Raw genomic sequence first — 57,671 nt, 5'->3', positions numbered from 1 at the left:
ATCGACACCGCCGATGTTCAGCGGATCATTGACCGTACCAACAAACGCAACGCGGGTATTGCCGGAGCGAAAATCCGCCTGTACCGGGAAAGGCGTGCCTTCACTACGCAGCGCCAGCATGCCGCCGATTTTCCCCGTCCCGGAGAGCGGCTGCCCGTTGTAACGCCCTTTTGCCGTCAGGCCAAAAACATAATCGCCCGCCTTTGCTGTGCCATCGTTTTTGCCGGTTACTTCGCTAAATGGCAGCGGCTTACCGAGCGGATCGACGAGGATCTCGATATCAGCACGCGTCACCGCATCATCAATGGCAATACGTCCGCGATCGAAGAGAATGTTATCAAGGCGAAATGACCACGAAGAGGGCTGCGCATTCGCCTCTTTGTTGCTGTCGCTGGCGAGGGTGAAGGTCCAGTTATTGAGTTTTTCTGAGCGGCGAATAAGGCGGGCATCCGGCTGTTGCAGTTTGATCCACGGCAGATAGACCGTTTTGCTGAGCAGCGCCAGCGGCGCAAGCGTGGCTTCAACGCGCGGCAAATGCACCATGGTCACTTCATCAATACCCGGTGGGTTGCCCAGCATAATATCGTCAGCGTGAACATGCGGCCACGGCACCCAACTGCGCCAGCCGGTCTCCTCTTTTTGCCGCTCCCAGACCACGCCCAGATCGCCACGAATGGCAAACGGACGATTCAGTTCGGCGGAGACTTTTTCATTAATGGTGGGTTTCAGGCGGTTCCAGTCGAAGGTGGCGATGATAACGACGGCAACCACAATCAGTAACAGTACGGTGGCTATAACAGCGGTGATCGCTTTACGCGTTTTTGTCATTGTTTCCCTTTCCTCTTAAGCCTTACCTCTCATAAAGATAGTTTAGGCTCACTGAAAGGGCGGAATTACAAATCGAGTATCACATGTTCAAGTCGGGCCAGAGGAACCGGACGCGACAGAAAATAGCCCTGCGCCGCAAAGGCCGGAGACGCCTGCACGTCGCGCCACTCTTCGAGGGTTTCAACCCCTTCAACGATAACGCCCTGACAGTAGCGGTTCATCAACTGCAACAGCATGGTGAACAGGTTTTGCCCTTCCGGGGTTTTACGCAGCATGATAAACAGGTCGCGCGCCACTTTGATGTAGTCGTAACGTACTTCGCTCAGCGCCGAGAAGTTCGCCATCCCGGTGCCGAAATCATCCAGCCACAGCGGGCCAATTTCACTGATCGACGCAAAGGTGGAATCCTGCGGTAACCGAATGTGCTCCACCAGTTCAAAACGGATCCACGGCAGCGACTCAACCAACGCCATCAGTTGCGTATTCTCGCGCATCGCCAGCAGTGTCGGGCCATCGACATTGACCGAAGCCAGCACATCGTTATCAGCGAAGAAAGTCCGCTGTTCCGCCAGCAATTCGACCTGCTCATGTACCACTTCCACGCGCAGGCGCACGGGGATTTGGCTGAAATAACGATCGGGGGCAATTCGCTGATCCGGCTGTGACGGATGCGTCACAATGGTCAATACTTCAACAGCCATCAGACGACCATCGGTTTTATAGATGGGTTGATAAGTATAAGCACGTTCGCATTGCAGCCAATAACGACGCTCCTCAAGGCTTTCAATACTCGCTTCAGGAATGTTTAGTCGCTGGGTGACCTGCTTTAACTTCATGTCTGGTGTCCTGTCGATGGGGATGAGCTGGAACAACTCGTCAATGGGTTATCGGCGCTACGACTAAGAACTTTATGTCCTGCTTTTCGGCAAAATTAAAAACCAGAATGCAGGAATCTGCGCAGAACAGGGTTTAGCTCAAAAAAATACTGGAACGTTGTTTTAATATGATTGACCGCGCTTCACGCAAAACGCACACTACCGTTAATTTATCTGATCCAGGTTCACGACTATGTCCAGGAAAATTGCCGTCATCGGCGAATGCATGATCGAATTGTCACAAAAAGGCGCAGAAGTTAATCGTGGCTTTGGTGGCGATACCCTTAACACCTCCGTTTATATCGCCCGCCAGGTCAATCCGTCAGCGCTTTCTGTGCACTACGTTACGGCACTTGGCACCGACAATTTCAGCCAGCAGATGCTCGACGCCTGGCAAAGCGAAGATGTCGATACCCGTCTGACGCAGCGCATGGAAAACCGTCTGCCGGGCCTCTATTACATCGAAACCGACAGCACCGGCGAGCGCACGTTCTATTACTGGCGCAACGAAGCGGCGGCGAAATTCTGGCTGGAGAGCGAGCAATCTGCGGCAATCTGCGAAGAACTGGCGTCATTCGATTATCTCTATCTGAGCGGTATCAGCCTGGCGATTTTGAGCCCGGCCAGCCGCAACAAGCTGCTGTCGCTGCTGCAAACCTGCCGCGCCAACGGCGGCAAAGTCATTTTTGATAACAACTACCGTCCGCGCTTGTGGGCCAGCAAAGAAGAGACGCGCCAGGTGTATCAGCAAATGCTGGCCTGCACCGACATTGCGTTCCTGACGCTGGACGATGAAGATCTGCTGTGGGGCGAAAAACCGGTCGAAGAGGTTATCGAACGCACGCAGCGCGCGGGCGTGAAAGAAGTGGTGATTAAGCGCGGCGCAGACTCTTGCCTGGTGGCGATTGCCGGTGAAGCGCTGGTAGAAGTGCCGGCCGTGAAACTGCCGAAAGAGAAAGTGATCGATACAACCGCGGCGGGCGACTCCTTCAGTGCGGGCTACCTGGCCGTACGTCTGACCGGCGGCGATGCCACGGCAGCGGCAAAACGTGGTCACTTAACGGCCAGTACAGTCATTCAGTATCGCGGAGCGATTATTCCACGCGAAGCAATGCCTGAGTCAGAGTAAAGCGTCTGCCCTCGCTCAACCTTGCGGAAGAGAGAGGGCAAACATTACTGCTGCGGCGGGATATCCGACACATCGGTATGCCCGTCGTCAGCCGCTGCAGGCGCTGCTGCGGAACCCGCTGGTCTCATCACCTCATCCCACGTTGCCTGCAACTCTTTCATGTTGTATTCCGGCTCGCCTTTCGGCTGCATCAGAATCAACGCCATATCCTGCGACAACTGCTGATGCAGATCCTGATTCAGCATTTCCGGCGTAAGGCCATTTAAGAAACTCTGGCGCAGCTTTTGGTACTGCTCCGGCGCGATATCCACCACCTGGTTCTGCCACGAGCGCAGCCGCTGACCGATCAAAATATCGGTATCAGCGCGGGCGTAGGTCGCGAAAAGCTTTTGCAGTTCAAGGTTTTTCTGCGCAATCAGCGCTTTAAACTCCTCTTCCGGCAACCCTTTTTCACGGACTTTCGCCAGTTCGCGCGCAATCACGCCGACATTGGCGTTGAGCTTGTCGTTTGGCGTATCGACATTAATGGCGCACTGCGCGCGCTGGAACAGCACGCGGCAATCAAAGCCCAGACCGATCTCTTTGGCGTTATTTTTCGTCAGGTTCTGCTGGATATGCCAGAACAGCGCTTCGCGCGCCAAATCCGCACGCCAGTAGCGTTCCAGCGCGGCGGATTCGCGGATCGGCTGCCAGGCGGAATCCCACATAATCGACAATCGATCCTGGGTCACCGACTCGCTCATCAGGCTGACCGCCTGGCGCGGCAGCGGAGAAAGTGTGGCCACCGGCGTGGGCGTCTGGCGTTTACCTTTCAGCTCGCCGAAGGTTTTGCTAATTTGCTCGGCCACCGCGCGGCTGTCCACATTGCCGACCACGACCAGCGTCATGGCGTCCGGCGTGTACCATTTTTCGTAGTACGCTTTCAGCTGCGCCGCATCAATCGGTTCTTTCAGCATTTCCGCTGGATCGTGTCCCAGCAGCGACGAACCCTTCAGACGGTAGCGCCACCAGCTATCTTTGGTATCCGCAGGCCAGGTTGCCACCATGTCGTTACTGGCGAGCGCGTGACTGATGGTGGCAGGCGTAATGGTGAGTTTGCCCGTCGCATCCGCCAGATAGACCAGCGCTTCTTTCAGCAGGTCCGTGCGGTTATTCGGCAGGCTCAGGTTGTACTGCGTGTATTCATAGGAGACCAGCGCCGGCGGCAGCGGGCGTTTAGGGTCGATCCCTTGTTGCCACAGCGAACGAACCTGCGCCGGTTCAAGACGACCGCTGTGGGTCAGCGCGACGCGGGGAATAAAATGGGTGTAGCCGCTCTGTTGCGTACTTTCGGCGAGCGAACCGGTATCAATAGACAGGCGAATTTCAATGCGATCGCTGGGACGCTGCGGCGTGGCTAACACCTGCCACTGAAAACCGTTCGCCAGTGTCCCCTGTTGCCAGGCCGGGTCGGGCTGGAGCGCATCTGCCTGCACATAACCGACGGCCGCCAGCATCAGCAAACCGCCCGTTAACAGTCGAATTTTTGTGCCCTGCATGTGAACCCCTAATCAACATTCCTGGTTAAAAAGTATGCCCGCCAGAAGGAGGCTAAAGAGAGATAAAAACACTTCGCTTTTAGACCGCAGGAAACGCAAAACGTCACAACACGAAGCGAATTTTCCCGAAAACTCATCATGAATGGTAACGGAGACAGGGGTCAATTATGCGCAGGAGCCAGCAGTCCGACAAGGGCTGCTGGCTTAAGTACCGAAATTACGAGGAGATTTCGCGCGTTTTCGCGGTGCTTGTACGATTATCCAGCGTATCGACAAGCTGTTGTTGATCGAGTTCTTTTACCCATTTCGCCACCACGATCGTCGCCACACCGTTACCCACCAGGTTGGTCAACGCACGCGCTTCGGACATAAAACGGTCAATACCCAGAATCAACGCCAGCCCGGCCACCGGCAGATGGCCGACCGCAGAAAGTGTCGCCGCCAGCACGATAAACCCGCTGCCCGTCACCCCTGCTGCGCCTTTGGAAGAGAGCAGCAACACCACCAGCAGCGTAACCTGGTGGACAATATCCATATGGCTGTTAGTGGCCTGCGCGATAAATACCGCCGCCATCGTCAGGTAAATGGAGGTTCCGTCGAGGTTGAACGAGTAACCCGTTGGGATCACCAACCCCACCACCGATTTACGGCAACCCAGCCGCTCCATCTTCTCCAGCATGCGCGGCAGCGCAGATTCCGACGAGGAAGTGCCCAACACAATCAGCAGCTCTTCGCGGATGTAGCGGATAAATTTAAAGATATTGAATCCGGTAACGCGGGCAATCGACCCCAGCACCAGCACCACGAACAGGATACAGGTGACGTAGAAGCAGATAATGAGCTGCCCCAGTTGCACCAGCGTACCGACGCCGTATTTACCGATGGTGAAAGCCATCGCGCCGAAAGCGCCAATGGGTGCCAGGCGCATGATCATATTGATGATGCCGAAAATAACCTGCGAGAAGCTTTCAATAACGTTAAAAATCAGCTGGCCTTTGTGGCCCAAACGGTGCAACGCAAAACCAAACAGCACGGCAAACAGCAGCACCTGCAGGATATTACCGCTGGCGAAGGCACCGATAACGCTGGACGGGATCACATCCAGAAGGAAGTCGATAATCCCCTGCTGTTTTGCCTGCTCGGCATAAACGGCCACGGCTTTTGCATCCAGCGTCGCCGGGTCAACGTTCATGCCTGCGCCGGGTTGCACCACGTTAACAATAATCAGGCCGATGATCAGCGCCAGCGTACTGACGATTTCAAAGTAGAGCAGCGCAACCGCACCGGTGCGACCTACAGCCTTCATGCTTTCCATACCGGCAATACCGGTAACAACCGTACAGAAGATTACAGGGGCGATGATCATCTTGATGAGCTTCACGAAGCCGTCACCAAGAGGTTTCATCTGCGCCCCAATGTCAGGGTAGAAGTGGCCAAGTAAAATACCGATGGCGATTGCCGTCAGAACCTGAAAGTAGAGACTTTTAAACAGAGAGGTTTTCATAAGGTGTCCTTGAAATTAAAACCTCAGGCTTATTAGGGCTTTCATTAAGCCTGCGGTTTAAAAATAACACCCGACAAACATGACAGAAATGAACTTACATCAAATAAGAAACAACAATGTTAAAAGTTTGAACTGACTCGCACAACTCCGTAACAATTTAGGATTTCTCAACCCTTTCCGAAGCGGCAAGGTAGCGATGCTCAAACTGATCCGCCGACGTTGCACGATCAAATAAAAAGCCCTGCGCCACTTCCACGCCAGCCGCCGCCAGCCACTCCCGCTGCGCCTGCGTTTCGACGCCTTCGGCGATAATGTGTAACTCCAGGCTACGCGCCAGATGAATGATGGCCGACACCATGCTGTCGTCTTCCGGCAAACCTTCAACAAACATTTTATCGATCTTCAGCATATCCACCGGCAGTGATTTCATATGATGAAGTTGACTCAGACCGGCATAGCCCATGCCGAAATCATCCAGCGCAATACGAACCCCGGCATTACGCAGCGGGCGCAGGATCTCCACGGCGGCTTTCGGGTCATCAATATGGCGGCTTTCCGTCACTTCAAGGATCATCGTTTGCGGAGCGATTCGGTAGCGATTCAACAGCGCCAGCATGTCCGGCAGCATATCGTGATGCAGCAGTTGCATTGCCGAGAGATTGACCGATAGCGGCAGCATAATGCCGCGCGACTGCCAGGCGGCCAGCAGGCGGCAGGACTCTTCCAGTACCCAGTAACCAACGGTCACCATCAGGCCGCAGGATTCAATGCGTTCAATCAACCCCTGCGGCAAATCCCAGCTCCCATCAGGCTGGCGAACCCGCAGCAACGCTTCGGCACTGACCAGTTCACCGCTGTCGATCGCCACCTGCGGCTGAAGCCAGAGCGCAAATTCGCCCTGATCGAGAGCGGTGAGAATATCGCTCTCCTGCGTTAACCGCTGCTGCGCCAGCTCCATCTGCTCAGGGTCGAAGAACTGGATCTGGTTTTTCCCTTTACGCTGTGCGCTGGTCACCGCCGACATGGCGCGATGGTAAAGCTGCCCGGCGCTCAGATCGCCATAAAACATTGCCACGCCGATATTGGCGTTGGGCCGCAATTGAATACCGTTCAACGGAACACGTTCATTAATGACAGTGAGTGCTTGCTTACCTAATGTCATCGCATGCCACGGTTCCTGAACGCCGTTGGCGATAATGGCAAAGTCATAACCGCTGACCTGCGCCAGCATCATGTGCGGAGAAAGCACCGATTTCAGCTTCTCAACCAGCGTGACCAGCAGCACTTCACGCTGGGATTCCTGCAACACACCGGCGGTGTCGCGCAGCGTTTCGCAGGAGACAATCATCAGCGCCGTCGGCTTTTGCCGGGCTACAGTTTGCTCCAGCATCGCCATCAGAAACGCCTTGTTGGGCAGCTCCGAAACCGGGAAGCGGGTAGACTGGAGATTCATCTCTTCAAGCTGGCGCAGCAGCATCTGCTGGTTGCGGTTGTAGCTGCGCACCAGAACGCCGATTTCATCATCAAAGTGGTGGCCGGGCAGCGTCAACTGATGACCAATGCTTTCCTGCGCGGACAGCGCGTTCAGTTCGGCAGAGAGTTTGCGCAGCGGATGGACAATCAGCCGGTTAATGCACCAGGTGATCGCCACGGTAATCATCAGCGACAAAAGTAAGTAAGTCGTTACTAACATAGAGAGCGTGCTGAGGATAAATTTGTAGGTGCGCCAGGAATCCGCCTGCAACACCAGATACGCCAGCGGCTGCGGGTTCGCCGGACGCTCAAGCGAGTAAATCGGCAGCGTAATCTGGATCGGTAATTCGAAAAAGCGGGTGATGGTGATCGGCACCGGATGTTCCGCGATAAAGCGTACGCGCAGCGCCTGGAATTGATTCGGCAACACCACATCCGCCCGGCTGACCACGCCCGCCGGTTTGATCTGTTTCAGAATGGTTTCCGCTTCGGGGATATCGGCTTTCAAAATGGCCGCCGAGAGCGGTTCGCGCACAGAGCGGGCAATGCTTTCCAGTTGCGTAGCCGTGTTATAGCGATTCTGCTGCAAGAAGTGAAACAGCAAAATAACGCAGAAAATAAAAACAAACACCATGGAAACACCAGCAACCATGGCCATCTGTTTAATGGTTAAAGAACGGCTGACACGCAAAATTACTTCTCCAGAGACACAAAGCCAAGAGTTCAGAGCTAACACAGAAAACTCTGACGCCAGAGTATACTCGATCGCAATGCGGTTAGATAAACGGGCTGATAGATCGTTTTCGCGGGCGGAACAACGGCAGAAAAGGAAGATAACAGTTTGAATATCTGGCGGTTAAGTGCGGTATCGACAGCCTGTCTTTACCGCGTTTCCCGCCAGGAATGTTCTTGTATTACCAGTCAGCGTACGGCGTCAACGGCTGCGGAGGCATATCCATATCGCCCTGCCAGCCCGCCATTGAATACCGCACGAACAGAATGCCGTGGCTTGGAGTGTAATCCTTCGCCTGCTGAATATCGATGCCCGCACCAATTGACCAGTGCGATGTGACGCGCCGCTCCACCAGCAACCTTGCGGTATAACCGAAACCGTTCGAACTGCTGCCCGCGCCTAAATTATCTTTATCCGCATACATTGCCGTACCGTCCGGGAAGAACTGGTTATCCGGGATCAGGTTCTGCAGTGGATAGCGCAGAATCGAATCGGTCTTCGAGTGCGACCACGAGACCGAACCACCCAACTCCCACGACCAGTTTTCCGTGCGTTTGCGCCAGTTGACCGGCAAAGCAAAAGAGAGATATTGCTGCGGACTGTAGTAACCGCCCTGGCCGAGCGAATAACCGCTCAAATCCTTATCGTAGTGCCACAACATATTGTTGACGCCAACGGTCAACCGCTCGTTGTTTTTGTTGATCAGCTTGTAGTAGTAACCGGTCATCCAGCGAACGCGCCAGTTATCTTCGACGTTTTTACCGGTGAGAGTATCAGCGTTCAGGCTCGACCAGACGCCGTTAGCTTCACCTTTATCGTAACTGATGCTGACCCCGCCGCCAGTCGCGCGCACGCCGCCCCAGGTGGTGCCGGTATTCGGGTCTTTCTGCCCGGCAAAGGCCAACAGTGAGCTGGAGATCGGGCGCCGGTGCGCGTTAACGGTATAACCAATGGGGCCGAGATCGCTACTGTAACTCACGCCGCCGACCACATCGACCACATCAAATCCCATCGGCGTGGTGCCGATATCCGCCGCCCAGGTACTGTTTTGCCAGCCGACGGCAACGCTCGCGCCGTTCGCGGTCTGGCTGGTGCTGCCACGACACGGCGTGGCGGAACATGTCCCCCACGTCGGATCGTAAGTGCCGTTGGTGGTGGCAAAACTCCCGGCATCCATATTGACGACGTCGGTACGGAAGAACATGCGCCCGTCCGATAGCGGCGCATCAACCTGCAACATGGTGGTATGCGCTTTCAGGTCAGAATAACCGCCCGTACCGCTGGAACCCCAGTAGTCATGTTGCAGGGTGGCGTTAACATCTTGCTGGCGGTAAAGATCCGCCGCATCGCTGCGTATGCCGCGCTTCAGCCAGTCATCTTTTTCATCGTTGCGCGTCAGTTGGGTAAAGCTGTCGTTATCCGCCGGGCGCGTGGTGGTAATAGCGGAAGCGACCATCGCATCTTTCCAGGTTTCCAGTGCCTGCTGCGGTTCGCCATTTTGCGCTTCGAAACGGGCGGCATCGCGCAATACCAGCGCATTCTCCATGGATGGTGGCCGGGATTTAGCCTGCGGTACAAGCGCACTGAAAGCCTGCTGCGCGCTGGCACTATCGCCAAGCGATGCCTGCATCAGCGCAATACGCCGCTGGGTATTAATGGAACGCGGTTGCGCCGCTGTCGGTGCAGGCAGTTTTGCCAGTTGATCGCGTGCCGCCATCTTATTGCCTTCTGCGGTATACACTTCCGCAAGGCCAAGTAATGCGTCCTCATTGGCCGGTTCACGCTCAAGTACGCGCTGGTAATATTGCCTGGCCGCGCTGAAGTCGCCGCGCTGCTGCGCCCAGTCAGCCAGGGTTGAATCAATACGCGTGGCAGCGGGTTGCTGGTTTAAGAAGGCAATCGCCTGCGCTTCGTCGCCGGTGTCCCGTAGCCTGTTCGCCTTCTCCAGTAGCTGGTTGGCTTGTAGCCGGTCGGCCAGTTCCTGAATATTGCTGTTCCATTTTGCCTTCGGCAGCCGGTTGAGATGATTCAGCGCCGCCATTTCCTGATTATTGCCCGACAGATAGAGCCCGTAAGCAAAGACCTGCTCCGGATCGTCCGGCTTTTGCACAGCCAGTTGGCTCATCAGCGAATCGGCTTCGCCACGCCTTCCGGACTGGCGTAAATCACTGGCCAGTCGATAAGTTATCCAGACATCGCCGGGCGAGAGCGCCAGCCGTTTACGTTGCAACTCCGCTGCCTGTGCCCATTGCCCCTGGTTTTCCAGCGCTTCGGCCTGCTGCGACAAACGATCGTTCATCATGCCGCGCTCAATATCGTCAATGCTGCGCCGCTGGCTGGCAGAGAGCGACTCTATAAAGCGTTCTGCTTTTTCCGGCGACTGGGCGCGGTAAATGTTCGCCAGGCCGCGCACCGCGTTGCTGTTGCCGCTGTCCATGCGCAATGCCTGACGATAGAAACCCTCCGCCGCTGCGTTATCCTTACGCGCCATCGCCGCATCGCCGAGGCCCAGCACCGCATAGCTGTCGGTGTTATCAATGCTGCGCGCTTGCTGGTAAAGCCGCTCGGCCTGCGCCGGATTATTGGCTTTCAGCGCCGCATCACCCTGCTGGATCAGCAGCCAGTAGCGGTTCACTTTCAGCAAACTTTCCCATTTGCTGCGGCTGCCGCTCGTTGGATCCATGGCGATGGCTTTCTCAAACTGCGTGACCGCACGGGCGCGATCGCCCCGCTGGGAATATGCCTGCCCCAACGCACCCACCGCTTCGCTGTCGTTATGGTTAGCGTTAACCGCCTGCTGCAATTCCCCCACCGCCTGCGCACCTTTACCGGCATCCACTGCCGCAAGGCCCGTGGCGCGAGCGCGAAACGCCGGATCGGCCATCTGTTTTTGCTGCGTAGCCAGCAGCGTACGCGCGCTGTCAACGGCATCGCCCGAACTGAATATCGTCAGAAAATGCTGCAACGCTTTCACGCTGGCATCACTGACCGGCATGTTCTGAAGTTGCTGATACCAGAGTGTGGCGGCAGCATTGCGTCCATTGCTCGATTTCGCCATCTGCTCCAGCACAGCGTAGCCTTCCGCATCATGGCCATCGGCAAACAGCAGCTGCGCCAGCGAGTTTTGCAACTGATCGTTGCCGGGATAACGGGCGTTCAGCCGTTTCAACTGATTCACGGCTTCCGCACGGCGCGCCGGGACTTTCGACACCAGTACCCAGTACTCGACCGCCAAATCGCCATCCGGCGTATTACCTTTAAACAGCGCATCGTAGGCGGCAATTGCCTCCTGCGTATGCCCGGTGGTGGCCTGCAAACGCGCCTGCTGCAACGCCTGACGCCCCTCCGCCGTGGAGAGCGACATCGCAAGCAGGGAGGAGTGGTAAGCCGCGGATTCCGGAGCCAGTTGCTTCATTCGATCGAGCTGCTGCTGCGCGCCGGCATTGTCACCCTGGCGCAGCAAATAGCGGAAACGGGCGGCAATCACCTCCGGGTTGTTCGGATCGATCAGTTCAAGGCGATAGAGCGACTGACGAACTAAATCTTCGCGTTTGGTTGTTTCCCCCAGCCGCACCTGATCCAGCAACTGTTGCTGTGCGGCGGTATCCGCCGCGCGCGCGGTTGGCACCAGCGCGAGGCCAAGTGAGAAACAGAGAAGACTTACTGTGAACTTGCGCATTCCTGGCCCCAGTCAGGTTGTAACTCACCACGAGGGGTGAAACGAAAACGGTGCTCATCCCACCCTTGTCCAAACAGGGTAAGAACATAGCTGTAGTAGGCATCGTCACCGGGAAAATGGTCTGCGACGTTCTGCCGCAGCCGGGCCTGAACATCGCGATCCTGTAAAAATGGCAACAGCGCAGCGGCAAAACCTACCGGCCCGTTACCCTCGATCTTGCCGGTCGCCACATCCACTTTTTCCGGGGGCGCGTTATTTTTCGTTGTGACCGTCGCCATCGGTTTAAACTTCGCCAGCAACCGCGCTTTCTGCGTGTCGCTGTCATTCAGCATGCCAGCCCACAAATAGACGCGAATCGCGTCGTAGCTTCCGATCAGCGTCTTTTCGCTTTTGAGTTGCCAGCCCTGCCCCTTTTGATAGCGCACCCAGTCCGGCGAAAAGCCTTTTGGCGCAGTCTCCAGCAACAGTTGCAGATTGGTTTCGCGCAGCGTTGTCCAGGGCGCGCCGAAACGGGTGAAATAGCTCGCCAGTTGCGGCGGCAAATAGCTGGGGTTAAACCGCCAGGCGCTGTCATCGGCAAAGCCGATTTTTCCCGGCAGCAACATCAACCCAAGCTCTGGCACCTTCACCACCTCTTCTTTGGCGATGCGGTCTAACAGCGCTTTCCCCAGGTGGGTGTAAGCATCGTTTTTCCACAAGCGCCCGGCTTCCAGCAGTGACCAGGCGATCCAGAGATCGGCATCGGAAGCCGAGTTGGTATCCAGCACCGTCCAGTTCTGCTGGTCTTTTTTCCCCCACAGCCAGGCAGGAAGGTGGTCGCTGAGCGAGCCTTGCGCGAGGTTGTTTTGCGTCCATTGCAGCAGGTTATCAAATGCCTTGCGATCGTTGGCGGCCAGCGCGAAGAACAGCGCATAGCTTTGCCCTTCCGAAGTGGTGATTTTGCGCGCATCGCTCGGATCCACTACCCGACCACCCTCGCTGATATAGGCCTGTTTAAAATGCTCCCAGGCAGGCCAGGTGCAGGCGGCGCGCGTACTCATCGCCGCCAGCATCAGCGCCATCATCACCACCCAACGTAGCGCCTTCATGGCTGATTACTCGTGGTCCGAATCAAGGCGGCGGCGGCTGATAATTCGCAGCAAGCGCCACAGTACCCATGCCAGCAAGACAACGCTGACCGCAGCCAGAATGGCCAACAGTACCGGGTGGTTCGCCAGCGCATACCAGATACGCTCAAACCACGGCAAGTGACCGACATAGTAGACATCGCCTACGCGCAGACCGTTAACGCCGGATTCACGGATCACCGTTACCGAACCGAAAATCGCCGCGCGTTTACCGCTGTCGTTCATGGCATTGTTCAGCAGTTCGTAGCCGCGCGGGCTGTCCGCCAGCAGCGCCACAACGCTGCGCTGATCGTTGAACGGCGACTGGAAGCTAATCACTGCCGCCATTGGGCCATCGGAACTGACTGCCGTTTTCGTATCGGCTTTGCGGTCAGCGGCATCCTCTTCACTTGCCATAAATGGCGACTGGCGCAGCGGCGTTTTCACCCAGCTTTGCGTCGCATTTACCAGCAGGTCGATCTTCTCGTCGTTCTTCAACGGTTGCGGAATCGAGCCGATGATCATGATGTCGGCGTCTTTCCCCTGCAGTTGGCTGGCATCGCTGGTCAGTTGCATATTAATGGCCGGGAAGCCGGTTTGCGCGCCGATGGTGCCAAGCGTATTCAGCAGCGTACCAACCTGTGCTGGCGTCGGCTGTGTCGGGGTGACAATAACGGTTTGCGACAGATCCGCCATCCGGCTAAACGGGAAGCCTGCATTCGCGAAGGCGCGCAGATCCGGCATGGCGATAAAGTGGTAATACTTCGAGAAATCGATGGTTGAGTCGTCGCCAATCACCACGCGGTTCGGGACTTGCTGGAACGTCACGCAGTTATCGATGCTGCCGCCCGGCATGGGATTCATATACTGGAAGTCGAAGCGCAACTGGTTGACTGCCCCCAGTTTCAGCGCCGGAATCGACACATCCGTTTTGCTGTCCAGCAGACCTTGCAGTACCGGCAGGCGCAGCAACAGACGGTTCGTGTCCTGGTTGCTGGTCAGGTTGAAATATTGCAGGAACTGGTTATTCAGGCTGATATCCATGCGCGAGCTATCTTTGGTCAGCGGCGCGGTATAACGATAGTTGAGATTCATATCGATACCGGTGCTGCGCAGCAGATAGAGATCCGGCGGCAAATTCAGCGACACGTTGATGGACGATGGCTCCAGGCCGGTGGACTGCAACTGTTCCTCATAGGTTTTCAGCTCGCCGAAGGTCACCGGACGATCAGTACGCACCCAGTTCGGCGCGTCATACGGCTGGCGAGCCAGCAGCGGTTTAACTTCATCCACCGTGACGCTATCGCCACGGAACAGCACGTTGCCCTGAGCGATACCTTTTGCCGCCTGCAACAGATCTTTATCGTCGCGCCCCATCACGATCAGCAACTTCACATACGGGTTACCCGGATGGTTGATCATGCTAATGGTCGGCCCTTTCACGGCTGGCGCGTCACGCAGGAAATCCGGGCGTTTATCGTTAGTGGCGAAAACAATGGCATTACGATCCGGCAGGCTATTATAAGAGACCGGGAAAGTCTGGCCGCGCCAGCCAGCACGTGAACCGAACCACGAAGCGATGATCGCCGCAGCCTGCTGCTGCGCGATGTCCGGCGCACCGGCAAAGACCATCGGCAGAGTTAACGCCCGGTTATCACGCGGGTCGAAGAACGGTACCGGGAAGTGGGAGAGATCGTTTTTCAGCGGCAGACTTTGGTAGGTCATCTCCAGCGAACTGCTGCGACCGATATCCAGCCACAGCGTGCTGCTGGCTGGGTTTTCACAAACATCGCGATAGTGGCCAACAAACTCCAGCCGCACGCGGTTGAAATCGCTAATAAACAGCGGGTTGATCGGCACCTGCGCTAGCGTCTTCTTACCGAGCTGCTCTTTGGTGACCGGCAAGACGCCCATCAACTCATCATTCAGATAAACCTTTAACTGGGATTGAACCGGCAACAGCGACGGCGATGGCGTGTACTCAAGGTTAAGCACTGCTTTTGACACCACTTCGTCGCTACGAACGCCAAACTCAACGCCACCGTCCGGGTTAATACCGCGCAGCACCATGCTGCCCGGCGGCGGGGCGATCTGCGCGAAGGTAAGTTTGACGTCGCGGGATGGCGAATCTGTCGCCACCACCGGCGCATTAGCGCCTGGCAGGCCGGGCATTACCTGGCCTACAACATTCCCTGCGGTCGGCGTTGTTGGCGTCAGCGATTCAGCTTGCTGCGGCGCGGGCGTTGCGACCGGATCCGTAGCCGGTGCGACAGCCGGGACATTAGGCGCCGGATGCGAGGGCGCGGCAGAAGTCATCATCGGGGACAGGGTACTTACCCCTACCGCCACAGCACAAATCCATGAAATTTTTCTTTTCATCGCGTTTTCATCATTGTTGAGCCAGTCACGTCGTTGGTTGCTGCACGGCCATATTCCGTGCCGGGCGACGCGGAATAAATGACACCACCCAGGCCACCAGATCGGTAAATGAGCGGAAAATCACTTTGACGGACGGCGGAGCAAATTCCGCGAGATGGCGATAGCCGCGGAAACCCAGTTTCAAAATATCAAACAGACTTTCCAGAGGTTTATCTTCCGGGAAGCTGTCCTGCCACAGCGCCCATGTGTCTGCACGGGCAAAGGTACACTGCACAAAATCGATATGTTGTTTGGTGGTGAGCGGCATCAGTTGCAGACCGACCTGGTTGCCAATGACACGCGCTACCGTAGTTGGAAACGCATACTCTTGCTGGCCGCGCTTCAGCAGCAGGTTTACTTTCTGCCCTTCCAGCACCTGCGCCTGGCCATTAATCTTGATGCCCAAACCGCCGTCGGAGAAGTCATGGACGGTACAGGAGAAGAGATGACCATCTTCGCGGGCAATGGCCGCTGGCATGGAGATTTCGACACGGTGCGCGCGGCGCACCTGTTTGCTTTCGACCGATACCGCCACCGCACCGCCAAGAATCACCATGTTGTAAAACACCCAGGCCATACTGACGAACACGGTGAGCACTTCATTTTCCGGGCCGTAGAAATAGCGCCAGATCCCCACCAGCACACCCACCAGGTTGAGCAGTACCAGGAAGATGTAAGGACGAGAAATCACCCAGTCCACATACTCCTCTTCCACCAGCCCGCCTTTGGCGGTGACGTTAAACTTGCCTTTGTGCGGGTTGAACAGCGCCACCAGCGTAGGCGGCGCGATATACCATGCCAGCACCGTTTCGTAGATCTCGCTCCAGAAAGAGTGGCGATATTTCCCCTGAATCTTCGAGTTCGTCAGGCTGGCGTGAATCATGTGCGGCAGTACGAACAGGGCGATCATCAGCGCCGGAGCGTAAATGATGTAGGCATGCAACAGCAGAAACGCCAGCGGCGCAGTCAGAAAGATCAGCCGCGGGATGCCCGATAAGAAGTGGAACATGGCATTGACGTAACACAGCCGCTGCGGCAGTTTCAGCCCTTTACCAAACAGCGGATTGTCGAGGCGGAAAATCTGCACCATGCCACGCGCCCAGCGAATACGCTGACCAATGTGCGCCGAAAGGCTCTCGGTCGCCAGCCCTGCCGCCTGCGGAATACGCATATATGCAGAGGTGTACCCAAGGCGGTGTAAACGCAGCGAGGTGTGCGCATCTTCGGTGACGGTTTCCACCGCAATCCCGCCAATCTGATCCAGCGGCCCACGACGAATAACCGCGCAGGAGCCGCAGAAGAAAGTGGCATCCCACATGTCGTTGCCGTCCTGCACCAGACCATAGAACAGCGTGCCTTCATTAGGCGTTTTACGAAAGCGCCCCAAGTTACGCTCAAACGGGTCCGGCGAGAAGAAGTGGTGCGGCGTCTGCATCATCGCCAGCTTTTTCTCTTTCAGGAACCAGCCCATGGTCATTTGCAGAAAAGAGCGCGTCGGAACGTGGTCACAGTCGAAAATCGAGACAAACTCGCCCTTCGCATATTTCAGCGCGTTATTGATGTTCCCGGCTTTCGCATGCTCATGCGTGGTGCGGGCGATGTACTCCACGCCCACCATACTGGCGAACTGGCGGAACTCTTCGCGGCCGCCATCATCGAGGATCCAGATTTTGAGTTTGTCTTTCGGCCAGTCGATACCGAGCGACGCGTAAATGGTGTTTTTCACCACGTTGAGATCTTCGTTATAGGTCGGCACGAAAATATCCACCGACGGCCACAACGACATATCTTTCGGCAGCGGCACCGGCTGGCGGTTCAGCGGCCAGGCAACCTGGAAATAGCCCAGCACCAGCACTACCCAGGCGTAAGTTTCGGCAAACAACAGCACCAGGCCGCACACCAGGCTGACCGGATCGTCCCAGTTGAGGGTTGAGGTATAGCGCCACCAGATATAGCGACAAGAGACAGTCAGCGACAGCACAATCAGCATCAACGCTGAAAAGCGTCCCGGAATGCGGCGCACCAGCAGCGCAACACCCCACAACAGTACCAGGAAAACAAACTGCGCCAGCGGGTTAAACGGCTGCGTAATGCACAACAGGGCGAGGATCAGCGAAAACACCACAATGACGCCTAAAATAAAGCGCCGCAGGTGCGGGCTGATATGGCTAAGCTCTTTTTTGTGATCGAGATGACCCGTGCGATGCGTCACGCGTTCCGGCAAGGTATCAAGCCAGTGATACCAACGCCCACGCAATGCGCGGATACGGGCAAAACGCTGGCGCCGCGCCGATTTCGGCGGTCCCCAGGGTAATGTCACCAGCAGCCAGAGGCTTTGCAGCAGGTAGCGCGCCGGATCAAGCGGGAGCGGTCTGTCAGGATCAATATGCGGAAACCAGTGCTGCTGCTGCGCCCGCAACTGCTGCCAGCGCGGATGCTCAAGCGGGATAAACAGCCAGGCGAGGATCACCCAGAAGCAGCCAGAAGCCGCGCTGAACCACGATGCGCCATGCTGGCGATAGTGCTGATAGCGCGCGCGTAAGCGTGCGCTGACCGGTGGGATCAGCAACCAGCTGGCGGGGCCGCTCATAGCTGGCTCCTCTCGCGCTCACCACCTTCGCGCGGCTGTGCGCAATGCAGCAGGCACCAGTTGGCCAGCGTCACCATCTCTTCTGCAGCCAGCGAGTCGCTGCGGTATTCCCCCAGCGGTTGTTTCGCTGCCAGACACTCCGCCAGCGCTTCATCACGATGGATAGTGGTCGGCAGGATGCGCGTCTGGCTTTGTAACCAGACCTGCCACAGATCATCCTGCAACTGGCTACCAATCCGCAGGTCGTTAATCAGAATATGCGACCCCGCAGGCAGCGGCTGCTGATGCAGCCGAATATGGCAATTGATATCGGGTTTGATAATGGTGAAAACATGGTCGCACGCGGCGACGAATTGCCGCGTCAACGGTGAAAAACCGTGCGGCAGATCGATGAGTACCCAGTGATACTGTTGCTGCGTTTTTAACGCCTGTAAAAGAGCAGCAAGCTGGTTTAACGCGTCATGCTGATGAATAACATCCCACTCGCTCGTCGTGAGTTGGCCGAACGGCAATACATCAAGCTGCGAAGTGTAGCGCAAACCGGCATCGCGCCAGTCCTGACCATCAAGCACGGAGCGCGCCCAACCGCCACGGCTGGCAAAATCGACATTAAATGACAGGCGCAGCAGATTGTCAGGGCAGGCATCAATAACCAGCACCGATTCGCCTAATAATTGCAATGACCAGGCCAGAGCCGCCGTAATTGATGTTGTACCCACACCGCCGCGGATCCCCTGTAATCCCAAAATGGCCATCTACAGTTGCCTTATTGTTGACGGGATAATTCAGCCAGTAGCGGCCAGCGCTTAATAGCTGCCGCCAACTGTTCACGCTGGGAAATATCGGCGTAATCTATTTCGGGTAGTGAAAAAGCCTTGCTCAGTGCCAAAAAATCATTTTGGAATGTATAACCCAGAGTGGGGTCTGTTTGCGTTTTTGGTTCATCGTTATGCATTCTGGCCCGATCCCTTTGAATAGAAAACACGTGTACTGATTGTAGCAAGGCATCGTGCCTGACGAAATTCATTTACATGCTAAAACTGATGTTCTTTAATTTCAATGTTAGGTTTATTTCTCAGCTTTCGCTAGTAAACTGAGATACAGATAAATTTGTTTCAAGAGGGACATCGTGGACCCCATATTTTCTATTGGCATTCAGTCTTTATGGGACGAATTGCGGCATATGCCTACGGGCGGCGTTTGGTGGTTAAATATCGATCGCGAAATTGACGCATTTAGCCTTATTAATCAAACCATTGCACAGCAAGATACCGAGGCGAATGTCGCGGTTATCGGTATGGACCACGATCTACGGGGCATCCTTAAACTGGAGAAAGATCGCGGCCCCCAAAAAATTCGCCTCTTTTCCATGCCAAACCAGAGTAATAGCCTATACTTTCTCGCCCGCGATTTACTTTGCAGTATTGAGCCTGAGAATTATTTACTTATACTGCTCTGTGCTAATAATGCCTGGCAGAATGTTCCTGGTCCCAAAATACATCAATGGTTAGAAAAAACGCATGAGTGGGCGAAATATCATAATTGTACTCTGCTGGTTATTAATCCCGGCAATAACAATGACAAACAAGCCTCGATTTTGATGAGTGAATATCGATCACTGTTTGGTCTGGCAAGTTTACGCTATCAAAACGGTATGCATCTTTATGATGTCGCCTGGTGGTGTAATGAAAAAGGGATCAGCGCCCGCCAGCAACTGATTCTTCATCACCATGACGACCGCTGGCAATTAGCGAAGCAGGAAGAAACCGCCGTACAACCGCGCAGCGATGAAAAAAGAATATTAAGTAACGTGGCGGTTCTGGAAGGTGCGCCGCCGCTTTCCGAATATTGGTCTTTATTTAAAACAAACGAAGCCCTGTTTGAAGAAGCCCGCGCAAGCCAGGCGGCAACGCTGATTTTCTCGCTGGCACAAAACAACCAGATCGACAACATCGCCCGCCAGGTACATACCCTGCGCCGCCAGCGCGGCAGCAGCTTAAAAATTATCGTCCGTGAAAGCCAGGCCAGCCTGCGCGCGACCGATGAGCGATTATTGCTGGGCTGCGGCGCGAATATGGTTATCCCCTGGAACGCGCCGCTGTCGCGCTGCCTGACGCTGATTGAAAGCGTGCAGGGGCAACAATTCAACCGGCTGGTGCCGGAAGATATCACCACCCTGCTTTCCATGACCCAACCTCTGAAGCTGCGCGGCTACCAGCCGTGGAATGTCTTCTGCGATGCGATAAGCAATATGGTCAATAACCAACTGCTGCCGCCGGATGGCAAAGGCGTGATGGTTGCGCTGCGCCCGGTACCGGGCATTCGCGTCGAACAGGCGCTTACCCTTTGTCGCCCTAACCGCGTGGGGGATATTGTCAGCATGAGCGACAACCGGCTGGTGCTGTTTTTGTCCTTTTGCCGGGTCAACGATCTTGATACCGCCCTGAACCATATTTTCCCGCTGCCAACGGCCGATATCTTCTCAAACCGAATGGTGTGGTTTGAAGATCATCAGATCGCCGCAGAGCTGGTGCAAATGCGTATGCTGACGCCGGAAAAAGTGGCTAAACCGCTGTCTGAGACGGCCAAAACGAAGAAAGTCATTAACGCCGAACATGACGGCACTGGCTGGCGTCGTATTCCGGAGCCTTACCGCTTATTCAGTGACACCACGGAGCGCACATCATGATGTCAGTCAGCGATATCGTTCAGCTTATCATCTTCTGCGCACTGATCTTCTTCCCGCTGGGCTACCTTGCGCGCCATTGGATACGTCCTATCCGGTCCGCGTTTCGCATCTTATTTACCAGACCTCGCTATGTAAAACCGGCAGGAATATTGCGCCGGGAATCGTTCGTCAAGGCAGACCGCAAACATGACTAATTCATCGATGACCACTTCAACGCCCTCGCCGCTGTGGCAATACTGGCGCGGCCTTTCCGGCTGGAATTTCTATTTTCTGGTGAAATTCGGGCTGTTATGGGCGGGCTATCTTAACTTTCATCCGCTACTGAACCTGGTATTTATGGCATTCCTGCTGATGCCACTACCGCGCGTGAGGTTACATCGTCTGCGCCACTGGATCGCGCTGCCGATTGGTTTTGGTCTCTTCTGGCATGACACCTGGCTGCCCGGCCCGGAAAGTATTCTGAGCCAGGGTTCGCAGGTTGCGGGCTTCAGCGCCGACTATCTGCTTGATCTGGTAACCCGTTTTATCAACTGGCAAATGATTGGCGGGGTTTTTGTCCTGCTGGTGGCGTGGCTGTTTTTATCGCAGTGGATCCGCGTTACCGTGTTTGTCGTCGCCATTATGATCTGGTTGAATGTGCTGACCCTGACCGGGCCGGCATTTAACTTGTGGCCTGGCGGCCAGCCAACCACCACGGTGACCACGACCGGCGGCGGTGCAGCGGCAACCGTCGCAACGGCAGGCGATACCCCGGTAGTCGGCGATATGCCCGCGCAAACCGCGCCGCCGACCTCGGAAAATCTGAATGCTTATCTTGCCAGTTTCTACGCCTCGGAAGAGAAGCGCCAAAGCACGTTCCCGGCGCAGCTTCCCGCTGACGCCCAGCCGTTTGATCTGCTGGTCATCAATATCTGTTCCCTCTCGTGGGACGATATCGAAGCGGCAGGGTTGATGTCGCACCCGCTGTGGTCGCACTTCGACATCGTATTTAAACACTTCAATTCTGCCACCGCTTACAGCGGCCCGGCGGCGATTCGTCTGCTGCGCGCCAGTTGCGGCCAGTCGTCGCACAAAAACCTCTATCAGCAGGCCAACAACCAATGCTATCTGTTCGATAATCTGGCGAAACTGGGCTTTACCCAGCAGCTGATGATGGACCATAACGGCGAGTTTGGCGGCTTCCTGAAAGAGATCCGCGATAACGGCGGCGTGCAGGTACCGTTGATGGATCAGTCTGGCCTGCCGCCTGTGCTGCTCTCTTTTGATGGTTCGCCGATCTATGACGATACTGCCGTGCTGAACCGCTGGATGGAGTCGGACAGCTTCAAGCAGGGGCAGCGCACTGCAACCTTCTACAACCTGCTGCCGCTGCACGACGGCAACCACTATCCGGGCGATCGTAAAACGGCGGATTACAAACTGCGTGCGCAGAAACTGTTTGATGAGCTGGATGCCTTCTTCACGCAGCTGGAGAAATCCGGGCGGAAAGTGATGGTGGTGCTGGTGCCGGAACACGGCGCGGCGCTGAAGGGCGACAAAATGCAGGTTTCCGGCCTGCGTGATATCCCCAGCCCGTCAATTACCAACGTCCCGACCGCGATTAAATTCTTCGGCATGAAAGCGCCGCATCAGGGCGCGCCGATTGAGATTAACCAGCCGAGCAGCTTCCTGGCGGTATCGGAACTGGTGACGCGCGTGCTGGATGGCAAAATCTTCACCGAGGAGAGCGTCAACTGGCAGCAGCTCACCAGCAATCTGCCGCAAACGGCGCCGGTTTCTGAAAACGCCAACGCCATTGTGTTGCAGTACCAGAACAAGCCATATGTTCGCCTGAATGGCGGCGACTGGGTACCGTATCCGCAGTAACGTCCTGCGCCCTCTCCCGCACGGGAGAGGGTCAATCGGTTAGCGCTGCTGCGCCAGCCACACCAGCATCTTCAGGCTGGCAGAGTAGTAATCATCCTGCGCGGTGATCTGCGGCTCGGCCAGCGTTTCTCCCAGCGTTAAATCACGTACTGCCAGCAGACCGTCATTCATCATATACGGCGCCGTTTCGTTGGTCGTCACATTCACCCAGGCTGGCGTCTGATTGCGGCTAAAACCCTGCCACCAGTTACGCCACGGCGTCAGCAGCGCGCTTTGCGGATCCTGCCAGCTGATATACAGCGGAATACGGATAGCGTCATAACTCATGCGCGGCGGCCACTCTTTTGCCGGGGAGAGCTTGCCATCCGCCGCCAGCGAAACCCAGTCTGTCGGGAGCTGCGCTTTGCCAAAGCGCATTTTTCCCAGCAGCTTTTGCCCGTCGGCGATCAAATCGCGCCACACCACTTGATGGCTCCGATTCGCGAAATCCTGCCACGCCGGGAAAATGAAGTAGGCGGGATTCAGGTTCACATAGGTGTTGAGATTGAAACCGTTCGCCCCCGGCAGCATTACGCGGTAACCGGCATAACTCACCACCGTATGTTTCAGCACGGCCTGCGTGATAGCATCCGACGCGCTGGTATAAGCAGGAACATTCCAGCGCTGCCCCGCTTTCAGCAGCGCCCAGGCCAGCAGAACATCGCCATCCGTCGCATCGTTTTTATCAGCAACAGGATCGGCTTCCACCGGGTTATAACGCCAGAAAAAGAGGCCGTTATCTTTATTTCTCAAGGTCTTATTCGTCCAGTTCCACATGCTGTCAAAGGCAGCTCTGTCATCACTGGCCACCGCCATCAACATGGCGTAACCCTGGCCTTCAGTATGGGAAACATTTTTATTGCCGGTATCGACGACGCGTCCATCCGGCATTAAAAAACGGGCTTTATAACTATCCCAGGCCGCAGAAGCCTGGGAAAATGACGTAAACAACAGACTCACCATCACCACCAGTGCGGCGAATACGCGCTTCAACATGGGTTTACTCACTTGGGTTAGCGTAACGGAAGAGAACATCCGACACAGAATAGAGCCTTTCGCGAGTAAAAACGAGGCCTGCCGCGCCGCCCTGCTCTTGCATCCAGCGGGTATACATCCCCTCAAGCACGGCGCAAAAGGCAAAGCACCAGCGCTTCCGGTGCGCCTCTTCCCGCGCGACCGGCAAGCCCTGATGACGAAATGCCAGCCCGTCATCACGGGTATCGATATCGATAAAGCCCCAGTTGAACAGCGCCAGTTGCGCATTGATATTGGCTTCCAGTTCGCCCACAGTTTCCGAAGGCGGAAGCGGCGTGCGTTCCGCCATCGCGTCGCCCATCTGGCGCAGGAACGGCAGGCTTTCCGCTTCGCCGACGTTGCTTACCATGCCGTCAATCATCACGCTCAGCAGATCGAACCAACCCGGTGCCGTTTGCTGCTGCTGAAACCACGCAAGCAACGGCGTATCAGAAGTGTGTGTCATCATTTGTCTCCCAACATGTACCGGAGCCAAATCCCGGCGGTGCTTTCGTTATAATTGCCGAAGGTGTCGTAGCCGACTTTACCGCCCACCGTCATATTTTTATTCACGTTGTAATCCAGCCCCGCATGGAAGTTGTAGCCGATACCGTTTTGCGACTTGCCCTGGTACTGCGCCTCTTTGACAAAGCCCAGATCCGCCAGTTGCTGAAGCATCTTCTGTGCCTCAGGCTCGGTCGGGAAATAGTCGCTTTTATCCTGGGTATAAGACTGATAACCCACCGCGCCGCCAATGCTGAGCTTCCAGTTATCGATTTTCTGCGAAAGATCGACCGGTAAAGAGACGCTGACATAGTTCTGCGGGCTGAAATAACCGCCCTGGCCGTAGGTGAAGTAGCTGAGGTTTTTCGAGAAATCCATCCAGCTCACGCTCAACCCGGCCTGCAACTGGCGGAAATCGTCATGCCACGGGCGTAAATAGACTCCGGCATTGGCGTTCATGCTGGTGTTGCTGGCAACGTCCGTTCCGAGATAGCTGTAACCTCCGCCGCCGACGTAAAACCCGGCATCGCCATCATCGTAACTTAACTGTACCGATCCGCCGTTTTTGGTGACCTGCCCCCAGCGCTGACCGGAGTATTTATCCTGTAGCCCGACGTACGACAGCAGGCTGTCGGTGATTGCGCGGCGCTCGCCGGTGAAAATCAGCGTCAGGTAATTGGTCAGTTTCGGCGACCATTTCACGCCGCCCACCAGCGAAGTGAGATCCTGACCGAGCGGCGTACTGCCGATATCCAGCTTGTAGCTGTCGCCGCTGAGCGCCATATTCAGCTCCACACCGCTGGCATTTTGCGAATCGGTAGAGGCGTTAATTGCATCGTTGTAATTCTTCTTGTAGTTCGATGCGCTCAGGCTTTTCAGGCGGCTCGAACCCAATAAAGAGGTCAGATTGTTGTAACCCTCATCGGTAAACGGTGTCAGTTTGCTGGCATCGGCGTAACGTGCCAGATCGGTAAATTTATCGCTGCCGTCCGTTGCCGTAGAACTGTTGGCATTGCTGATGGAGGTGGCAATATTGCTCGCCGCATCCGCCAGCGGGTTGGAACCATAACGACGCCAGGCATCGCCCGAAGCGCTACCGGAACTGAGGCTGACCGGCGTGGCGGTAAATTCAAAACGCGCATCGCCGAACGGCGAGCTGGACCAGGTCAGCGGCGCTTTCGCTTCCGTTAACTTGCTGGTGCCGGTTTCCCCGTCGCGCCCGCGAATATCCACTTCACCTTGCAGCCACATGCCGGTTTTTTCGTTCATCTGCTGCATCATGTCATCCACCTGGCGCAGCGTACGGCTTTGCGCCGTTTCCACCGGCAGATCGGTGCGCGTAGTACCCGGCAGATTACTGCCCGGCTCGCGGGCGACCTGCGCCACCTGCCACGGCAACGTCTGCCCATACAGCGACTGCGGCGCCGCCGTGTCTGCGGTGGTTTTACTGGTGGTCATAAACGGGTTATCCGCCAACAAAACGCCGCCAATGGTCGGCGTGTCCGCGCTGTTGGTTGACTCCAGCCCCACCAGCTTGCCGCGGGCGCTACGCAACAGGGTCATCGCCTGCTGATGGTTGCCCTTTGCCTCTTCCAGCCGCGCCAGCAGCAGCAGGCGTTCCGGCGAACTATTACTGCGCAGGCCATTCGCCAGCGTCTGTGCTTTATCAATATTATTTTCCGCCAGCGCCACATCAATCGCGCCGACGCGCGCGGCCTGATCGTCGCTGTCGCGCGTCATCAGATAGTCATACAGCACACCCGCTTCTTTGTTCATTTTGCCGCTCTGGTAGAGACGGCCCATGGCGAACATCAAATCGGTATTCTGCGGATCGCTTTGCAACGCGCGAATCAGCTTGTCATAGGCGGCGGCATAATTACCCTGCTCGCGCAGACGATCGGCTTCATTAATCACATAACCGTTACGCACGCCCGCCAGTTGCGCCGGGGTGCTGCGCGCCTGCATCTCCGGGCTGGAAACAAAGGCCTGTGCTTCCTGGTTCAGCCCGGCCTGATTCAGCACGGCAATTTGATCGGCGTAATCCCCGGCATTGCCCTGCACACCCCGCTGCATATTGGCCCGCACCAGCGAAACCGCCGTTGTCAGATCGCCGGTTTGCGCCAGCATCCGCGCCAGTTTCCCGGCATCGGCCGGGCTTTCCGGCGGCGTGCTGGCGAGCGCTTTCAGGGTATTCGACGCGGCAACAGTATTGCCCTGCGCCAGGTAACGATCGGCGGTCGCCATTTGCAGGTTGTAGTTCACCCGGCGGGCGAGATCGCGCGTCTGACTGTTTTGCCCTGCGGGCGAGATCCGCGACAACAACGAGCTGGCCTGCTGCCAGCCGCCATTTTCACTGGCGAACAGCGCGGCGGCATACAGGGAGCTGGCGCCCGCGCCGCTGCTTTGCGCCGGAAGCATAACGCTCGCCGCTTCATTCTGCTGGCCGGATTGCTGTAATAAGCGCGCCAGATCGAGGCGCAGCCACGGATCGTCCGGCAACCGCTCAACGCCCTGACGCAACAGCGCAATCGCCTGCGGCGTATTACCGCTGGCGGCCAGTTGTTGCGCCTGACGACGCAGCGGATCGCCCGGCGCGCCGGTGACCACGCGCGGTTGCAGCTTCGCCTGCAAACTGGCCGGTAAGGTTCGCAGCATGCTCTGGGCTTCTGCCGTTTTGTTTTGATCGCGCAGAACGTAATAGAGGTTTTCGCGCGCCGGAGCATTTTGTGGCTGGTCGTTCAGAATCGCGCGCAGCGCCTGCTCCGCCTGCGGGTAATCTTTGTTTTGGCGTAACACATCGGCGCGGAACAGTTTTGCTGCCGTTCCCCGCTCGCCGCTCTGCTGCGCCAGCGGTGCAGATAAGGCCAGCGCCTGGCTGACATTGCCCTCTTTCAGCGCCTGTTGCGCCTGCGCCAGTTGGCCGTAAAACGCTGCGTCCTCCGCCTGCGTTTTGCGCTCGGCAGAGGCATCACCACCCAGGCTCGCCGCCCGGTTCAGGTATTGCGCCGCCGCCTGATAATCCCCATTGCGCTGGGCGATATAACCCATGCCCGCCAGCGCATCGGCGTCCTGCGGATTGGTTTGCAGCACCTGTTCAAACTGCCGCTTCGCCGTACTGCTGTCGCCGCTGTTCAGGGCGGTAAAGCCCGCGCCTTTCGCCGCGCCGCCGATGTTTTTGCGGTAGTAATCCTGAACTTCGCTGTCCTGCGGATGGCGCTGCAACCAGGTGTCGTAGAAGCGCTCATCGCCAGACTGCGGCCCAAGCCACAGCAGCGCCTGGCGTAAACCGGCATCGGCATCTTTGCTGCCGCTGGCCATCGGTTCGAGCATTAAAATCCCGTCGCGGCGCGTCTCTTCACGCCAGGTGAGCATCTTGCCCAGTGCCACGCGCGCGGCATTGTCCTGCGGATTCTGCGCCACAATGTGCTGCATCTGCGCCAGCGCCTGCGGATAGAGCGCTTTGTCGCTCGCCATCGTCAGGTAATATTCCGGCGCCAGGCCCGGCGGCGGCGTATTGCCGTTAAACAGGCTGCGCCAGGTCTCCAGCGCAGCCGGAATGTTGCCGCTCCGCGCCTGCTGACGCGCCAGCGTGAGCTGGCCTTGCGGCACCTGCGCCATCTGTTTGGCATTATCCAGCGCCTGCAATTCGCCATCGCCGGGCGCGGTTTGCGCCAGCCGCGAACGCCACTGCGCGGCGGTCTGCAAATCACCATTTTGCTGCGCCCACAGCGCCATCAGATACATCGCCTGGGTGTTATTGGCATCAACCATTAACACCTTTTTCAGCGACTCCATCGCCAGGTCGTCATGGGATTTTTCATGCCAGTAGTTGGCCTGATCGAACAGCGCTTTTAATGCCGCATCATTCGGCGCGGCCTGTGCCTGCCCGGCGACGCTGAGCGCAAGTGCGCCGGAGAGATAAACGGTCGTCCACCGGCGGGCGGTTTTGTTTCGCATTGTGGTCACCCTTTTCACTTGCTGTTCTCCGGATGCAGACGTTTACGCTCGCGCTTTTTCAGCGCCAGATAGAACAGCCAGCCCGCCAGCGAACCGACCAGCAGTCCCAGAATGGCCAGTAGCGCTGAGTGCTGGTTGGCATACCAGACCACCATCATCTGCGGTGGCATTTGACCGCTCGGGAACTGTTCGCCGACGCGGAAGCTGCGCACGCCATTTTCATTGGTGATGATGGCGGCATCGCCACGAATACCGGCGTTAATGCGCGCCGAGGCCAGATCGCTATGCAGATGCGAAAGCTGTTCATCGCTGCTGCCCAGCGCCAGGACCACCAGGCGCTCATCGTTCCACGGTGAGCGGAAACTGATAAAGCCGCGCCACGCTTCGTTAGATGAGAAATAGCGGTCAGCCTCCAGCCCTTCGGCTGCCCAGTCGCCCGCCATCCAGCGCTGCACTTTCTGCCACAGGGACGGCGCACGCACGCCCAGCGTGTTGTCATGGGTGGTAAACGGCGAATCCGCCAGCAGCGCTTGGTTGAAGTCGTGCTGATCCATGCCCGTGACCGCCAGCACGTCGCGATCGCGTACCAGTTCCCGCAGACCGCCGCCGGTGGGAACGCCGAGCAGCACGCGGTTATGTCCCAGCGCCGTTCCGGTGGCATTACCGGAGCGCGCAGCCATATCCAGCAGCGTGGCGAGCTGCGTTTCTGACGGATTCTGCGGCAGCATCAGCACCGTTTCCGCGTAGTCCGCCATGCGGGTAAACGGGAACGACGCGCCAACGAAATAGGAGAGATTCGGCAGCAACGCAAAGTGACGCGTGTGGCTTAAATCGATCCACGAATCATCATCAATACGGCTCTTGATGTTGTTGTTGAGCAAGGTGCTGCACGGCGCATTCGCTTTCGGCACGATGTTGAAGTAGAGAGAAAGCTGGTTGTCGCCGTAGATCATGTACGGTTCCAGCGGCATATCGAACGACTCCTGACGCGCATCGCCGCCCAGTTTGTGCCACAGCGTTTCCAGCGCGCCCTGTTTATTGACCGGCAGGTTGTGCAGGAAAGTGTCGTTCATGGTCATGCTCAGCCAGGAGCGCTGCTCATCGATCCAGTTTTCCGTCGGGAAGCGGTAACCAATGTGCAGCGGGATGGTTTCACCGTCCCACAAAAAGAGATCCGGCGCGGCGCGAAATGCCACCTGCAATGGCGAGTGCCAGATCCCGGTGGCTGTCAGGGTTTGATCTTTGCGGATCAACTCATGAAGCTTGATGGGACGATCGGTTGGGATCCAGCGCGGCGCATCATAGGGTTTGCTCAACGGAATGGTTTGCGCCGTAACATCGAGCGCAGATGTTTGCGGCGTAAAATTGCCACGCGTCAGCCGCCAGGCCGCCGCACGCAGTTCATGTTCATCTTTGCCGACAACCAGCAGCAGCTTGTACACCGGGTTCGCCGGGTTATCGATAATTTTCAGCAGCGGCTGCGTGGTTTGCGGCAGCGTCAGGCCACCGATCTGCTCGCCGGGATGGCCGATCAGGATGCCGTTCTGTTCCGGCAGACGATCGTGATATACCGCAAACGAGATGCCGCGATAATCAGCCTGAATCCCCATCCACGAGGAGATCAATGCACCCGCGCTAATGGCATCGGCGCTCAACGTCGAGCCGAATGCCATCGCAATGCTGGTGGGCGACATCTGCATGCTGTCAAAGAACGGGCGCGGGAAGTGGCTCAGATCGGTGCCGATATCCAGTTGCTGCCCTTCCAGCTCAAAACGCGAATCCGGCAGGACGGTGACACGATACTTATCGTTCAGATCGCGCTGGCACTGCATCGCATCGCCATCATTGATTTTGAAGCTCAGGTTGTTGCTGGAAACCATCAGCGCTGCCGGAATATCCAGTTGGTAGCGCGACAAATCGCTATCGGTAGCAGTCAGCGGTACGGTGCCCAGCGGCTGGCCGTTAAGCATCAATTGCAGGGTAGCATTACGCGCCGCCATTGCCGGGGAGATCTTCAGATTCAGCGCCAGCCGGGCGTTGGTGATGACCTGATCCATCGGCAGGGTAAAATCGACGCCGCCCTGGAACTGACCGCCGCTCAGGGTTAACCCCTGCGGTTGCCCCATCTGCGCCAGACTGACGCTGCTGACCACCGACGGCACAAAGGCCGATGCGCTTTGCGCCGCTGTCGGCGGGGGTAAATCGACCGGCAGCAGCGACGACACCGTGGTTTCCTCACTGTGCAGCGGCGCCATAAACAGTGTACCGACCAGCATAGCCAGCGTTGTCAGACGTTTCATACGCTGCCCTCCTCCGACGTCGCCTTCGCCGCCAGCTCTGCCCGCAGGCGGCGGTTTTCCCGACGCGATGTCCAGGTCAGCCAGAAGAGATCAAAGACGCAGCGCACAATGGTCAGCATCGAGCGGAACGGGTTATCTTGCGGTTTTGGCGGATGAATCCACGCGTCCGCGCGGGACAGCACCACACGTACCAGTTCACGGCGGCGCGACAGCGGAATATCGTCGAACATCAGGCGGATATACTCTGCATCGCTGGCGATGATGCTAACCGGAATGGCAATCGCGCCCGATTGCAGCAGCAGCTCAATCTCTTCGATTTCATCGCTCTGGTGGCGATCGTCCGGCACCACGATGCGGCAGCCGCCCATCGACAAATCGGCGGTCTGGCTGCGCGAGGTAATACCGCTGGCATAGTGGATCAATACCGGAATATCGACATCAATACGGATGGTTTTGCGGGTCTGGCGGGTTTCCCGCGCCACGGCAATTGCCGCCAGCAGGAAAATCAGGCTGTACAGACCCCAGCCGACGTTTAGGGCGATAACGCGCGGATCGACGCCGAAGTAATCATGGGCGCAGGCGCGGACAATCCCGGCCACCACCCCAGCCGCCAGCAACACCGCGATAATTAAATGCGGGCGCACCACGCTGAAATCGAAATAGCCGACGTTCAGCAGGCCGCCTTTATCGGTGACGTTAAACTTCCCGCGTTTCGGAAACAGCATGGTGACGACGGTCGGCAGGACAATATGGAACGCCAGCACAATGTCATAAATCTCACCCCAAAAGCTGTAACGGAAACGTCCGTTCAGACGTGAGTTCACGAACACCGCAAGGAACAAATGCGGCAGCGCGTAGGAGAAGACCAACGTGGCCGAGGAGTGAATAATGTTCAGGTTAAACAGTAAGTAAGCCAGCGGTGCGGTCAAAAAGGCGATTCGCGGCAGCGCAAACTGGTAATAAAGCATCGCGCTCAGGTAGCACAAACGCTGCGGAAAGGTCAGCCCGCGTCCCAGCAGCGGGTTGTCGAGGCGGAAAATCTGCGTCATGCCGCGCGCCCAGCGGGTACGCTGGATCACATGCAGTACCAGACGTTCTGTCGCCAGACCGGCCGCCAGCGGGATATCGATAAACGCTGTGCCCCAGCCCAGGCGCTGCAATTTCAGCGCGGTATGTGCATCTTCGGTCACCGTTTCCACGGCAAAACCGCCAATCTCCTCCAGCGCGCTGCGGCGGATCACCGCGCACGAGCCGCAGAAAAAGGTGGCGTTCCAGTTGTCGTTGCCTTGCTGGATCGGGCCGTAGAACAGCGAGCCTTCATTAGGAATGTTGCGGCCTACCGACAGGTTGCGTTCGAACGGATCCGGTGAATAGAAGTAGTGTGGCGTCTGCACCAGCGCCAGTTTTGGATCTTTCAGGAAACCACCGACCGTGGCTTGCAGGAAAATTCGCGTGGCAACATGGTCGCAGTCGAAGACACAGATCAGCTCGCCGTGGGTAAGCTTCATCGCGTGGTTCAGGTTGCCGGCTTTGGCGTGCGCATTGTCATTACGGGTGATATACCCGACGCCGACATCGGCGGCGAACACCGCAAACTCCCGGCGTTTACCGTCATCAAGCAGGTAGATTTTCATCTTATCGCGCGGGTAATCAATACACTGCGCGGCGAGCACCGTATCACGCACCACGTCCAGCGGTTCGTTGTAGGTCGGAATGTAGACATCCACCGTCGGCCACTGGCTCATATCATCCGGCAATTGCACAATTTCACGCTTCAGCGGCCAGACGGTTTGCAGGTAGCTCAGCAGCAGCATCACCCAGACATAGACTTCCGCAAGGAACAGCCCCATGCCGAGCAGGGTTTCAATCTCAGAGTTAAAATGCAGGGTTTGCGTCAGGCGAAAATAGATATAGCGTGTCGATAACAGCGCCGACATCACGACCATAATCACCGAAACACTGCGCTTTTTGCTGAATCCAAGCAGGAACAAAATCCCGATGCTAATCAGGCCAAAAATATACTGCTTTTGGCTGTCCATCGGCGTAATGACCACCAGCAGGGCGACAGGAACCATTGCCAGCACCAGCAAAACAGAAAGAAGCTTTTTCATAGGTAGCCCGTGAGCGTTAGAAACCTGACATGCGCGGCGAGTTGTGAACCGTCCCGTCACCGATTTTGACGCCTAAGATGCCGGCGACGCGTTTTGCAATGAGTTCAATATCGAAAGCGGCAGCGGAAGCCGGGCTAAAATCGAATACCGATTGCTGTGAGGCATTCGCTTCGGCAACGCTTTCATCGCGGTGCAGCACGCCGAGAAGCTGATTGCCCAGGCGCTGCTCAAGAAACGTGGTGACATCACGGCTGATCTGGCGGCGGTTGTCGCTCTGGTTGACCACAAAAAAGTGGCCGGCTTTACGGTTGAGCACGTCTCCCGTCAGGCGGTTGTTTTCGATTTGCGGCAGCAGGGAGAGCGATGCGGTATCCGCCAGCAGTGTCACCAGATGCACATCGGCCAGCCGCGACATGGCTTTTAGCGCCGCCGACGGCCCTGGCGGAAAATCCGCGACGATAATCAGCCCCGGATAGTTCAACAGCGTATTCAGCCCACGCGTTAAAAAGTGCTCGTCATTCGCCAGCCGCTCTTCAAATGTGAGGCGCTGCTCTTCCGTAGCGTCGCCATAAGGCAGGACGAAGATATTACCGCCCGCGGTGAGGACAAACTGGCTCCAGTCCGACGATTCCGCCGCTTTGGCAACGTAGCCGCGCCCGTCCGTTAGCGGTACGCCGAAATGCAGGCGCAGCGCATTCTGCACATCAAAATCGAGCGCCAGCACTTTGCTGCCTGAACGGGCCAGCGCGTACGCCAGATTCGCCGTCAGGGTCGTTTTTCCGACACCGCCTTTCGGCGAACAAACACAAATCAGCGGCATGACGCGATCCTTTCTAACAACGAGTGTAATGGCTGGTTTTTTTCCGTTTTCGGCTTTGCTTCCGGCGCTTTGGCGGCGAAAAGTTGCGCGTAATTGACGGCGGCAGATTTTACCTCTCCGGCAGGCAAGGCTCTCACCGGGGTGGGGGTGGGCACAGGCACCGGGGGCGGAGTAACTGTCGCAAGCTGGCTGGCAACCCCTTGAAAAATGGAAGGAGCCGGTATTGGCGCTGGCTCACTGACATCGGCCGCAGGCGCATTTTCTGTACGGGCAAAGAGATCCGGTTCAACAGATTGCGGGACAGGAAGAGAAACATGGCCGCCCATGGTCAGCGTCGATTCATCCGTTGCCGGAGAGAGCTGCTGGATCAGCGTCCAGTTTCCCTGGTCGCTGCCAGGGTTTTGTGCAGAGAGATCCTTAAAATTGTGTTTTTGGTTGCGGGTTTTATCCTTAAACCTCTGCAAATCATCATAATGATTCATTGTTAATCTCATGATTTACAAAATAATATTGTACCCACCACCGCTAAAGATCTCAGCGCCCGGATATTGGTCGAGTTGTGGCTTTTTATTTTGGCTGTGCTGTGTTGAGTGGGTACAAGATAATGTTTCGGCGATGGCCTTCCGCCTGTTTTTACGTGTTACATTTCACTTCTGCTAACACGATGTTTATTTCTGGTAAATATATAAACAATACCCATACATGTGCCATCTTTTTTTGCTGCTGTATCTATTAAAGTATTAACGCCCAAAAACGTAGGGATATTATGGGGATAAAAACCAGCTTAACCTAAATTTATATTAATAAATGTCATTTCTTCATTGATTAAAAGAGTAATAATCCAGACAAAGAAATAATACCATTAATTTTTGCTTACTCAGAGAAATATTTAGAAATAACTATTGGGAGTCATAAAACTGTTTTATTCCGCTAACCCATTATTCCTGCTGAAATTATCTCTTGGTCCGTTTTAAGGGAAATTTATTGGAAATTCCAGAATTAAGCCGGAACGCTTATAAGGTTTGTCAGCAACGGAGAATATCGATTGTCCGGGTTCGATATGCCCGGCAACCTGAACGCTGCCGGGCATATGAGGATTACGCGTGCGGTTTCTCGCCGTTCTCATCCTGGTCGACGGCAAAGCAGGCAACCAATTGACCACCGTAATCTTTCAGCTGCGGCTGCAGTTGCGTGCAGGGGCCGAAACGACGGGAGCAGCGCGCGTTAAACGCGCAGCCCGGCGGTGGATTCAGCGGGCTTGGCAGCTCGCCGGTCAGTTTAATGCGCTCGCGACGTTCATCCGGATTCAGGCGCGGCGTTGCCGAGAGCAGCGCCTGAGTGTACGGGTGACGCGGGTTGGAGAAGATCTGGTCTTTCGTGCCTTTCTCCACGCAGCGGCCGAGATACATCACCATCACTTCATCGGCAATGTGCTCAACCACAGAGAGATCGTGGGAGATAAAGACGTAAGAGAGCCCCAGATCCTGCTGCAAATCCATCATCAGGTTAAGCACCTGCGCGCGCACGGAGACGTCCAGCGCGGAAACCGGTTCGTCGGCAATCACGACGTCCGGATCGAGCATCAGACCACGAGCGATAGCAATACGCTGACGCTGACCGCCGGAGAACATATGCGGATAGCGATCGTAATGCTCGGTTTTCAGGCCAACTTTCGCCATCATCGCCAGCGCTTTTTCCCGACGCGCCTCTTTGCTGAGGGAAGTGTTAATCAGCAGAGGTTCTTCGAGGATCTGCCCCACTTTTTTACGCGGGTTCAGCGAGCCATAGGGGTTCTGAAAGACAATCTGAATCTTCTGCCGACGCAGCTTCTGTGCGTGGGGATCGTGTTTCAACAGATCCTGCCCCTGGTAATACAGCTCGCCGCCGGTCGGGGTTTCAATCATCGTCAGCAAACGGCCGAGCGTGGATTTACCACAGCCGGATTCGCCTACCACCGCCAGCGTTTTACCTCGCTCCAGGGTGAACGATACGCCATCCAGCGCTTTCACCAGGCGTTCCGGGGCAAACATTCCCTTCTTCACCGGGTAGTATTTTTTCAGGTCGATAGCCTGCAACAGCGGCTGCTGCGAGGTGGCCTCGTGCGTACTCATAGTGTCGGCCTCCCGGCGTCATCGAGTGGGTAGTGACATTTGGACTGACGGCCGCCATCGACGGTGTTCAGTGCCGGTTCCTGCTCGCGGCATTTGTCCGTTGCATACGGGCAGCGCGGATTCAGCAGGCAGCCAGTGGGGCGGTCATATTTGCCCGGAACAACGCCCGGCAGCGAAGCCAGACGCGCTTTGTCCTGCGCAAACTCCGGCAGCGCGCGCAGCAGCGCCTGGGTGTAAGGATGACGCGGCGCGCGGAAGATATCTTTCGCTTCGCCGGTTTCCACCACCTGGCCTGCGTACATCACAATGATTTTGTGCGCCGCTTCCGCCACCAGCGCCAGATCGTGAGTGATCAGGATCAGCGCCATATTCTCTTTTTGCTGCAACTCCAGCAAAAGCTCGATGATCTGCGCCTGGATGGTCACATCCAGCGCGGTTGTCGGTTCATCGGCAATCAGCAGTTTTGGCTGACAGGCAATCGCCATAGCAATCATCACGCGCTGACTCATCCCACCGGAGAGCTGGTGCGGGTATACGTCCAGACGCGAGGCCGGATCGGGAATACCAACCTGCGTTAACAGGTCAATCGCGCGCTGACGGCGGGTTTTCTTATTCCCGCCCTGATGCACCTTAATCGCTTCCATTATCTGGAAACCGACCGTGTAGCACGGGTTCAGGCTGGTCATCGGATCCTGGAAAATCATTGCCACTTCGGAGCCCACCAGACTGCGGCGCTCTTTTTCCGAAATGCGTTTCAGATCCTGGCCGTTGAACTCCAGATTTTCGGCCATTACGCGGCCGGGGAAATCAATCAATCCCATAATCGCCAGTGAACTGACGGATTTACCGGAGCCTGATTCACCGACGATGCCAACCACTTCGCCCTGGTTCACGCTATAACTTACGCGGTCTACAGCGCGGAACTCGGAGCCAACGTCGCCGAAGTGCACCGATAATTTATCTACATTTAATAACGCCATCTCGAACCTCTTACTGCTTCAGTTTGGGGTCGAGCGCGTCACGCAGTCCGTCACCCATCAGGTTAAATGCCAGCACCGTCAGCAGGATCGCCAGACCCGGGAAGGTCACGACCCACCAGGCACTCTGCGCGAACTGCAACACGTCGGAGAGCATCGTGCCCCACTCCGGTGTTGGCGGCTGCGCGCCCATGCCAAGGAAGCCAAGGGCGGCCATGTCGAGAATGGCGTTCGAGAAGCCCAGCGACGCCTGAACGATCAGCGGCGCGAGGCAGTTGGGGAAAATATTGACGAACATCTGGCGCATCGCGCCCGCACCGGCAACGCGGGAAGCGGTGACGTAGTCGCGATTCACCTCCACCAGCACGGCGGCGCGCGTGAGTCGCACATAGTGCGGCAGGGCGACAAACGTCAGCGCCAGCGAGGCGTTGACGATCGACGGGCCGAAGATAGCCACCAGCACCAGCGCCAGCAGCAAGCTCGGCAGCGCCAGCATAATGTCGACGACACGCATAATGATGTTGTCGATAACGCCACCAAAGTAACCGGCCACCAGGCCGAGCACGATGCCCGCAATCAACGACAGCACCACCACCAGACAGCCCACCAGCAGCGACAGACGGGCACCAAACATCAGGCGCGACAGCGTATCGCGGCCCACATCATCGGTACCCAGAATGTGCGTCCAGGTGCCGCCGTCCTGCCAGACCGGCGGCGCCAGCAGCGCATCGCGGAACTGATCGGCCGGGTTGTGCGGCGCAAGGAAGTTCGCGAACACGGCGATTATCAGCATGATGATGACATACACCAGCCCGACGACCGCGCCTTTGTTGCGTTTGAAATAGTGCCAGAACTCCTGCAACGGCGTCATTGGCACCGGTGCAGCGATAACTTTATTTTCAGTAGCTTGTGACATGATGGCCCCTTACTTCTTATGCCGAATACGCGGGTTCACCACGCCGTAGAGCAGGTCGACCAGCAGGTTGACGAGGATAATCATCGTCGCGACCAGCAATACCCCGCCCTGCACCACCGGATAGTCACGGCGTTGCAGCGCATCAATCAGCCAACGCCCCAGACCCGGCCAGGAGAAGATGGTTTCCGTCAGGATCGCGCCCGCCAGCAGCGTGCCGACCTGCAAACCGATAACCGTCACCACCGGCAGCATCGCGTTGCGCAGCGCATGCACGATGATCACGCGCATGCGGGTCAGCCCTTTTGCGCGCGCGGTACGGATGTAATCTTCACCCAGCACTTCCAGCATTGAGGAGCGGGTCATACGCACGATCACCGCCAGCGGAATAGTGCCGAGCACGATGGCAGGCAGGATCATATGCGCAAGGGCATCGATAAAGTTGCCCTGCTCGCCCCAGATGGCGGTGTCTATCAGCATAAAGCCGGTTAACGGATTGCTGTCGTCAAGGAACACCATATCGCTGACGCGCCCGGAAACCGGCGTCAGGTTGAGCTGCACCGAGACCAGCATAATCAGCATCATGCCCCACCAGAAGATAGGCATGGAGTAGCCGGTCAGCGCAAGGCTCACCGCAGTATGATCGAAAATAGAGCCACGTTTGACGGCGGCCAGCACGCCCACCGGAATACCCACAGCGACCGCAAAAATCATGGCGCAGATACCGAGTTCCAGCGTCGCTTTAAACCGCGGCACAAACTCGTCCCACACCGGAAGTCGGCTCTTCAGAGAGATGCCTAAGTCACCATGCAATACGCCCCAGACATAGTGGACATATTGTTCCCAAAGCGGCTTATCAAGACCAAGCTCAGCCAGCAATTGAGCGTGACGCTCAGGAGAGATACCACGCTCACCCGCCATGATCATTACCGGGTCGCCGGGGATCATATGGACAAAGGCAAAGGTGAGAAGGGTGATACCGATAAACGTTGGGATAACCAGCCCCAGACGTCGGAGAATGAACTGCAACATAACCCGGATTCTCAGTAGTGACGCAGCGCCTGGCGGCGGCGCGTCTGTATTGCTCACAAACAGGAATTCCCTCCGCAGAGGGAAAACACTTTACCCTCTCTCCCGGAAAGGAGAGAGGGCAGCTATCGTGCTTATTATTCGACAGACACGTTTTCGAAGTGGTGTTTGCCTAACGGATCAACAACATAGCCTTTAACTTCTTTACGCACCGGCTCATACACGGTGGAGTGAGCAACGATCAGCGCCGGAGCCTGGTCATGCATCACTACCTGAGCCTGTTTGTAGAGTTCAACACGCTTGTTGTGGTCGTCGGTTGCGCGAGCCGGTTGGATCAGATCTTCAAACGGCTTGTAGCACCAGCGAGAGTAGTTGGAACCATCTTTCGCCGCTGCGCAGCTAAACAGAGTGGCGAAGAAGTTATCCGGATCCCCGTTGTCGCCGGTCCAGCCCATCATCACCGCCTGGTGTTCGCCCGCTTTCGCGCGCTTCAGGTATTCACCCCACTCGTAGGTCACGATTTTGGCTTGTACGCCGACTTTCGCCCAGTCAGCCTGAATCATCTCAGCCATACGGCGAGCGTTCGGGTTGTACGGACGCTGTACCGGCATCGCCCACAGTTCAACGGTAAAGCCTTTATCCTGACCGGCTTCTTTCAGCAGCTGTTTCGCCTTCTCCGGATCGTAGGTGTAGTCTTTAACGTCGTCGTTATAGCCCCACATGGTCGGCGGGATCAGGTTTTTCGCCGCCACGCCAGCGCCCTGGTATACCGCTTTGATGATCGCTTCTTTGTTCACCGCGTAAGTCAGCGCCTGACGCACTTTCACGTCATCAAACGGTTTCTTCTCGGTGTTGAAGGACATGTAGCCAACGTTCAGGCCAGCCTGTTCCATCAGCGTGATGTTTTTGTCCTGCTTCATACGAGCGATATCAGCCGGGTTCGGGTACGGCATAACCTGGCACTCGTTTTTCTGCAGTTTGGCATAACGTACGGAAGCATCCGGAGTGATGGAGAAGACCAGACGATCGATTTTCGGCTTAGTGCCCCAGAAACCGTCAAACGCTTTGTACAGGATGCGGGAATCTTTCTGGTATTGCAGCAGCTGGAACGGACCGGTACCGATCGGGTCGAGGTCCACTTTCTCCGGCGTACCGGCTTTCAGCATGTTGTCCGCGTACTCTTTGGAGAGAATAGAAGCGAAGTCCATTGCCAGGTCGGCCAGGAACGGCGATTCCGGACGGGTCAGCACGAACTGAACGGTGTTGTCGTCGACTTTCTTCACTTCGCTAATCAGGTCAGGCAGACCCATGCCTTCGAAGTATTCGTAGCTGCCGCCAGAGACTTTATGGTACGGGTTCTGATCGTTTTTCTGACGGTCGAAGGAGAACACCACGTCATCCGCGTTGAAATCACGCGTCGGTTTGAAATCTTTGTTGTCCTGCCACTTCACGCCTTTACGCAGGTGGAAAGTGTAGGTTTTGCCGTCAGCGCTGATATCCCACTTCTCAGCCAGGCCTGGAATCACTTCCGTGGTGCCAATTTTGAATTCCACCAGACGGTTATAAATCGGTACGGAGCTGGCATCGTAAGTGGTGCCAGAGGTGAAAAGCTGTGGGTTAAAGCCTTCAGGCGAGCCTTCAGAACAATAAACCAGGGTTTTAGCCTGCACGCTTGCCGCGACGGTCATAGCCACCAGGCTAAGACCGAGCTTCAGCATCCCTGACTTCTTCAAGGAAATACTCATTGATTCTGCTCCAATGTGATATGTGTTGTTACCCATGCAGTGGGTATGTCCGACAGACCTTTATTAGTTTTTTACCCGGTCTGGTCGGTTGTGCCCGAAGGCGTTATGAGAGATGGGGATTCCTTTCACAAGGTTGACTGAGTTGCAGTGCAGATTCTCCTTGAAATGCCCCTCATGCCCTACAATCTGTCAACAGAATGTCAAAACGTCAATACAGGTAACCGGGATTTACAACGACGGTGAGAATCGGTAAACAAAGTTTAAAAAAACTTCAAGCCTCTATTTTCAGCAGGGAAATTTGTGCTACTGCCGCGAAAGCAGAATAATTCGCTCATTACAACCTCAAAGCCAGTGATTAACTTTCATGCAGATTATGAAAAATTTCTTGCAGAATGATGATTATCTGAGCGATTAATGCCGTGAACGCTAAAACGCACAGCGAAAAATGCTGTCATTATCCATAAGCAACGCGAAAAAAGATCCAAACATATATAAAAAAATACGATGGAATATTGTAGAAAACAGTGAACTGGCAGCGGGAAATATAATAATCGCGCCATCTTTGAAAATCCCCTCAATAATGAAACGCGCTTGTTGGTGATTTTCCGCGCCAGAGGGCTGTTTATATCCCGGTTCTTGCGAGCCGGGATCTCACGCCGGATCAGAATATGACGTTCACTTTCCCCCAGAACGTTCTTCCAGGCTCGTTCAACGATGTATTGGCTGAATACCCGAAACCGCTGTTACCTGCCCGGTTCAGGTGTTCGCTGTAAGCCTTGTTAAACAGGTTATCCACGCCTGCACTGATCTTGATGTTTTTTGTGGCGCGCCAGGCCGCGTTGGCCGAGACGATCGCAAAACCGGCACTGTTGTCAAAATCCTTCCCGACGACATTTCCCTGGTTGATGGCGACACGATGCTGGCTACTCACCATTCGCAACAGCCCGGTGCCACTCCAGTCGCCTTGTTCCCACGTTAACCCGAGACGCGCTTCAAACGGCGGCATCTGCGGTAACGGTTGGTTGCTGTCGGTATTTTTCCCCCACGACCAGGCAAGGCTGGCGTCGGTTTTCCAGCTTTCCGTTAGCTGATAGCTGGCACCGGCTTCGCCGCCCATAATGCGGGCATCGACGTTATCGGCCTGGCTGATATCCGCCTTGTGGGGGTCGTAGCGGAAGAGAATAAAATCGTTCACCCGCCCAACATAGGCAGATACCCAACTGTTAAGGCGTGCCCCTTTATATTGCGCGCCAATATCAATCTGCGTCGTCTTTTCCGTCTTCACGCTATCAAAGGCCGCGCTGGCACCGTCCGGCCCGTAGGTCGGCGAGAACAGTTCCCAGTAATCAGGGAAACGCTCGGTGTAGCCGATCCCGGCATACATCATCACCGGCATCCCGGCAGGGGTATGTTCCAGACGGACAAACCCCGCAGGTAGCGTAGCGGTGCGCACAGCGGAACCCGCACCGCTAAAATTATCAACGCTGGCGCTATCCACGCGTGCGCCGCTGACCACGATGCTCTGCCCCGTGGCGATCCATGTCAGTTCACTGAACAGCCCATAATCATGGAAGCGGGCATCTTTTATCCAGTGCCCCTCCTCTTTACTGCGATGGGTGTTGAGCTGCATATCGGCACCGCTACGCAGTTCAAAATCGGACCATAACCAGGTTCCCATCATGCGGCCGCCCACGGTACGGCGATCGACCTCCATTTCCATCGGCATGTTCATGTGCGTTGAATGCCCCATGCCTGGCATACCGCTACCGGGCGAACGCAGCGAGAAGTTGTCCATGATGTGGTCGGCGTAGTTGTAGTAAACATTGGTCTCGAACTTATCGAATACCTCACCAATGTTGTATTTCTCAAACCGCACGCCCAGGCTTTCTCGTTTGAACTGCGCACCGTCCATATTGCGTCCGGCGTAACGGGCTTCACCATCTCCCTGACCGGCCGTCAGTTCCAGCAGCGTATTGCTGTCCGGCGTCCAGCCGAGAGCCACATCACCATTCCACTTATTCCACTTCGAGGGTACGCGATTGCCATTACCGTCTTTGTAATCTTCCGCGCGCGTTATTACCGGTTAATCGCAGATAGCCCTCTTCACTGCCCAGGCTGATATCTGCATTTTGATCCCAGCGATTGTTTGATCCTGCAAGCAGGCTGGCTGTGCCCTGAATGCCGGGTTTATCAAACCGGGGCGGTTCACGGTCTAAACGCAGGGTTCCCGCAGAGTTGCCCGCGCCCCAGAGTACGGTTTCCGGCCCTTTAATCAGCGTCAGAAGATCAAAGTTCTCTGGTGAAATATAGGAACTGGGGGCATCCATGCGCGCGGCGCAGGCACCCAGCATTTCACCGCTATTGGTCAACATACGCAGGCGTGAACCGAACATACCGCGAAAGACAGGATCGCCGTTGGTGCCGCCATTACGGATCTGAGAAAAGCCAGGAATCGTCTTCAGATAATCGGCACCATCGCTTGCCGGAACCGGCTGGCGCGGCGTTTTAGGCGAGGTCATCACTTCCAGCGGCGAGGTGGCGGGTGCCGTCACGATCATCACCAATTCATCCAGCTCGTGTGCATGGTCGTGTGGTGCGTCGGCAAATACGGCGTTCGGTAGCAGCACTATCATGATCAAAGAAGCGAGCGGAGTGCTCACAAATTGCTGTGTTTTCATTTCGTACCTTACTGTTTTTCTGGCGTAACGCATCCTGCCCGTCCGGAGATGAGCAAAAAGGTTACGGATATCTGTAGTTAGTGGTTCAACGGAGACAGAAAAACGGCAGGTGGCGCGCACATTAACTGAACCAGCGGGCTGCGGGTCACAAAAATCAGCAGCAGCCAGAACAGGGCTGCCAGTACTAACGGGATAAACGGCAGATGGAGCAGTAACTGGCAATAGCCACAGACGATCTTTTCCCCTGGCGACATCGCCTTGCCGGAGATCATCCGGTAATCCATGGGAGAGGCATTGGCACAATGCGCAGGCATGGCGGATTGCGTGTTCTGACACGCGGTTTGGGCAGAGAGGGATTGAGAGATAGCAGGGGCGACAAACAGCATGGCAACGGCAATCAGTGCCAACCATGCAGCTATAAGAGAAGTTCCTGTGCGCCCGTACAAAACATGCCTATGCGTTAACGTATTGATTTATATGCCAGGAGTCTATTTTATTTTCAACACAGACACTATGAGAGAGACGGGCATTGAGAGCGGGAAGTTTCTTAACGGCGGGTGAGAGCGCCTTTCAGGCTCAGAAAGCAAAAAACCCAACCTTGCGGTTGGGTTTTTCTGAATTTGGTCGGTGATAGAGGATAACTCGCCACTGCGTGGCTCGCCCTGCGGGCCGTTGCTGAAGCAACGTTCTCTCGCGATGCTCGAGTCGAACCTCTTCCCCCGGAGGTTCTCATCCTCTTTTCAGGCTCAGAAAGCAAAAAACCCAACCTTGCGGTTGGGTTTTTCTGAATTTGGTCGGTGATAGAGGATTCGAACCTCCGACCCCTTCGTCCCGAACGAAGTGCGCTACCAGGCTGCGCCAATCACCGAATGCGGGGCGCATCTTACTGCCGTGAAGCTACCCCGTCAATCCCCTAATGTAAAAAAGCATACTGACTGGCGATAAAGCCAGCAGAGCACTTATTTCGCCGCCTGAGCCGGCAAATGGCACCAGTTATTGTTCTCGTTAATCCCGCCATTTGGCGAGGTATAACCAAGGCAACCCATAATGGTGTCGTACAGTTCAACATGGCGACGCGGCGTTTTAAACGCTGCCTGCTGCTTAAGCTGGGCAAACATCTGCGCCTTTTGCGGATCCTCAAGATACTTGTCGGACATCCACACCATCATCGGCACGCGGAACTGCTCCGGTGGCGCCATTTTGCGCGGCGTACCGTGCAGATGCTCCTTTTCATTGATCGACTCCCCGTGGTCAGCGGCATAGAAAATAATCGCTTTCCGGTCGCGCATCTTATCAATCACGCTATCAATAAAGTGATCGACATAGCTGACAGAGTTATCGAAAGAGTTAATCAGCTCTGCTTTGCTGCACTTGTCATCGACGCCGACACACTCTGGCGTCCACTGCGCAAAGCTGCGCGGATAACGCTGGGTATAGTTAAAGTGTGAGCCTTTGGTATGCATAATAATCAAATGCTTACCTGCAGATTTATTGCCCAGCGAATTCTGCATTTCATCGACAAGCAGCATATCGTCCACGCTTCTGCCACGGTTACGCGGCTCCGCACCAATCTGCTCGCGATAAGCGATGTTGTCGGCCATGGTATTGCTGTAGAACCACATCTCGCTCTGCATAGCGTACAAATCGCTGGCGAAGCCCAGTTGTTTCAGCACGGCAAAGACGTTTTGCTCTTTCAGCGTGCGCTGCGGGTTATCTTCCACGCCGCCTTCACGGACAAACATGCAGCGCAGAGAGAGCTTGGTCGCGGTGTCGCATGAGTAACCGCGAAACGCCACGAGGTTCTTCTCTTTCGCCAGATTCGGCGTGGTATTGCGGGAGTAGCCCAGCAGCCCCATATGATCCCAACGCGTGGTCTCGCCAATAATGAATACCACCCAGGTATCATCGATATCTTTTGGCGCGACATAGGTAAACTTCGTCGCCGGGTTGATCAGCGATTTATTGCCGGAGGATTCATCCACCTGTGCCCAGGCATACAGCCCCAGCGCAGAGAGCCAGTTTGACGGCAGATAGGAGTTCGCCACTACCCCGCCATAGCTCGGCATATCAACCTTTGACGTCCGCTCGGCCTCTTTCTGCTGCATGTCCAGCAGGCGGATTGGCCCCCAGACCAACAACCCGGCTAACAGCACCAGGCCCAGGCTACGAATACGCATCCCCGGCGTACGTAGCTCGTTCAGCAGCGTAAAGCGGCAGCGGTTGCCCCAAATCAGCAGCAACGGCAGCGCGCTCACTGCCACCATCCAGACAATAAGCTGCCAGCCCACCACTTCTTTGGAGAGATCGATATCCGTGGTCATTACCGAAGCAATGATGCCATAGCCAATCACCACGTTGAGAAACGTCATGTAATAGCTGGCGGCCGCAGAGAACACCACCACCAGCGAAGCCAGCACGCGCCAGACACGGCGCCCCGTCAGCGACAACAGGCGTAATAAAAAGAAAGTGACCAGTACCGTACCAACAAGTTCAACAACTGCGGAGATACCTTTCAACGCAGTGAAGGATTGCGCATATCCATCAAACCGACGGAAAAAAACCGCGCTATTCATAAACAGACCGATATACAGCGCTAGCAGGAAGCTCAGCTTCTGCTGCGTCATTGTTTTGATATAACTCATGCAAGCAACTCTACAACTAAGGGGAAAGAACCTGACTCAGGCAGGCTATTAATTGGCAGCGGAAGTTAACAGTGGAAACTTCTGAAGCGTGGTAAGTAGACCATAGCGGGGCGGAAAAGTGTCATGGGGAAAGCTTAACCAGCCATATATTTACAAAATATACGGCCGGCGTCAGAAAATTAGCACTAAAAGGCGTTATCAGGAGGTAATCACATTCAGTTTTACGTCAATATTGCCACGCGTTGCGTTGGAGTAAGGACATACAATATGTGCTTTTTGTACCAGCGCTTCGGCTTCCTGATGATCCATGCCCGGCAGGTGAATATCCAGCTGCGCTTCAATACCAAAACCGGTCGGTAGTGGCCCAATGCCAACTTGTCCTTCAATGTAAGCATCCTGTGGGACTTTCTTTTTCTCTACCGAGGCAACATGTTTCAGTGCTCCAAGGAAGCAGGCTGAATAACCCGCAGCAAAAAGCTGCTCCGGATTAGTGACTTCACCGCCAGCGCCGCCCATCTCTTTGGGTACGCCAAGTTTTACATCCAGAACGCCGTCCGAGGAGACAGCACGCCCATCACGGCCACCGGTTGCTTTTGCTTTAGCGCGATAAACTACTTTTTCTAAAGACATCTATAGACTCCTTCAGTAGGGAAGAACCTGACCAATAAGGATAGACGTTCTGGAGACGGTTGGTGCCAGAGATAGAAAAACCGCCAAAACGGCGGCTTTTCATATTGTCGATTAGCGATCAGGCATGCGCTTCTTTATACACGCTACGCTGCGGCTGACGAATGGTGGTGGAGAGCGCCAGCGAAAGAATCAGCAGTGCGAAGATAACGCAGAAGGTGACATAGAAGCCGCCAAACACCGACGCAATCAGCGAACCACAGATACTGCCGATACCGAAGCCCAGGTAAATCACACCGTAGTTTTTTGCCAGGTTGTTGAGGCCGAAGAACTCACTAACCAGCGACGGGAACACGGTGAGCGTACCGCCAAAGTTAAAGGCAACACAGGCAATGGCGGCGAAGAAGGTGGTCGCATTCAGCGGTGCGAACAACAGCGCCGCCATACCGACCAGCGAAATCACCTGACCGATAGTAATCACACGGATACGGGCAATTTTGTCAGAGAGAATACCGAGAACCAGGCGACCGCTGAGGTTAGCAATGGCGATAATGGTAACCGCATTCGCCGCTGTGATGGCATCCAGATGAACCATGCCCTGAGCGATATCTTTCGCCACACCAATCACATACAGGCCGCTCATGCAGGAAGTGAGGAACATAACGGCCAGCATCCAGTATTGCGGTTTACGCATGGACTGCGCCAGGGTGAAGTCGTTTGCAATAACGCCATTCTCGGTAGCCGCTTTCTGCAGCGGCGCATCGGTCATCAGGGTTGCGCCGAAGACAATCATCACCAGCGCAATCAGACCCCAGATAATAAAGGTTTTTTCCAGGCCAACACTTGCCAGCAACTGGCTGTCGATGAATTTAAAACCGAGGCTACCGAGGCCATAAGAACCAATAGAGAAGGCAGAAATCAGGCCCTTACGTTCCGGGAACCATTTCACACAGTTCGAGAGCGTTAACAGATAACCCGCACCATCTGCCACACCCACCAGCACGCCTGCGCTCAACCACAGCATCAACAGGTTGTTGGAATGCGCGGTCAGGAAGAACCCCAGACCCAGCAGAATACCGGAAGCCATGGTGACGCGTTTCACGCCAAAGCGCTCCTGCAATTTCCCGGCAACAGAGGATGAGAGCGCCAGGCCAAGGCTCAACAAACCGAAAGAGAAGGCAACCTGGCTGACGGGTTCGTTCAGTTTTTCCGCCAGCGAGCTGTTGAACAGGCTCCAGGTATAAACAGACCCTAACGCGAATTGCGTAATAATGGTGCCGATAAGCGTCAGCCAGCGGGTGTGATTAGCAGTTGAAGTTTTCATGGCAGTTGTCCTGCAGAAATAAAAGAGAAGTTTCACTGCCGACAACCATAACGAAGCGCATTTCATGCCTGGTGAAAAAAGGCATGAAATGCAGCAAAGGAGGAATGAAATGCATCTAAGCGGGAATGAATGACACAGTGGAATTTCATGCCATCAATAAATCAACGTAAGTTAGTACATACTATCAATAAGAAACCCGCCAGCTATTGTTTCTTAAGTGTAAAAAGGTTGTTTTTAGAGTGCTTCAAAAACGTGCACTAACGCCCATACTGTATAAATAATGTTGCCCCAGCGTTACATTTTCCGACTGCGATAACGACGCATAAGCAGCGAAGTGCGGGTTCAACAGCATATCGGCACCTAAGGTCACATCCATCCAGTTACCGTACTGGTTCGCCGCCGTTAAGCGATTAAGGCCGGACTGGCTTTTCCAGACATTATCGCCGAACTGTTGATTGAAGCTGATTTGCGCCCACGGGCGAAGGTCGCCAAAACGGCTGTCTACGCGCCATCCAAGCGAGCTAACACTGGCGTGCCATAAAGGATCGCTGTACTGCGCGGTGGTCGCGCTGTCGCCAAATTCGTTATACATTGACGTGGCTGAGCCATCGTAATGCCAGGCCGCAACCGGGCCGGTGGTCACGCGGCTGACCAGCGGAATATTCCAGCCAATACTCATGGTGCTAATCGGATCTAACGGTGTGTCATCCGGCAAATTCAGCGCAATACCCGGCGAATTTTGCGCAGAGCGGATACGCTCTTCCAGAATATCGTTATAACGGGGTTGTCGCTCGCTATCCCAGGTATAGCGTTCGGGCGCAGTACTTTGCGGGTCGGTAACAATATATTCTTGCTGCCACGCCGCCGCCGTCTGAACAAAGAGCAGACACGCAGGCAATAGCGCCAGCGAAAGGCCACTGTTATTTATTTTCATCAAGTTGCGACTCCAGAGAAGAGCCGAATCCGGCGTATTCGTTATCATTGTTTATGGGCTAAAGCCCTTTACTAAATATTGTCTTTCTGGTGTGCGCGTCAAGACAGGCGGACGTTTATTTTACCAGGCATAAATGGAGTAAGAATATGCAGCGTTGTGGTTGGGTTACTCAGGATCCTCTGTATCTCACGTACCATGATACCGAGTGGGGTGTCGCGCAAAGGGACGGTAAAAAGCTGTTTGAAATGATCTGCCTGGAAGGGCAACAGGCCGGGCTGTCATGGATTACCGTATTGAAAAAACGGGAAAATTATCGCGCGGCTTTTCATCAATTCGACCCTGAACGCGTAGCCGCGATGAGCGCAGAAGATGTGGAGATTCTGCTGCAAAATGCCGGCATCATTCGCCATCGCGGCAAGATAGAAGCCATTATTGGCAACGCCCGCGCATACCTGGCGATGGCGCAAAACGGCGAGTCATTTTCAGAATTTGTCTGGGGGTTTGTCGATAACACACCGCAAATCACCCAGGCGGCGACGCTCGGCGAAATTCCAACCTCGACAGCAGCGTCAGATGCTTTATCAAAGGCGCTGAAAAAGCGCGGCTTTAAATTCGTCGGCACCACCATTTGCTACTCGTTTATGCAGGCCTGTGGTCTGGTCAATGACCATATTACTGGCTGCTTTTGCCACCCCGGAGGCCTGCATGATCCGCGCGTGGCATAGCCGGGATTTATCGCCGCTGCTGACACTGTGGATGGAAAGCACCTGTTTTGCTCATCCGTTTATCGACACGCGCTACTGGCAGGAGAGCGAAGCGCTGGTGCGCAATGCCTATCTCCCATCGGCGAAAACCTGGGTCTGGGAAGCGAATGGCGAACTGGAAGGGTTTATCAGCGTGATGGATGAACAATTTATCGGGGCGCTGTTCGTGCGCCCTGCCGCCATTGGCCAGGGAATTGGCAAAGCGCTGATGAATCACGTCAAACAGCGCTTTCGTTGGCTAAGCCTCGAGGTGTACCAGAAAAACGAACGGGCGGTGAAGTTCTACCATGCGCAGGGCTTTCGTATTGAAGAGAGCGCCTGGCAGGAAGAGACCTGCCACCCGACGTGGATCATGAACTGGCAGGCGGATCAAAGGCCGTCAGCGTAAGCGCCGGGCCGGTATATTTCTCTACCCACGCCAGCGCCGTGTTTCCTGCACAACCATTGCCCAGGCGCGAGCTGGGCAGATCTTTGGTCAGCACGTTCACGGCGCCGTTTTTACAGATGCCGCCCGCCGCAGGCTCCAGATCTGGCCAGGCGCCTTCGTGAATACAGATCACGCCAGGCTTGATACCCTCGGTCACCACCGCCCCCGCCAGAACCTGCCCGCGCGCATTCCAGACGCGCACGACATCGCCCGCGACAATTCCGCGCGCCTGCGCATCGGCGGGATGCAGGGTAATGGGCTCGTGGCCTGCAACAGCATACTGTTCACGTAAACGGGTAAAGTTTAGCTGGCTGTGCAGGCGATGCGCCGGATGAGCCGACAGCACCTGCAGCTGATCCGGTTCGGCATTGCCGTGCCATTCGTCCGGCTCCAGCCACATCGGATGCGGCGGACAATCAGCGTAGCCAAAACTACGAATGCGCTCCGAGAAGATTTCGATTTTGCCGCTCGGCGTCTTCAGCGGGAACTGTGCAGGATCGCGACGGAAATCGGCAAAGCGCACAAAACGGGCGTTCTGCTCGCTTTCCGGCATCTCAATCAGCTGGTTTGCTGCCCAGAATTCGGCAAACGGCGGTAGCGTCACCTGCTGGCTGGCACCGCGCTCAGCGGCAATATTGTAAAAGGTTTCCAGCCACTGAAGCTCGCTTTTGCCCTCGGTAAAACGCTCGCGGCCACCCGTTTCCCAGCGCTCACTCAGCTCGGCAAACACCTCCCAGTCATCACGCGCTTCATACTGCGGAGCGACCACGCGCTTCATCGGCACCAGATGTTGATTGCTGTAATCGCCGGTCATCGTCAGATCGTTGCGCTCAAACGAGGTGGTGGCAGGCAGAACGATGTCCGCATGCTTCGCCGCTGCCGTCCAGAAACACTCCGAAATCACCACCAGCTCCGGCTTCTGCCAGGCGCGGATCAGGCGATTGGTATCCTGATGATGGGTAAAGTTCGCACCGCCGGCCCACCAGACAAAACGGATCTGCGGGAAGTGCCTGTCCATACCATTGTGCTGATACGGCGCGCCGGGGTTTTCCAGTGCTTCCACAATACGGGCCACCGGGATTTTATCCACCGCGTCAACACCGCCCTGCACCGTGCCCTGCATCGATGCCAGCACGGCTGCGCGCCGTGTCGGGTTACCGCCGTTGGCAAAATGGTAAGAGAGACCAAAACCGCCGCCGGGCGTGCCAATCTGCCCGAGCATCGCAGCGAGCGTGACCAGCATCCAGTGTTTCTGCTCGCCATACTGCTGGCGCTGCATACCCCAGCCGGACATCAGCATGGTGTTATTTTCATGGAAAAGTTGCGCCAGTTCGCGGATTTTCGCCGCATCAATGCCGCAAATTTCCGCTGCCCATTCTGCCGTTTTCGCGACGCCGTCCTGCTCGCCGGTCAGGTAGGCAGCAAACGTAGAGTAACCTTCTGTACAACGGGTCAGGAAATCGTCATCCTGCCAGCCGTTTTCCACCAGTGTATGGGCGATGCCCAGCATCAGTGCGACGTCGGTTCCCATATGCGGAGCAATCCACTCCATGCTGTCGCCAAAGAAATCGACGGTCTCCGATCGCATCGGATCGATACAGATCACCCGCTTGCCGCTTTTACGCAGCGCATCAAAATAAGGAATGCCCTGTTCATCAGTCGCATTCCAGGCAATTTTCAGGGTGTTGAGCGGGTTCGCGCTCCACAGCACCACCACTTCGCTGTGCTCCAGAATCAGCGGCCAACTGGTCTGTTGCTGATAGACTTCGTTGCTGCCGACGACATGCGGCATGATCGCCTGCGCCGCGCCGGTGGAATAGTCGCCCAGATGACCCGTGTAACCGCCCGCCAGGCTCATATAGCGTTGCAGCAGCGTCGCCGCTTTATGCAGCACGCCGTTGGATCGCCAGCCGTAGGAACCGGCAAAAATAGACGACGGGCCGTAGCTGTCGCGAATCCGTTTGTGCTGGGCGTGGATCAGCGCCAACGCATCGTCCCAGCTCACGCGCACAAATTCATCCTGCCCGCGCACACCCTGCGGATTTGTCGGCGAAGCGAGAAAGCCTTTGCGCACCATCGGGTAGCGCACGCGCGTCGGGCTGTGCACCTGCTCCTGCACCACGGTTTGCAGTGAGTTAGGGTGGCGAGTCGGTAGCGCGCCGCGAGAAGCGAGCACATTTTCACCGTCGGTATCGACCAGCATCGGCCCCCAGTGGGCCGCCGTAAGAACTGTTTTGATAGCAGGGTTTGCCAAAGCGCGCTCCTGAATAGCTTGCAGGTGATGGCGGCACGATGCCGCTCTGATGTTCTGTTCGCTCTATCATCCACAGCCGCGGTTTAATCGCAAAGAATTAAACGTCATTACGCGCACACTCCGGGTGATATGCCTGTGTTAGTGCTTGATTGCCCGCGATTTCGCGCTAAGGTGTGGACAATCATTTACGGCGAGGGAAGCAGCAATGGCGAAAACGGCACGCCCAACCATCAGCGATGTGGCAAAAGCAGCGAAAACGGGGAAAACCAGCATTTCACGTTACCTTAACGGTGAAAGACATCTGCTGTCGGCTGCCTTGCTGGCGCGTATTGAGCAGGCCATAGCCGATCTGGATTATCGCCCAAGCCTGATGGCGCGCGGTCTTAAGCGCGGTCGAACCCGGCTTATCGGCCTGATCATCGCCGATATCACCAACCCCTATTCAGTGCATGTGCTAAGCGGCATCGAAGCGGCCTGCCGGGAAAAAGGGTTTACGCCGCTGGTCTGTAATACCAACAACGAGCTGGATCAGGAGCTACATTACCTCGACCTGCTGCGCAGTTATCAGGTGGAAGGCATCGTAGTGAATGCGGTCGGCATGCGTGAAGAGGGATTAAACCGGCTGCAACAATCCGCCCTGCCAATGGTACTGATTGACCGTAAAATCCCTGATTTCGCCTGCGATGTGGTGGGGCTGGATAACACCCAGGCTGCCACCACGGCCACAGAGCACCTGATTGAGCAGGGCTTTGAAGCATTACTCTTTCTCAGCGAACCGCTGGGAACGGTAAACACCCGTCGCGAGCGGCTCAGCGCCTTTCGCGCTACCCTCGCCCGCTATCCGGGCGTGGTGGCGGAAAACGCCGAAGTGCCGCTGCATGAAGCTGCACTACTGGACAATGCCCTGCGCCAGTTCCATGCCCGCCACCGTGGGATGCGCAAAGCGGTGATCTCCGCCAACGGCGCGCTGACCTTACAGGTCGCGCGATCGCTCAAACGCATCGGCCTGAACTGGGGCAGCGACATTGGCCTGCTCGGTTTTGATGAGCTGGAGTGGGCCGAGCTGGCGGGCGTAGGCATTACCACGCTTAAACAGCCAACCTGGCAAATCGGTTATGCCGCTGTAGAACAGGTGGTACGGCGCATTGAAGGCCAGAGCGACACGGTGCGCGAGCAGGTATTTTCCGGCGAACTGATCGTCCGCGGCTCCACGTCTCGTTAACGACGCGGCGTGATAGCGATCATAAATTCGACATACTGCGCTTTTCTTTGGAACCGGTTCCATCTAGCGTTAAAGACAGAACCTATTTGCTGTCTTTGCCGGGGAGCCGGAGTATGTCGAGAGAAATTATCGTTGTTACCGCCGCATACGGTCATGACACGATCCACACCATGGGCGGGCAGATGGCCCTGCTGCCGGTTATCGCCGCCGCCGGGGCTGACGGTGTAGAAATCCGCCGCGAGTTGCTGAGCAGCGAGGAGATCGACCGTTTGTCCTCGCTGGCGTTCGCCATTGAAATGCACAATCTGCAAGCCTGTTATTCCGCGCCGGAGCCGCTGTGCCTGGCGGATGGCGCGCTCAATCCTCATTTACCCGCTTTGCTGCACGAAGCTCACATGCTGAAAGCCCGCTGGTTGAAAGTCTCACTGGGCCATTTTACCGATCAAGCGGTACTGGCAACGCTGCGCGACTGGCTGCTGACCAGCCCGGTGCCGCTGGTGGTGGAAAACGACCAGACGGACTGCGGCAAACTTGCGCCGATGCTGCGCTTTAAAGCCGCCTGCCATACCCTCGCGCTGCCGGTGACGCTGACATTCGATACCGGCAACTGGTTGTGGGTCGGTGATTCACCCGAAGAAGCCGCCCGCCATCTGGCACCCGCAGTCAGCTATATCCACGTCAAAGCGGCTGTCGCTCACGGGCACACTTTCCGCGCCGTACCGCCGGATGAAGCCGATGCCCGCTGGCTGGCGCTGCTGGATAACCTGCCCGCCGACGCGCCGCGCGGTATTGAATTTCCCCTGCAGGGCGACGACCTGATCGCCGTTACCCGTCATTACGTTGAACTGTTACGTAAGGAGCCACGCCATGCATAACGCGCTGGATGTCATCACCATTGGCGAAGCGATGGCCATGTTTGTCGCCACCGAAACCGGCGACCTCGCCGAGGCCGGACACTTTATTAAACGCGCGGCAGGCGCAGAACTGAATGTGGCGACCGGCCTGTCGCGATTGGGGTTGAAAGTCAGTTGGGTCAGCCGCGTCGGCGATGACAGCTTCGGGCGTTTCATCCTCAATACGCTGCGCCAGGAGGGAATTGATACCCGTTGCGTGACGCTGGATGGGCGCTTCGCTACCGGCTTTCAGCTTAAATCTAAAGCTGAAAATGGAACCGATCCCATCGTGGAGTATTTCCGTAAGGGCTCGGCGGCCAGCCATCTGTCGCCGGAGGATTTTAATGCCGACATCTTTAGCCAGGCGCGCCATTTGCACGTTAGCGGCGTGGCGGCTGCGCTATCGGCAACCTCCTATGCGCTGCTGGAACATGCCGTCGCGCGGATGAAAGCACAAAACAAAACCATTTCGTTCGATCCGAATCTGCGCCCGGTGTTGTGGAACAGCGAAGCGGAGATGGTGGAGAAACTGAACCGCCTCGCCTTTCAGTCCGATTGGGTTCTGCCAGGGTTGAAAGAGGGCGTCATTCTGACCGGCCAGCGCACGTCGGAAGGGATCGCCGATTTCTACCTGCAACGCGGCGTTCAGGCGGTGGTGATCAAAACGGGCGCCGATGGCGCATGGTTTAAAACCGCCAGCGGCGAGCAGGGCGCGATGCCGCCGGTCAAAGTGGAAAATGTTGTCGATACGGTCGGTGCCGGGGATGGTTTCGCCGTGGGCGTACTGAGCGCGCTGCTGGAAGGTAAAACACTGCCTGAAGCGGTACGCCGGGGTAACGCCATCGGCGCGATGGCCATTCAGGTGCCGGGCGACAGCGAAGGATTGCCGACACGCGCGCAGTTGGGCGCGTTGTAGTTGTAAAGACTGAAAGTTATTCAACCAAAAACATCCGCCGCCCTGTGCCCTACACACAGGCGGTAAGTAACCTCAACCATAGAGGCAATCTTATGAGTAACGCGACAAATTCGTCCAAACGCTGGCTGTACATCATGCCGATTGTATTTATCACCTACAGTCTGGCGTATCTCGACCGTGCGAACTTCAGTTTCGCCTCCGCCGCCGGTATCAATGACGACCTGGGCATCACCAAAGGCATCTCTTCGCTGCTCGGCGCACTCTTCTTTCTCGGCTACTTCTTTTTCCAGATCCCCGGCGCGATTTATGCAGAGCGCCGCAGCGTCCGCAAACTGATTTTTATCTGCCTGATTTTGTGGGGCGGCTGTGCGTCGTTAACCGGTATCGTCAGCAATATCCCGATGCTGGCCGCCATCCGCTTTATTCTCGGCGTGGTGGAAGCGGCGGTCATGCCCGCGATGCTTATCTATATCAGCAACTGGTTTACCAAATCGGAACGCTCGCGCGCCAATACCTTCTTAATCCTCGGCAACCCGGTAACGGTACTGTGGATGTCGGTGGTGTCCGGCTATCTGATCCAGGCTTTCGGCTGGCGCGAAATGTTCATTATTGAAGGCATTCCGGCTGTGATTTGGGCGTTTTGCTGGTGGGTGCTGGTGAAAGACAAACCGGCGCAGGTAGCGTGGCTCTCCAGCGATGAGAAAGCGGCGTTGCAGGCCCAGCTTGAAAAAGAGCAGCAGGGCATCAAAGCCGTGCGTAATTACAGTGAAGCCTTCCGCTCACGGAATGTCGTTCTGCTGTGCCTGCAATACTTCGCCTGGAGCATTGGCGTATACGGTTTTGTGCTGTGGCTGCCGTCAATTATTCGCAGCGGCGGCGAAAACCTCGGCATGGTTGAAGTGGGCTGGCTCTCTGCCGTTCCGTACCTTGCTGCAACGCTGGCAATGATACTGGCCTCCTGGGCTTCCGATAAACTGCAAAACCGTAAACTGTTTGTCTGGCCGCTGCTGCTGATTGGCGCATTCGCCTTTATCGGTTCATGGGCGGTGGGTGCCAACCATTTCTGGGTCTCTTATACCCTGCTGGTGATCGCCGGTGCCGCAATGTATGCCCCGTACGGGCCGTTCTTCGCCATCATCCCGGAAATGCTGCCGCGCAACGTCGCCGGTGGCGCGATGGCGCTGATTAATAGCATGGGCGCGCTTGGCTCATTCTGCGGTTCGTGGGTGGTAGGTTACCTGAATGGCGCAACCGGCAGCCCGTCGGCCTCGTACATTTTCATGGGGGTAGCGCTTTTCGCCTCTGTGTGGCTTACTTTAATTGTTAAGCCTGCTAACAATAAGCAGATTCCGGCAGGCGCACCATCACAAGGGAGAACCGCATGAAGCCGTCTATCATCCTGTACAAAGCCTTACCCGATGATCTGCAACAACGTCTGGCCGAGCATTTCACCGTAACCCAGGTTGCCAACCTGAAACCGGAAACGGTGCAACAGCACGCTGAGGCTTTCGCCACTGCGCAAGGGCTGCTGGGTTCCAGCGAGAAAGTCGATGCTGCGCTGCTGGAGAAAATGCCGCAGCTGCGCGCGACGTCAACGGTCTCGGTAGGCTATGACAACTTTGATGTGGACGCGCTGAACGCACGTAAGATTTTATTGATGCATACCCCGACCGTGCTGACGGAAACGGTCGCCGATACCATTATGGCGCTGGTGCTGAGCAGCGCTCGCCGCGTGGTAGAGGTCGCCGGGCGGGTAAAAGCGGGGGAATGGACATCCGGCATTGGCGCAGACTGGTTCGGCGTCGATGTGCATCACAAAACAATGGGCATTATCGGGATGGGTCGTATCGGTCTGGCGCTGGCGCAACGGGCGCACTTCGGTTTCGGCATGCCGATTCTCTATAACGCACGTCGCCATCACGCCGAAGCGGAAACGCGCTTCCAGGCGCGCTATTGCGATCTCGATACCCTGTTGCAGGAGTCCGACTTTGTATGTCTGGTGCTGCCGCTGACCGAAGAGACGCATCATCTGATCGGAAAAGCACAGTTTGAAATGATGAAAAAATCGGCGATTTTCATTAATGCCGGACGCGGCCCGGTAGTCGATGAAAATGCGCTGGTGGAAGCCCTGCAAAACGGCGAGATTCATGCAGCCGGGCTGGACGTCTTCGAGAAAGAGCCGCTGCCCGTTGATTCGCCGCTGCTGTCACTGCCCAACGTCGTGGCGCTGCCGCACATCGGCTCCGCAACGCACGAGACACGCTACAACATGGCGGCCTGCGCGGTGGATAATCTGATTGACGCGCTCAATGGCAAGGTGGAGAAAAACTGCGTCAATCCGCAGGTCGCTGGCTGACGGTTCACCCTGCTGCGGACATAAAAAAAGAGGCGATTAATCGCCTCTTTTTTTTCGCGCTCGCTTACTGCTGCGTGGCGTTAATGGTCGCGGTCCAGGCCTGGTTGAACGCCTGATGCTGCGCCGCGAGCGGAGCAATCAGCGCGTTATACTGGCTGGCCTGCTGGGACGTCGGGAACTGGATGCCGTTGGCAACAAAGCTCACCTGCGTATTCTGCTGGGCAATAAAGTCGCCCACCTGCACCAGTTGCTGAGTAAAGACCTGCGCCGCCGGGATCAGCGGTTGCAGCGCGTTAGCCGGATTGGTGACCACTTTGGTATACACCTGGTCAAACACCGGCTTGAGATCGTCCGCCTGCTTTAATGCCGCATGGGAAGCATCTGCCTGCATTTTCGCATTCTGCAATTGCTGGCTGAGTACGCCGAGCGAGCCATTGGCCTGACGAAGCGGTTCACGCTGGGTCATATAGTCCTGCGGTACGCGGATGGCGTTAACGCTATCCACTACCGGACGCAGACCGGAATCCATCGCCTGGTTCACCTGCTGGGAATAGCCATAAATCACAGCATAATCAGAGACAAACGGGCCGAACTGTTTTTTCTGATCTGCCGTCAGAGCGGGCAGACGTTCGCTGCTACGCATCGCCGTATTTTGCAGGAAGTCGATAAACGCCTTGCGTTGATCG

The 57,671-nt window shown here is 56.1% G+C and carries 41 protein-coding genes, 1 tRNA gene, 1 other RNA gene and 1 pseudogene (2 of these 44 running past the window's edge); 11 read left to right on the top strand and 33 right to left on the bottom strand.

The features are described 5' to 3' along the window. Positions 1 to 828, bottom strand: partial view of an AsmA family protein gene (locus AWR26_RS01035; protein ID WP_064562957.1) — the 5' portion only. 1,227 nt of this gene lie to the left of the window's left edge; only the first 828 of its 2,055 coding nucleotides appear in the window; the start codon lies at positions 826 to 828; its stop codon lies beyond the left edge, outside the window. Between the two features lie 65 nt (positions 829 to 893). Further along, entirely contained in the window at positions 894 to 1,664 is a 771-nt protein-coding gene (pdeH, locus tag AWR26_RS01030; protein WP_064562954.1) for a cyclic-guanylate-specific phosphodiesterase, read from the bottom strand. A gap of 232 nt (positions 1,665 to 1,896) precedes the next feature. Here pdeH and kdgK point away from each other — a divergent pair, with 232 nt between their 5' ends. Next, the gene (gene kdgK / locus AWR26_RS01025; protein WP_064562951.1) at positions 1,897 to 2,832 is read left to right on the top strand and encodes a 2-dehydro-3-deoxygluconokinase; all 936 of its coding nucleotides are present in this window, start codon (positions 1,897 to 1,899) and stop codon (positions 2,830 to 2,832) included. Positions 2,833 to 2,876: 44 nt separating this feature from the next. Here kdgK and AWR26_RS01020 read toward each other — a convergent pair whose 3' ends face one another. The 9 genes from AWR26_RS01020 to bcsR form a co-directional block, all read right to left on the bottom strand. Beyond that, entirely contained in the window at positions 2,877 to 4,370 is a 1,494-nt protein-coding gene (locus tag AWR26_RS01020) for a M16 family metallopeptidase (RefSeq protein ID WP_064562948.1), read from the bottom strand. Between the two features lie 217 nt (positions 4,371 to 4,587). Next, positions 4,588 to 5,874 carry a dicarboxylate/amino acid:cation symporter gene (locus AWR26_RS01015; RefSeq protein ID WP_064562945.1) on the bottom strand — a complete coding sequence of 429 codons (1,287 nt, stop codon included), beginning with the start codon at positions 5,872 to 5,874 and terminating at the stop codon, positions 4,588 to 4,590. A gap of 157 nt (positions 5,875 to 6,031) precedes the next feature. Then, entirely contained in the window at positions 6,032 to 8,038 is a 2,007-nt protein-coding gene (hmsP, locus tag AWR26_RS01010) for a biofilm formation regulator HmsP (RefSeq protein WP_064562942.1), read from the bottom strand. A gap of 223 nt (positions 8,039 to 8,261) precedes the next feature. Beyond that, a complete protein-coding gene (gene bcsC / locus AWR26_RS01005) occupies positions 8,262 to 11,759 on the bottom strand; it encodes a cellulose synthase complex outer membrane protein BcsC (protein WP_064562939.1) in 3,498 nt (1,165 codons plus the stop codon). Further along, complete coding sequence (gene bcsZ, locus AWR26_RS01000; protein ID WP_071892574.1) at positions 11,741 to 12,847, bottom strand: cellulose synthase complex periplasmic endoglucanase BcsZ; 1,107 nt, start codon at positions 12,845 to 12,847, stop codon at positions 11,741 to 11,743. The genes bcsC and bcsZ overlap by 19 nt, the downstream gene beginning before the upstream one ends. Positions 12,848 to 12,853: 6 nt before the next feature. Further along, positions 12,854 to 15,244: a cellulose biosynthesis cyclic di-GMP-binding regulatory protein BcsB gene (bcsB, locus tag AWR26_RS00995; RefSeq protein WP_064562937.1), complete on the bottom strand. Its 2,391-nt coding sequence runs from the start codon at positions 15,242 to 15,244 to the stop codon at positions 12,854 to 12,856. Positions 15,245 to 15,269: 25 nt separating this feature from the next. After that, complete coding sequence (bcsA, locus tag AWR26_RS00990) at positions 15,270 to 17,873, bottom strand: UDP-forming cellulose synthase catalytic subunit (protein ID WP_064562934.1); 2,604 nt, start codon at positions 17,871 to 17,873, stop codon at positions 15,270 to 15,272. Further along, positions 17,870 to 18,628, bottom strand: coding sequence for a cellulose biosynthesis protein BcsQ (bcsQ, locus tag AWR26_RS00985; protein ID WP_064562930.1), 759 nt, complete (start codon positions 18,626 to 18,628; stop codon positions 17,870 to 17,872). The genes bcsA (AWR26_RS00990) and bcsQ (AWR26_RS00985) overlap by 4 nt, the downstream gene beginning before the upstream one ends. Positions 18,629 to 18,639: 11 nt before the next feature. Continuing rightward, positions 18,640 to 18,828 (bottom strand): cellulose biosynthesis protein BcsR, encoded by a 189-nt coding sequence (bcsR, locus tag AWR26_RS00980; RefSeq protein ID WP_043956161.1) that lies wholly within the window; start codon positions 18,826 to 18,828, stop codon positions 18,640 to 18,642. Between the two features lie 174 nt (positions 18,829 to 19,002). On the opposite strand from bcsR, the gene bcsE reads away from it, so the two are divergent. From bcsE to bcsG, 3 genes are read left to right on the top strand one after another with little or no spacing between them, the layout of a single operon-like run. Further along, positions 19,003 to 20,562 (top strand): cellulose biosynthesis c-di-GMP-binding protein BcsE, encoded by a 1,560-nt coding sequence (bcsE, locus tag AWR26_RS00975; RefSeq protein WP_064562928.1) that lies wholly within the window; start codon positions 19,003 to 19,005, stop codon positions 20,560 to 20,562. Beyond that, positions 20,559 to 20,756 (top strand): cellulose biosynthesis protein BcsF, encoded by a 198-nt coding sequence (bcsF, locus tag AWR26_RS00970; protein ID WP_043956159.1) that lies wholly within the window; start codon positions 20,559 to 20,561, stop codon positions 20,754 to 20,756. Before bcsE ends, bcsF begins: the two co-directional genes overlap by 4 nt. Further along, complete coding sequence (gene bcsG / locus AWR26_RS00965) at positions 20,749 to 22,428, top strand: cellulose biosynthesis protein BcsG (RefSeq protein WP_064562925.1); 1,680 nt, start codon at positions 20,749 to 20,751, stop codon at positions 22,426 to 22,428. Before bcsF ends, bcsG begins: the two co-directional genes overlap by 8 nt. Positions 22,429 to 22,467: 39 nt before the next feature. On the opposite strand, the gene AWR26_RS00960 is transcribed toward bcsG, so the two are convergent. From AWR26_RS00960 to AWR26_RS00865, 20 genes and pseudogenes are all read right to left on the bottom strand, one after another. After that, complete coding sequence (locus AWR26_RS00960) at positions 22,468 to 23,463, bottom strand: glycosyl hydrolase family 8 (protein ID WP_064562922.1); 996 nt, start codon at positions 23,461 to 23,463, stop codon at positions 22,468 to 22,470. Between the two features lie 4 nt (positions 23,464 to 23,467). Then, the gene (bcsD, locus tag AWR26_RS00955; RefSeq protein WP_064562919.1) at positions 23,468 to 23,950 is read right to left on the bottom strand and encodes a cellulose biosynthesis protein BcsD; all 483 of its coding nucleotides are present in this window, start codon (positions 23,948 to 23,950) and stop codon (positions 23,468 to 23,470) included. Continuing rightward, positions 23,947 to 27,942, bottom strand: a complete 3,996-nt coding sequence (locus AWR26_RS00950; RefSeq protein ID WP_064562916.1) for a cellulose biosynthesis protein BcsC — start codon at positions 27,940 to 27,942, stop codon at positions 23,947 to 23,949. Before AWR26_RS00950 ends, bcsD begins: the two co-directional genes overlap by 4 nt. A gap of 14 nt (positions 27,943 to 27,956) precedes the next feature. Continuing rightward, positions 27,957 to 30,242: a cellulose biosynthesis cyclic di-GMP-binding regulatory protein BcsB gene (gene bcsB / locus AWR26_RS00945; RefSeq protein ID WP_064562913.1), complete on the bottom strand. Its 2,286-nt coding sequence runs from the start codon at positions 30,240 to 30,242 to the stop codon at positions 27,957 to 27,959. After that, complete coding sequence (gene bcsA, locus AWR26_RS00940; RefSeq protein WP_064562910.1) at positions 30,239 to 32,353, bottom strand: UDP-forming cellulose synthase catalytic subunit; 2,115 nt, start codon at positions 32,351 to 32,353, stop codon at positions 30,239 to 30,241. The genes bcsB (AWR26_RS00945) and bcsA (AWR26_RS00940) overlap by 4 nt, the downstream gene beginning before the upstream one ends. Positions 32,354 to 32,369: 16 nt before the next feature. Continuing rightward, positions 32,370 to 33,173, bottom strand: coding sequence for a cellulose biosynthesis protein BcsQ (gene bcsQ / locus AWR26_RS00935; protein ID WP_043956153.1), 804 nt, complete (start codon positions 33,171 to 33,173; stop codon positions 32,370 to 32,372). After that, positions 33,164 to 33,655 (bottom strand): cellulose biosynthesis protein BcsO, encoded by a 492-nt coding sequence (bcsO, locus tag AWR26_RS00930; RefSeq protein WP_064562907.1) that lies wholly within the window; start codon positions 33,653 to 33,655, stop codon positions 33,164 to 33,166. Before bcsO ends, bcsQ (AWR26_RS00935) begins: the two co-directional genes overlap by 10 nt. Positions 33,656 to 34,270: 615 nt before the next feature. After that, on the bottom strand, positions 34,271 to 35,284 hold the full coding sequence (gene dppF, locus AWR26_RS00925) for a dipeptide ABC transporter ATP-binding subunit DppF (RefSeq protein ID WP_043956151.1): 1,014 nt from the start codon (positions 35,282 to 35,284) through the stop codon (positions 34,271 to 34,273). Continuing rightward, positions 35,281 to 36,264: a dipeptide ABC transporter ATP-binding protein gene (dppD, locus tag AWR26_RS00920; RefSeq protein WP_043956150.1), complete on the bottom strand. Its 984-nt coding sequence runs from the start codon at positions 36,262 to 36,264 to the stop codon at positions 35,281 to 35,283. The genes dppF and dppD overlap by 4 nt, the downstream gene beginning before the upstream one ends. A gap of 10 nt (positions 36,265 to 36,274) precedes the next feature. Beyond that, a complete protein-coding gene (dppC, locus tag AWR26_RS00915; RefSeq protein WP_043956149.1) occupies positions 36,275 to 37,177 on the bottom strand; it encodes a dipeptide ABC transporter permease DppC in 903 nt (300 codons plus the stop codon). A gap of 9 nt (positions 37,178 to 37,186) precedes the next feature. After that, on the bottom strand, positions 37,187 to 38,206 hold the full coding sequence (dppB, locus tag AWR26_RS00910; RefSeq protein WP_007369570.1) for a dipeptide ABC transporter permease DppB: 1,020 nt from the start codon (positions 38,204 to 38,206) through the stop codon (positions 37,187 to 37,189). A gap of 134 nt (positions 38,207 to 38,340) precedes the next feature. Beyond that, positions 38,341 to 39,948 (bottom strand): dipeptide ABC transporter periplasmic-binding protein DppA, encoded by a 1,608-nt coding sequence (dppA, locus tag AWR26_RS00905; protein ID WP_064562904.1) that lies wholly within the window; start codon positions 39,946 to 39,948, stop codon positions 38,341 to 38,343. A gap of 661 nt (positions 39,949 to 40,609) precedes the next feature. Then, a pseudogene (locus AWR26_RS00900) lies at positions 40,610 to 42,626 on the bottom strand (TonB-dependent copper receptor). A 77-nt stretch (positions 42,627 to 42,703) separates the two neighbouring features. Beyond that, complete coding sequence (locus AWR26_RS00895) at positions 42,704 to 43,033, bottom strand: DUF2946 domain-containing protein (RefSeq protein WP_071892568.1); 330 nt, start codon at positions 43,031 to 43,033, stop codon at positions 42,704 to 42,706. Between the two features lie 214 nt (positions 43,034 to 43,247). After that, positions 43,248 to 43,379, bottom strand: a non-coding RNA gene (locus tag AWR26_RS00890) — RtT sRNA. Positions 43,380 to 43,417: 38 nt separating this feature from the next. Beyond that, positions 43,418 to 43,494, bottom strand: a tRNA-Pro gene (locus tag AWR26_RS00885). 91 nt (positions 43,495 to 43,585) lie between these two features. Continuing rightward, positions 43,586 to 45,268, bottom strand: coding sequence for a kdo(2)-lipid A phosphoethanolamine 7''-transferase (gene eptB / locus AWR26_RS00880; RefSeq protein ID WP_064562898.1), 1,683 nt, complete (start codon positions 45,266 to 45,268; stop codon positions 43,586 to 43,588). A 198-nt stretch (positions 45,269 to 45,466) separates the two neighbouring features. After that, on the bottom strand, positions 45,467 to 45,898 hold the full coding sequence (locus AWR26_RS00875) for an organic hydroperoxide resistance protein (RefSeq protein ID WP_064562895.1): 432 nt from the start codon (positions 45,896 to 45,898) through the stop codon (positions 45,467 to 45,469). Between the two features lie 118 nt (positions 45,899 to 46,016). Then, positions 46,017 to 47,219 (bottom strand): L-lactate MFS transporter, encoded by a 1,203-nt coding sequence (locus tag AWR26_RS00870; RefSeq protein WP_064562892.1) that lies wholly within the window; start codon positions 47,217 to 47,219, stop codon positions 46,017 to 46,019. Between the two features lie 244 nt (positions 47,220 to 47,463). Continuing rightward, positions 47,464 to 48,153, bottom strand: a complete 690-nt coding sequence (locus tag AWR26_RS00865; protein ID WP_064562889.1) for an autotransporter domain-containing protein — start codon at positions 48,151 to 48,153, stop codon at positions 47,464 to 47,466. A gap of 146 nt (positions 48,154 to 48,299) precedes the next feature. On the opposite strand from AWR26_RS00865, the gene tag reads away from it, so the two are divergent. Next, on the top strand, positions 48,300 to 48,878 hold the full coding sequence (tag, locus tag AWR26_RS00860) for a DNA-3-methyladenine glycosylase I (RefSeq protein WP_064562886.1): 579 nt from the start codon (positions 48,300 to 48,302) through the stop codon (positions 48,876 to 48,878). Further along, complete coding sequence (locus tag AWR26_RS00855; RefSeq protein WP_064562882.1) at positions 48,859 to 49,305, top strand: N-acetyltransferase; 447 nt, start codon at positions 48,859 to 48,861, stop codon at positions 49,303 to 49,305. Before tag ends, AWR26_RS00855 begins: the two co-directional genes overlap by 20 nt. Here the strand turns inward: AWR26_RS00855 and AWR26_RS00850 are convergent. Then, positions 49,268 to 51,547 carry a molybdopterin guanine dinucleotide-containing S/N-oxide reductase gene (locus tag AWR26_RS00850; protein ID WP_244256261.1) on the bottom strand — a complete coding sequence of 760 codons (2,280 nt, stop codon included), beginning with the start codon at positions 51,545 to 51,547 and terminating at the stop codon, positions 49,268 to 49,270. The genes AWR26_RS00855 and AWR26_RS00850 overlap by 38 nt on opposite strands. A 256-nt stretch (positions 51,548 to 51,803) precedes the next feature. Here AWR26_RS00850 and AWR26_RS00845 point away from each other — a divergent pair, with 256 nt between their 5' ends. From AWR26_RS00845 to ghrB, 5 genes are all read left to right on the top strand, one after another. Further along, complete coding sequence (locus tag AWR26_RS00845) at positions 51,804 to 52,820, top strand: LacI family DNA-binding transcriptional regulator (protein WP_064562876.1); 1,017 nt, start codon at positions 51,804 to 51,806, stop codon at positions 52,818 to 52,820. Between the two features lie 113 nt (positions 52,821 to 52,933). Further along, complete coding sequence (locus tag AWR26_RS00840; protein WP_064562873.1) at positions 52,934 to 53,695, top strand: sugar phosphate isomerase/epimerase family protein; 762 nt, start codon at positions 52,934 to 52,936, stop codon at positions 53,693 to 53,695. After that, positions 53,688 to 54,629, top strand: coding sequence for a sugar kinase (locus AWR26_RS00835; protein WP_064562871.1), 942 nt, complete (start codon positions 53,688 to 53,690; stop codon positions 54,627 to 54,629). The genes AWR26_RS00840 and AWR26_RS00835 overlap by 8 nt, the downstream gene beginning before the upstream one ends. Positions 54,630 to 54,721: 92 nt before the next feature. Beyond that, entirely contained in the window at positions 54,722 to 56,014 is a 1,293-nt protein-coding gene (locus AWR26_RS00830; protein WP_043956136.1) for an MFS transporter, read from the top strand. Beyond that, positions 56,011 to 56,985, top strand: coding sequence for a glyoxylate/hydroxypyruvate reductase GhrB (gene ghrB / locus AWR26_RS00825; protein WP_064562868.1), 975 nt, complete (start codon positions 56,011 to 56,013; stop codon positions 56,983 to 56,985). Before AWR26_RS00830 ends, ghrB begins: the two co-directional genes overlap by 4 nt. A 64-nt stretch (positions 56,986 to 57,049) precedes the next feature. Here the strand turns inward: ghrB and AWR26_RS00820 are convergent, their stop codons facing one another. Beyond that, positions 57,050 to 57,671, bottom strand: the 3' portion of a protein-coding gene (locus AWR26_RS00820) for a DUF3053 domain-containing protein (RefSeq protein WP_064562865.1). It continues 92 nt past the right edge of the window; 622 of the gene's 714 nt are visible here — the last part of the coding sequence; its start codon lies off the right edge, out of view — the gene reads right to left on this strand; it ends in the stop codon at positions 57,050 to 57,052.

Origin of the sequence: Kosakonia oryzae, assembly GCF_001658025.2 — a bacterium.
Lineage (GTDB): Bacteria > Pseudomonadota > Gammaproteobacteria > Enterobacterales > Enterobacteriaceae > Kosakonia > Kosakonia oryzae.
This window is presented reverse-complemented; position numbering and strand designations above follow the sequence as displayed.

Coding starts and splice junctions, on each gene's coding strand:
- bcsO (WP_064562907.1), bottom strand. CDS start 33,655: ATGAATCATTATGATGATTTGCAGAGGTTTAAGGATAAAACCCGCAAC.
- ghrB (WP_064562868.1), top strand. CDS start 56,011: ATGAAGCCGTCTATCATCCTGTACAAAGCCTTACCCGATGATCTGCAA.
- AWR26_RS00950 (WP_064562916.1), bottom strand. CDS start 27,942: ATGCGAAACAAAACCGCCCGCCGGTGGACGACCGTTTATCTCTCCGGC.
- tag (WP_064562886.1), top strand. CDS start 48,300: ATGCAGCGTTGTGGTTGGGTTACTCAGGATCCTCTGTATCTCACGTAC.
- AWR26_RS00875 (WP_064562895.1), bottom strand. CDS start 45,898: ATGTCTTTAGAAAAAGTAGTTTATCGCGCTAAAGCAAAAGCAACCGGT.
- dppA (WP_064562904.1), bottom strand. CDS start 39,948: ATGAGTATTTCCTTGAAGAAGTCAGGGATGCTGAAGCTCGGTCTTAGC.
- AWR26_RS00830 (WP_043956136.1), top strand. CDS start 54,722: ATGAGTAACGCGACAAATTCGTCCAAACGCTGGCTGTACATCATGCCG.
- AWR26_RS01015 (WP_064562945.1), bottom strand. CDS start 5,874: ATGAAAACCTCTCTGTTTAAAAGTCTCTACTTTCAGGTTCTGACGGCA.
- AWR26_RS00850 (WP_244256261.1), bottom strand. CDS start 51,547: ATGCTGGTCGATACCGACGGTGAAAATGTGCTCGCTTCTCGCGGCGCG.
- AWR26_RS00865 (WP_064562889.1), bottom strand. CDS start 48,153: ATGAAAATAAATAACAGTGGCCTTTCGCTGGCGCTATTGCCTGCGTGT.
- bcsB (WP_064562913.1), bottom strand. CDS start 30,242: ATGAAACGTCTGACAACGCTGGCTATGCTGGTCGGTACACTGTTTATG.
- bcsF (WP_043956159.1), top strand. CDS start 20,559: ATGATGTCAGTCAGCGATATCGTTCAGCTTATCATCTTCTGCGCACTG.
- bcsD (WP_064562919.1), bottom strand. CDS start 23,950: ATGATGACACACACTTCTGATACGCCGTTGCTTGCGTGGTTTCAGCAG.
- bcsR (WP_043956161.1), bottom strand. CDS start 18,828: ATGCATAACGATGAACCAAAAACGCAAACAGACCCCACTCTGGGTTAT.
- AWR26_RS00845 (WP_064562876.1), top strand. CDS start 51,804: ATGGCGAAAACGGCACGCCCAACCATCAGCGATGTGGCAAAAGCAGCG.
- bcsQ (WP_064562930.1), bottom strand. CDS start 18,628: ATGGCCATTTTGGGATTACAGGGGATCCGCGGCGGTGTGGGTACAACA.
- bcsG (WP_064562925.1), top strand. CDS start 20,749: ATGACTAATTCATCGATGACCACTTCAACGCCCTCGCCGCTGTGGCAA.
- dppF (WP_043956151.1), bottom strand. CDS start 35,284: ATGAGTACGCACGAGGCCACCTCGCAGCAGCCGCTGTTGCAGGCTATC.
- bcsQ (WP_043956153.1), bottom strand. CDS start 33,173: ATGCCGCTGATTTGTGTTTGTTCGCCGAAAGGCGGTGTCGGAAAAACG.
- AWR26_RS00870 (WP_064562892.1), bottom strand. CDS start 47,219: ATGAAAACTTCAACTGCTAATCACACCCGCTGGCTGACGCTTATCGGC.
- bcsA (WP_064562910.1), bottom strand. CDS start 32,353: ATGAAAAAGCTTCTTTCTGTTTTGCTGGTGCTGGCAATGGTTCCTGTC.
- bcsZ (WP_071892574.1), bottom strand. CDS start 12,847: ATGAAGGCGCTACGTTGGGTGGTGATGATGGCGCTGATGCTGGCGGCG.
- kdgK (WP_064562951.1), top strand. CDS start 1,897: ATGTCCAGGAAAATTGCCGTCATCGGCGAATGCATGATCGAATTGTCA.
- AWR26_RS01020 (WP_064562948.1), bottom strand. CDS start 4,370: ATGCAGGGCACAAAAATTCGACTGTTAACGGGCGGTTTGCTGATGCTG.
- dppB (WP_007369570.1), bottom strand. CDS start 38,206: ATGTTGCAGTTCATTCTCCGACGTCTGGGGCTGGTTATCCCAACGTTT.
- dppD (WP_043956150.1), bottom strand. CDS start 36,264: ATGGCGTTATTAAATGTAGATAAATTATCGGTGCACTTCGGCGACGTT.
- AWR26_RS00855 (WP_064562882.1), top strand. CDS start 48,859: ATGATCCGCGCGTGGCATAGCCGGGATTTATCGCCGCTGCTGACACTG.
- AWR26_RS00840 (WP_064562873.1), top strand. CDS start 52,934: ATGTCGAGAGAAATTATCGTTGTTACCGCCGCATACGGTCATGACACG.
- pdeH (WP_064562954.1), bottom strand. CDS start 1,664: ATGAAGTTAAAGCAGGTCACCCAGCGACTAAACATTCCTGAAGCGAGT.
- bcsC (WP_064562939.1), bottom strand. CDS start 11,759: ATGCGCAAGTTCACAGTAAGTCTTCTCTGTTTCTCACTTGGCCTCGCG.
- AWR26_RS00960 (WP_064562922.1), bottom strand. CDS start 23,463: ATGTTGAAGCGCGTATTCGCCGCACTGGTGGTGATGGTGAGTCTGTTG.
- bcsA (WP_064562934.1), bottom strand. CDS start 17,873: ATGAGCGGCCCCGCCAGCTGGTTGCTGATCCCACCGGTCAGCGCACGC.
- dppC (WP_043956149.1), bottom strand. CDS start 37,177: ATGTCACAAGCTACTGAAAATAAAGTTATCGCTGCACCGGTGCCAATG.
- AWR26_RS00835 (WP_064562871.1), top strand. CDS start 53,688: ATGCATAACGCGCTGGATGTCATCACCATTGGCGAAGCGATGGCCATG.
- eptB (WP_064562898.1), bottom strand. CDS start 45,268: ATGAGTTATATCAAAACAATGACGCAGCAGAAGCTGAGCTTCCTGCTA.
- bcsB (WP_064562937.1), bottom strand. CDS start 15,244: ATGAAAAGAAAAATTTCATGGATTTGTGCTGTGGCGGTAGGGGTAAGT.